This is a genomic window from Histophilus somni (assembly GCF_014202395.1).
In the GTDB taxonomy this organism is placed as follows: domain Bacteria; phylum Pseudomonadota; class Gammaproteobacteria; order Enterobacterales; family Pasteurellaceae; genus Histophilus; species Histophilus somni.
In genome coordinates this window covers 173,015-230,685 of sequence record NZ_JACHGQ010000001.1, presented here as the reverse complement: position 1 = coordinate 230,685, position 57,671 = coordinate 173,015, and the positions used below count along the sequence as shown (strand labels likewise).

At 35.7% G+C, this 57,671-nt stretch carries 55 protein-coding genes and 1 tRNA gene (2 of these 56 running past the window's edge); 35 read left to right on the top strand and 21 right to left on the bottom strand.

From position 1 onward, the window contains the following. On the bottom strand, positions 1 to 185 hold the 5' end (the start) of the coding sequence (locus HNR69_RS01000; RefSeq protein WP_041604159.1) for a low molecular weight protein-tyrosine-phosphatase. The gene continues 292 nt to the left of window position 1, outside the view; only the first 185 of its 477 coding nucleotides appear in the window; its start codon is at positions 183 to 185; its stop codon lies beyond the left edge, outside the window. 132 nt (positions 186 to 317) lie between these two features. Between HNR69_RS01000 and HNR69_RS00995 the strand changes: the two genes are divergently transcribed. The 7 genes from HNR69_RS00995 to truB all read left to right on the top strand — a co-directional run bounded on the left by HNR69_RS00995 (position 318) and on the right by truB (position 7,510). Beyond that, positions 318 to 1,040 (top strand): phosphotransferase, encoded by a 723-nt coding sequence (locus tag HNR69_RS00995; protein ID WP_011608971.1) that lies wholly within the window; start codon positions 318 to 320, stop codon positions 1,038 to 1,040. A gap of 181 nt (positions 1,041 to 1,221) precedes the next feature. After that, positions 1,222 to 1,298: transfer RNA gene (locus HNR69_RS00990), tRNA-Met, on the top strand. Between the two features lie 165 nt (positions 1,299 to 1,463). Next, on the top strand, positions 1,464 to 1,925 hold the full coding sequence (gene rimP / locus HNR69_RS00985) for a ribosome maturation factor RimP (protein ID WP_011608972.1): 462 nt from the start codon (positions 1,464 to 1,466) through the stop codon (positions 1,923 to 1,925). Between the two features lie 14 nt (positions 1,926 to 1,939). Continuing rightward, positions 1,940 to 3,421 (top strand): transcription termination factor NusA, encoded by a 1,482-nt coding sequence (gene nusA / locus HNR69_RS00980; protein ID WP_011608973.1) that lies wholly within the window; start codon positions 1,940 to 1,942, stop codon positions 3,419 to 3,421. 20 nt (positions 3,422 to 3,441) lie between these two features. Next, entirely contained in the window at positions 3,442 to 5,937 is a 2,496-nt protein-coding gene (gene infB / locus HNR69_RS00975) for a translation initiation factor IF-2 (RefSeq protein WP_012340449.1), read from the top strand. Between the two features lie 253 nt (positions 5,938 to 6,190). Next, positions 6,191 to 6,571 (top strand): 30S ribosome-binding factor RbfA, encoded by a 381-nt coding sequence (gene rbfA, locus HNR69_RS00970; protein WP_075293828.1) that lies wholly within the window; start codon positions 6,191 to 6,193, stop codon positions 6,569 to 6,571. Between the two features lie 12 nt (positions 6,572 to 6,583). After that, on the top strand, positions 6,584 to 7,510 hold the full coding sequence (truB, locus tag HNR69_RS00965) for a tRNA pseudouridine(55) synthase TruB (RefSeq protein WP_011608976.1): 927 nt from the start codon (positions 6,584 to 6,586) through the stop codon (positions 7,508 to 7,510). Between the two features lie 47 nt (positions 7,511 to 7,557). Here truB and metE read toward each other — a convergent pair whose 3' ends face one another. The 4 genes from metE to erpA form a co-directional block, all read right to left on the bottom strand. Further along, positions 7,558 to 9,831, bottom strand: coding sequence for a 5-methyltetrahydropteroyltriglutamate--homocysteine S-methyltransferase (gene metE, locus HNR69_RS00960; protein WP_075293829.1), 2,274 nt, complete (start codon positions 9,829 to 9,831; stop codon positions 7,558 to 7,560). 204 nt (positions 9,832 to 10,035) lie between these two features. Further along, complete coding sequence (gene mrcB / locus HNR69_RS00955; protein ID WP_075293830.1) at positions 10,036 to 12,360, bottom strand: penicillin-binding protein 1B; 2,325 nt, start codon at positions 12,358 to 12,360, stop codon at positions 10,036 to 10,038. Positions 12,361 to 12,371: 11 nt separating this feature from the next. After that, entirely contained in the window at positions 12,372 to 12,734 is a 363-nt protein-coding gene (locus HNR69_RS00950; protein ID WP_075293831.1) for a YacL family protein, read from the bottom strand. A gap of 3 nt (positions 12,735 to 12,737) precedes the next feature. Beyond that, positions 12,738 to 13,079, bottom strand: coding sequence for an iron-sulfur cluster insertion protein ErpA (gene erpA, locus HNR69_RS00945; protein WP_011608980.1), 342 nt, complete (start codon positions 13,077 to 13,079; stop codon positions 12,738 to 12,740). Positions 13,080 to 13,212: 133 nt separating this feature from the next. On the opposite strand from erpA, the gene map reads away from it, so the two are divergent. The 10 genes from map (at position 13,213) to HNR69_RS00895 (ending at position 22,395) form a co-directional block, all read left to right on the top strand. Beyond that, entirely contained in the window at positions 13,213 to 14,016 is an 804-nt protein-coding gene (gene map / locus HNR69_RS00940) for a type I methionyl aminopeptidase (RefSeq protein WP_075293957.1), read from the top strand. A 57-nt stretch (positions 14,017 to 14,073) separates the two neighbouring features. Continuing rightward, the gene (glnD, locus tag HNR69_RS00935) at positions 14,074 to 16,659 is read left to right on the top strand and encodes a bifunctional uridylyltransferase/uridylyl-removing protein GlnD (protein ID WP_075293832.1); all 2,586 of its coding nucleotides are present in this window, start codon (positions 14,074 to 14,076) and stop codon (positions 16,657 to 16,659) included. A gap of 78 nt (positions 16,660 to 16,737) precedes the next feature. After that, positions 16,738 to 17,211, top strand: coding sequence for a 6,7-dimethyl-8-ribityllumazine synthase (gene ribH / locus HNR69_RS00930; RefSeq protein ID WP_011608983.1), 474 nt, complete (start codon positions 16,738 to 16,740; stop codon positions 17,209 to 17,211). A gap of 8 nt (positions 17,212 to 17,219) precedes the next feature. After that, complete coding sequence (gene nusB, locus HNR69_RS00925; RefSeq protein WP_075293833.1) at positions 17,220 to 17,654, top strand: transcription antitermination factor NusB; 435 nt, start codon at positions 17,220 to 17,222, stop codon at positions 17,652 to 17,654. Between the two features lie 14 nt (positions 17,655 to 17,668). Further along, positions 17,669 to 18,676 (top strand): thiamine-phosphate kinase, encoded by a 1,008-nt coding sequence (gene thiL, locus HNR69_RS00920; RefSeq protein ID WP_075293834.1) that lies wholly within the window; start codon positions 17,669 to 17,671, stop codon positions 18,674 to 18,676. A gap of 9 nt (positions 18,677 to 18,685) precedes the next feature. Continuing rightward, positions 18,686 to 19,171, top strand: a complete 486-nt coding sequence (locus HNR69_RS00915; protein WP_011608986.1) for a phosphatidylglycerophosphatase A family protein — start codon at positions 18,686 to 18,688, stop codon at positions 19,169 to 19,171. 12 nt (positions 19,172 to 19,183) lie between these two features. Then, positions 19,184 to 19,813: a LysE family transporter gene (locus HNR69_RS00910; protein ID WP_075293835.1), complete on the top strand. Its 630-nt coding sequence runs from the start codon at positions 19,184 to 19,186 to the stop codon at positions 19,811 to 19,813. A 20-nt stretch (positions 19,814 to 19,833) separates the two neighbouring features. Next, positions 19,834 to 20,646, top strand: coding sequence for a 4-hydroxy-tetrahydrodipicolinate reductase (gene dapB / locus HNR69_RS00905; RefSeq protein ID WP_075293836.1), 813 nt, complete (start codon positions 19,834 to 19,836; stop codon positions 20,644 to 20,646). 155 nt (positions 20,647 to 20,801) lie between these two features. After that, positions 20,802 to 21,605: an exodeoxyribonuclease III gene (gene xthA, locus HNR69_RS00900; RefSeq protein ID WP_075293837.1), complete on the top strand. Its 804-nt coding sequence runs from the start codon at positions 20,802 to 20,804 to the stop codon at positions 21,603 to 21,605. Positions 21,606 to 21,615: 10 nt separating this feature from the next. Beyond that, a complete protein-coding gene (locus tag HNR69_RS00895) occupies positions 21,616 to 22,395 on the top strand; it encodes a TIGR01619 family protein (protein WP_041604165.1) in 780 nt (259 codons plus the stop codon). 54 nt (positions 22,396 to 22,449) lie between these two features. Here the strand turns inward: HNR69_RS00895 and HNR69_RS00890 are convergent, their stop codons facing one another. From HNR69_RS00890 to trpE, 9 genes are all read right to left on the bottom strand, one after another. Then, on the bottom strand, positions 22,450 to 23,640 hold the full coding sequence (locus HNR69_RS00890; protein ID WP_075293838.1) for an amino acid aminotransferase: 1,191 nt from the start codon (positions 23,638 to 23,640) through the stop codon (positions 22,450 to 22,452). A 144-nt stretch (positions 23,641 to 23,784) separates the two neighbouring features. Beyond that, positions 23,785 to 24,873: a 5-(carboxyamino)imidazole ribonucleotide synthase gene (gene purK, locus HNR69_RS00885; RefSeq protein ID WP_075321124.1), complete on the bottom strand. Its 1,089-nt coding sequence runs from the start codon at positions 24,871 to 24,873 to the stop codon at positions 23,785 to 23,787. Positions 24,874 to 24,915: 42 nt separating this feature from the next. Further along, positions 24,916 to 25,608, bottom strand: a complete 693-nt coding sequence (gene can, locus HNR69_RS00880; RefSeq protein WP_011608993.1) for a carbonate dehydratase — start codon at positions 25,606 to 25,608, stop codon at positions 24,916 to 24,918. 109 nt (positions 25,609 to 25,717) lie between these two features. Continuing rightward, positions 25,718 to 26,527: a tryptophan synthase subunit alpha gene (trpA, locus tag HNR69_RS00875; protein ID WP_075293840.1), complete on the bottom strand. Its 810-nt coding sequence runs from the start codon at positions 26,525 to 26,527 to the stop codon at positions 25,718 to 25,720. Next, complete coding sequence (trpB, locus tag HNR69_RS00870) at positions 26,527 to 27,723, bottom strand: tryptophan synthase subunit beta (protein WP_075293841.1); 1,197 nt, start codon at positions 27,721 to 27,723, stop codon at positions 26,527 to 26,529. Before trpB ends, trpA begins: the two co-directional genes overlap by 1 nt. A 9-nt stretch (positions 27,724 to 27,732) precedes the next feature. Then, a complete protein-coding gene (gene trpCF, locus HNR69_RS00865; RefSeq protein WP_075293842.1) occupies positions 27,733 to 29,151 on the bottom strand; it encodes a bifunctional indole-3-glycerol-phosphate synthase TrpC/phosphoribosylanthranilate isomerase TrpF in 1,419 nt (472 codons plus the stop codon). A 12-nt stretch (positions 29,152 to 29,163) separates the two neighbouring features. Beyond that, the gene (gene trpD, locus HNR69_RS00860; protein ID WP_075293843.1) at positions 29,164 to 30,168 is read right to left on the bottom strand and encodes an anthranilate phosphoribosyltransferase; all 1,005 of its coding nucleotides are present in this window, start codon (positions 30,166 to 30,168) and stop codon (positions 29,164 to 29,166) included. Between the two features lie 44 nt (positions 30,169 to 30,212). Then, complete coding sequence (locus HNR69_RS00855; protein ID WP_012340472.1) at positions 30,213 to 30,818, bottom strand: aminodeoxychorismate/anthranilate synthase component II; 606 nt, start codon at positions 30,816 to 30,818, stop codon at positions 30,213 to 30,215. 10 nt (positions 30,819 to 30,828) lie between these two features. Then, a complete protein-coding gene (trpE, locus tag HNR69_RS00850) occupies positions 30,829 to 32,370 on the bottom strand; it encodes an anthranilate synthase component I (protein ID WP_075293844.1) in 1,542 nt (513 codons plus the stop codon). 214 nt (positions 32,371 to 32,584) lie between these two features. On the opposite strand from trpE, the gene sohB reads away from it, so the two are divergent. After that, the gene (sohB, locus tag HNR69_RS00845) at positions 32,585 to 33,643 is read left to right on the top strand and encodes a protease SohB (RefSeq protein WP_075293845.1); all 1,059 of its coding nucleotides are present in this window, start codon (positions 32,585 to 32,587) and stop codon (positions 33,641 to 33,643) included. Positions 33,644 to 33,826: 183 nt separating this feature from the next. Next, positions 33,827 to 34,648 (top strand): OmpA family protein, encoded by an 822-nt coding sequence (locus HNR69_RS00840; protein ID WP_075293846.1) that lies wholly within the window; start codon positions 33,827 to 33,829, stop codon positions 34,646 to 34,648. A gap of 50 nt (positions 34,649 to 34,698) precedes the next feature. Here HNR69_RS00840 and HNR69_RS00835 read toward each other — a convergent pair whose 3' ends face one another. Continuing rightward, complete coding sequence (locus tag HNR69_RS00835; protein ID WP_012340475.1) at positions 34,699 to 35,580, bottom strand: fructosamine kinase family protein; 882 nt, start codon at positions 35,578 to 35,580, stop codon at positions 34,699 to 34,701. Between the two features lie 380 nt (positions 35,581 to 35,960). On the opposite strand from HNR69_RS00835, the gene thrS reads away from it, so the two are divergent. Continuing rightward, positions 35,961 to 37,889 carry a threonine--tRNA ligase gene (gene thrS / locus HNR69_RS00830; RefSeq protein ID WP_075293847.1) on the top strand — a complete coding sequence of 643 codons (1,929 nt, stop codon included), beginning with the start codon at positions 35,961 to 35,963 and terminating at the stop codon, positions 37,887 to 37,889. A gap of 55 nt (positions 37,890 to 37,944) precedes the next feature. On the opposite strand, the gene HNR69_RS00825 is transcribed toward thrS, so the two are convergent. Next, a complete protein-coding gene (locus HNR69_RS00825) occupies positions 37,945 to 38,793 on the bottom strand; it encodes a co-chaperone YbbN (protein ID WP_075293848.1) in 849 nt (282 codons plus the stop codon). 336 nt (positions 38,794 to 39,129) lie between these two features. Here HNR69_RS00825 and HNR69_RS00820 point away from each other — a divergent pair, with 336 nt between their 5' ends. The 4 genes from HNR69_RS00820 to HNR69_RS00805 all read left to right on the top strand — a co-directional run bounded on the left by HNR69_RS00820 (position 39,130) and on the right by HNR69_RS00805 (position 42,752). Further along, positions 39,130 to 40,440, top strand: coding sequence for an NCS2 family permease (locus HNR69_RS00820; protein ID WP_075293849.1), 1,311 nt, complete (start codon positions 39,130 to 39,132; stop codon positions 40,438 to 40,440). Positions 40,441 to 40,521: 81 nt separating this feature from the next. Next, positions 40,522 to 41,058, top strand: a complete 537-nt coding sequence (locus HNR69_RS00815; protein ID WP_075321115.1) for an elongation factor P hydroxylase — start codon at positions 40,522 to 40,524, stop codon at positions 41,056 to 41,058. Then, a complete protein-coding gene (locus tag HNR69_RS00810) occupies positions 41,059 to 41,988 on the top strand; it encodes an ABC transporter ATP-binding protein (RefSeq protein WP_075293851.1) in 930 nt (309 codons plus the stop codon). It begins immediately after the preceding gene. Continuing rightward, positions 41,988 to 42,752 (top strand): ABC transporter permease, encoded by a 765-nt coding sequence (locus tag HNR69_RS00805; protein ID WP_075293852.1) that lies wholly within the window; start codon positions 41,988 to 41,990, stop codon positions 42,750 to 42,752. Before HNR69_RS00810 ends, HNR69_RS00805 begins: the two co-directional genes overlap by 1 nt. A gap of 109 nt (positions 42,753 to 42,861) precedes the next feature. Here HNR69_RS00805 and ppnN read toward each other — a convergent pair whose 3' ends face one another. The 3 genes from ppnN to HNR69_RS00790 are packed head-to-tail and all read right to left on the bottom strand — an operon-like array spanning position 42,862 to position 45,900. Beyond that, the gene (gene ppnN, locus HNR69_RS00800; protein ID WP_075293853.1) at positions 42,862 to 44,244 is read right to left on the bottom strand and encodes a nucleotide 5'-monophosphate nucleosidase PpnN; all 1,383 of its coding nucleotides are present in this window, start codon (positions 44,242 to 44,244) and stop codon (positions 42,862 to 42,864) included. Positions 44,245 to 44,256: 12 nt separating this feature from the next. Continuing rightward, positions 44,257 to 45,096 carry an NADPH-dependent 7-cyano-7-deazaguanine reductase QueF gene (gene queF, locus HNR69_RS00795; protein WP_075293854.1) on the bottom strand — a complete coding sequence of 280 codons (840 nt, stop codon included), beginning with the start codon at positions 45,094 to 45,096 and terminating at the stop codon, positions 44,257 to 44,259. Between the two features lie 15 nt (positions 45,097 to 45,111). Then, on the bottom strand, positions 45,112 to 45,900 hold the full coding sequence (locus HNR69_RS00790) for a Zn-ribbon-containing protein (protein ID WP_075293855.1): 789 nt from the start codon (positions 45,898 to 45,900) through the stop codon (positions 45,112 to 45,114). An 85-nt stretch (positions 45,901 to 45,985) separates the two neighbouring features. Here HNR69_RS00790 and HNR69_RS00785 point away from each other — a divergent pair, with 85 nt between their 5' ends. The 4 genes from HNR69_RS00785 (at position 45,986) to cspD (ending at position 47,560) form a co-directional block, all read left to right on the top strand. After that, positions 45,986 to 46,300: a YqcC family protein gene (locus tag HNR69_RS00785; RefSeq protein WP_075293856.1), complete on the top strand. Its 315-nt coding sequence runs from the start codon at positions 45,986 to 45,988 to the stop codon at positions 46,298 to 46,300. Continuing rightward, positions 46,285 to 47,007 (top strand): tRNA pseudouridine(65) synthase TruC, encoded by a 723-nt coding sequence (gene truC / locus HNR69_RS00780; RefSeq protein ID WP_075293857.1) that lies wholly within the window; start codon positions 46,285 to 46,287, stop codon positions 47,005 to 47,007. The genes HNR69_RS00785 and truC overlap by 16 nt, the downstream gene beginning before the upstream one ends. 26 nt (positions 47,008 to 47,033) lie before the next feature. Next, complete coding sequence (locus HNR69_RS00775; RefSeq protein ID WP_012340488.1) at positions 47,034 to 47,201, top strand: YoaH family protein; 168 nt, start codon at positions 47,034 to 47,036, stop codon at positions 47,199 to 47,201. 149 nt (positions 47,202 to 47,350) lie between these two features. Beyond that, the gene (cspD, locus tag HNR69_RS00770; protein ID WP_011609009.1) at positions 47,351 to 47,560 is read left to right on the top strand and encodes a cold shock domain-containing protein CspD; all 210 of its coding nucleotides are present in this window, start codon (positions 47,351 to 47,353) and stop codon (positions 47,558 to 47,560) included. Between the two features lie 71 nt (positions 47,561 to 47,631). Here cspD and matP read toward each other — a convergent pair whose 3' ends face one another. Then, entirely contained in the window at positions 47,632 to 48,078 is a 447-nt protein-coding gene (gene matP, locus HNR69_RS00765) for a macrodomain Ter protein MatP (protein WP_075293858.1), read from the bottom strand. Between the two features lie 232 nt (positions 48,079 to 48,310). Between matP and HNR69_RS00760 the strand changes: the two genes are divergently transcribed. From HNR69_RS00760 to HNR69_RS00740, 5 genes are all read left to right on the top strand, one after another. Then, positions 48,311 to 50,041, top strand: a complete 1,731-nt coding sequence (locus tag HNR69_RS00760; protein WP_232451474.1) for an AAA family ATPase — start codon at positions 48,311 to 48,313, stop codon at positions 50,039 to 50,041. A gap of 94 nt (positions 50,042 to 50,135) precedes the next feature. Further along, positions 50,136 to 51,125 (top strand): phenylalanine--tRNA ligase subunit alpha, encoded by a 990-nt coding sequence (pheS, locus tag HNR69_RS00755; protein ID WP_075293860.1) that lies wholly within the window; start codon positions 50,136 to 50,138, stop codon positions 51,123 to 51,125. Positions 51,126 to 51,139: 14 nt separating this feature from the next. Then, positions 51,140 to 51,619, top strand: a complete 480-nt coding sequence (locus HNR69_RS00750) for a PM0630 family protein (RefSeq protein ID WP_075293861.1) — start codon at positions 51,140 to 51,142, stop codon at positions 51,617 to 51,619. Between the two features lie 14 nt (positions 51,620 to 51,633). Next, the gene (pheT, locus tag HNR69_RS00745; RefSeq protein ID WP_075293862.1) at positions 51,634 to 54,021 is read left to right on the top strand and encodes a phenylalanine--tRNA ligase subunit beta; all 2,388 of its coding nucleotides are present in this window, start codon (positions 51,634 to 51,636) and stop codon (positions 54,019 to 54,021) included. A gap of 2 nt (positions 54,022 to 54,023) precedes the next feature. Next, entirely contained in the window at positions 54,024 to 54,317 is a 294-nt protein-coding gene (locus HNR69_RS00740; RefSeq protein ID WP_011609015.1) for an integration host factor subunit alpha, read from the top strand. A gap of 143 nt (positions 54,318 to 54,460) precedes the next feature. Here HNR69_RS00740 and ttcA read toward each other — a convergent pair whose 3' ends face one another. Beyond that, positions 54,461 to 55,405 (bottom strand): tRNA 2-thiocytidine(32) synthetase TtcA, encoded by a 945-nt coding sequence (ttcA, locus tag HNR69_RS00735; protein ID WP_011609016.1) that lies wholly within the window; start codon positions 55,403 to 55,405, stop codon positions 54,461 to 54,463. 207 nt (positions 55,406 to 55,612) lie between these two features. Here ttcA and mukF point away from each other — a divergent pair, with 207 nt between their 5' ends. Both mukF and mukE read left to right on the top strand, forming a co-directional pair. After that, positions 55,613 to 56,935, top strand: a complete 1,323-nt coding sequence (mukF, locus tag HNR69_RS00730) for a chromosome partition protein MukF (protein ID WP_075293863.1) — start codon at positions 55,613 to 55,615, stop codon at positions 56,933 to 56,935. 66 nt (positions 56,936 to 57,001) lie between these two features. Next, positions 57,002 to 57,671: the 5' portion of a chromosome partition protein MukE gene (gene mukE / locus HNR69_RS00725; protein WP_011609018.1), read on the top strand. The gene runs 74 nt beyond the window's last position; the window shows 670 of its 744 coding nt (coding positions 1–670); its start codon is at positions 57,002 to 57,004; its stop codon lies off the right edge, out of view.

Here is a 57,671-nt window from a genome sequence, read left to right as displayed (position 1 = left end):
AGAATCTTTGCCGTTTCTTGGTGCATATTTTCTCCATCATGCCAACCGGAAGTTCCTGCACTATCTGTAAAAATTTGATTATCTAAATGAGCTAATCGAATTTTTTCACGCATAATATATTCTGCCATTGGGGAGCGACAGATATTACCTAAACAGACAAATAAAATTTTAATTTGTGGTTTCATGTTAAGCCTTTGCCTTATGATGAATAAAAGTGCGGTTGTAATTGTACATGTTTTGTGCCAATTTAGATAAGTTTTTATTAGCAATAATCTATGGTAATATTCGCTTCCCCTTTATTTTAAAAGTGACTAATCATGTCTTTACCAAAATATGTTGAACAACTGTTAAAAGAGAAAAGTAATGTTCGGGTATTCTCGTTTAAATATGATGGGAAATCTTATTGGCTAAAACAAACCGAAAAACTTTCTTTTATTTGGCGGTTCTTGAAATCCAATCCAGCGGAAATGTTAAAAAGTGAAATTATTCGCTTACAAGAACTTAATAAAAAATCAGCACCTGTACCTAAGTTAGTTTTATTTGGTGATAACTTTTTTGTGACTGAAGATGTGGGAAGTAGTGCAAATACTTGGGTTGAAAATGAGGATTTATCTATTGAATTAAGAAATAAGGTTTTGTTTGATTGTGCTCAAGCATTGGCAAGTTTACATAAACAAAATATTACTCATGGTCGCCCAGCCTTGAGAGACATGATTTGGTGTGAAGAAAAAGTTATTTTTGTTGATTTTGAATGTACCTCGTCAAGTAATAACATAGATTGGCAAAAAATTCGTGATGGATTAGTTTTTATTCATAGCTTAGGACGTTCTTCAACTGTTTCGGATGAGCAAATAGCATTGACTGTTACTCATTATCGTCAGTATTGTGATGCTGATATTTGGCAGAAAACTGCTGATTTCATCTATAAATATCGTTGGGCATATTATGTTCTTCGTATTTTCAAACCTGTTGCAAGAATGGATTTAATTGCTATTTATCGTTTATTTGAAGCTATTTTAAAAAATCAGGAAACATTATGATAAAAAAAGTGATTGTATGGAGTATTTGTGCGGTTTGGTAATGGCAGTTTAAGTGTTAGGGGCATAGTAATAGTATTCGATTTTTTATTAAATTGTTTATAACATCAACAAATAACAATAAATTAGTAATTTTATCTTGCTATTTTTTTTATGACAGATATAATGTGTCGCATATTTCGGACGCGGGGTGGAGCAGCTTGGTAGCTCGTCGGGCTCATAACCCGAAGGTCGTTGGTTCAAATCCAGCCCCCGCAACCACTTTACATAGAAGTTTTCGTAAAGGACCCCACTGTGACTTGGGGTTTTTTTATGCGAGTAAACTTGAGATTTAGTAAACGGGCTGATAGCCCTTTTTTTACATCTGTTTGTTATGAAATGTAGAAAAAAACTCAATCTTACGTGTTATTTTGAGAGGAGAGGATAGTGGCAACATTAGAGGATAAATTACAAGAATTATTACAACCTTCAGTAGAGGATTTAGGTTGTGAGCTTTGGGGTATTGAATGCCAACGTTCCGGACGTTTTTTTACAGTACGTTTATATATTGATAAAAAAGATGGCGGTGTAACGGTTGATGATTGTGCTGATGTCAGTCGTCAAGTAAGTGCGGTGCTGGATGTGGAAGATCCTATTGCGGATAAATATAATTTGGAAGTGTCTTCGCCAGGCTTAAATCGACCATTGTTTACATTAAAACAATTTGAGAATTATATCGGACAGGATATTTCTGTTCATTTACGTGTTCCTATGCTTGACCGTCGTAAATGGCAAGGTAAGTTAGAGAAAATTGAAAATGATATGCTGACTTTGATTGTTGATAATCAGCCACAAGTATTAGTTTTTGGCAATATTCAAAAAGCCAATGTTGTTCCCAAATTCAATTAATTAGAGAGACAAAAATGAGTAAAGAAATTTTATTAGCCGCTGAAGCGGTTTCCAATGAAAAATTGTTACCCCGTGAGAAAATTTTTGAAGCATTGGAAAGTGCAATTGCACTTTCGACGAAGAAAAAATATGAACAAGAAATTGATGTTCGTGTAGTCATCAATACTAAAACCGGTGAGTTTTCTACTTTTCGTCGTTGGTTAGTGGTTGAAACAGTACTCAATCCAACGAAAGAGATTACATTAGAAGCAGCTCAATTTGAAGATCCGGAAATAAAATTAGGTGACTATATTGAAGATGAAATTGATTCGATTGCTTTTGATCGCATTGCGATGCAAACAGCACGTCAAGTAATTAGTACCAAAATTCGTGAAGCAGAGCGTAATAAAATTGTGGAACAGTTCCGTTCACAGGAAGGTGAAATTGTTTCCGGTACAGTGAAAAAAGTAAATCGTGATTCTATTATTTTAGATTTAAGTCAACAGGCTGAAGCTGTTATTTTGCGTGAAGATATGTTACCGCGTGAAAATTTCCGTCCGGGTGATAGAGTTCGTGGTGTACTATACAAAGTAAGTCCGGAAAACAAGGGTATTCAATTGTTTGTGACTCGTGCTAAACCTGAAATGTTAGTGGAGTTGTTCCGTATTGAAGTTCCTGAAATCGGCGAAGAGTTGATTGAAATTAAAGGTGCCTCACGTGATCCGGGATTACGTGCAAAAATTGCTGTCAAAAGCAATGATAAGCGAATTGATCCGGTTGGAGCTTGTGTCGGTATGCGTGGCTCTCGAGTTCAAGCAATTACCAATGAATTGGGGGGAGAGCGTGTAGATATTGTGTTATGGGATGATAATCCTGCACAATTTGTCATTAATGCAATGGCACCGGCAGATGTGAGCTCAATTGTTGTTGATGAAGATAATCATTCTATGGATATTGCCGTTGAACCGGAAAATTTAGCACAAGCTATTGGACGCAATGGTCAAAATGTACGTTTAGCAACACAGTTAACTGGTTGGGTCTTAAATGTTATGACAATAGATGATTTAAATGCTAAACACCAAGCGGAAGATAACAAGATTTTAGCTTTATTTATGACCGCACTAGAGATTGATGAGGAGTTCGCTCATATCCTTGTTGATGAAGGATTCACTAATTTGGAAGAGATTGCTTATGTTGCTGTAAACGAATTAACGGCAATTGATGGCTTAGAAGATGAGGATCTTGTTGAGGAATTACAAGCTCGAGCGAAAAATGCGATTACTGCAAGGATGTTAGCTGAAGAAGAAGCATTGAAACAAGCCCATGTTGAAGAAAAATTATTAAATTTAGAAGGTATGTCTCGTCATATTGCATTTAGATTATCAGAAAAACAAATTACAACTCTTGAAGAATTAGCTGAACAAGGTGTTGATGATTTATCAGATATTGAAGAATTAAGTGCTGAACAAGCTGCAGATTTAATTATGGCTGCACGTAATATTTGTTGGTTCAATTAGGAATAAAGAGTAATAAGATTATGGCAGATGAAATAAAAAAAGAAAATGCACCCAAAAAGTTGAGTATTCAACGTCGAACAAAAACTACAGTGAGTGGAACAAGTACAACGGGAAAAAGTAAAGAGGTTCAGGTTGAGGTGCGTAAAAAGCGTACAGTTACTACCGATCTTGAACGTAAAGCTCAAGAACAAGCCAAATTAAAAGCCAAAGAGGAAGCAGAGAAAAGAGCTGCTGAGGAAAAGCTTGCTGAAAAAGCGAAGCGAGAAGCGGAAAAAGCTAAAGCTGAGCAAATAAAGATAGAGAAAGCTAAGGCTGAACAAGCTAAAGCAAGTAAGAAAAACGTTGATGTAGAAAAAGAAAAACGTCGAGCGGAAGAGGCTGAATTACGTCGTAAAGCCGATGAATTGGCTCGTCAGAAGGCAGAAGAAAAAGCACAAAAAGCGGCTGAAGAAGCTAAACGTTACGCTGATTTTGATGATAGTGACAATGATAACGGTAAGTTGGATGATTATAGCGATTATCACTTAACTTCCAGCTATGCACTTGAGGCAGAAAATGAAGAAGAACGTCGTAATGAAAATCGCGGACGTAGTAAAAATAAAGTAGTTAAAGCTAAGAAAGGTGGACGAGATGATGAAAATGGTAATAAAAATGAACGTCAATCAGATCGCCGTAACCAAAAAGATGTAAAAGGTAAGGGAAAGCACGCTAAAAAGGCCAGTGCGTTACAGCAAGCATTTACTAAACCTGCTCAAGTTGCTAAAGCTGACGTAGTGATTGGTGAAACTATTACTGTGGCTGAGCTTGCAGCAAAAATGGCAGTTAAGGCAACAGAAATTATCAAAACCATGATGAAAATGGGAGAAATGGTGACGATCAATCAAGTGATCGATCAAGATACTGCACAGCTTGTAGCTGAGGAAATGGGACACAAAGTTATTCTACGAAAAGAGAATGAACTTGAAGAAATGGTCATGGAGGATCGTGATGTAAATGCTGAAAAAGTTCATCGTGCACCGGTGGTTACTATTATGGGACACGTTGACCATGGTAAAACTTCATTACTTGATTATATCCGCAAAGCAAAAGTTGCTGCAGGTGAAGCGGGAGGTATTACCCAGCATATTGGTGCTTATCATGTTGAAACTAATGATGGCAAAATGATCACCTTTTTGGATACGCCGGGGCATGCTGCATTTACTTCTATGCGTGCTCGTGGTGCGAAAGCAACGGACATAGTTGTTTTGGTAGTTGCGGCAGATGATGGTGTGATGCCTCAAACTATTGAAGCGATCCAACATGCTAAAGCCGCCAATGCACCATTGGTGGTCGCTGTAAACAAAATTGATAAGCCAGAAGCAAACCCTGATCGAGTAGAGCAAGAATTACTGCAACACGAAGTGATTTCAGAGAAATTTGGTGGAGATGTTCAATTTGTTCCGGTTTCTGCGAAAAAAGGCTTAGGTATTGATGATTTATTGGAAGCAATTTTGCTCCAATCAGAAGTCTTAGAATTAACCGCCGTTAAAGATGGCATGGCAAGCGGTGTTGTCATTGAATCTTATTTGGATAAAGGTCGTGGTCCGGTAGCAACTATTTTAGTTCAATCCGGTACATTAAACCGTGGTGACATTGTACTGTGTGGTTTTGAATATGGTCGTGTGCGTGCAATGCGTGATGAAAATGGTAAAGATATTCAATCGGCAGGTCCATCAATTCCTGTAGAAGTACTAGGTCTTTCAGGTGTTCCGGCAGCAGGCGATGAAGCAACAGTCGTGCGTGATGAGAAAAAAGCTCGTGAGGTTGCTCTTTATCGTCAAGGTAAATTCCGTGAAGTGAAATTAGCTCGTCAGCAAAAAGCGAAACTGGAAAACATGTTTAGCAATATGGCAGAAGGTGATGTTGCAGAGTTGAATGTTATTGTTAAAGCGGATGTACAAGGTTCTGTGGAAGCCATTGTTCAAGCATTACATGAATTATCAACGGCAGAAGTAAAAGTAAAAGTTGTGGGTTCCGGAGTGGGAGGAATCACTGAAACTGATGCAACTCTTGCAGCTGCTTCAAATGCGATTATGGTTGGTTTCAATGTTCGTGCTGATGCAACAGCTCGTCGTGTAATTGAAAATGAAAATATTGATTTACGTTATTATTCAATAATTTATGAATTACTAAATGAAATCAAAGCGGCAATGAGCGGTATGTTACAGCCGGAATTTAAACAAGAAATTATCGGCTTGGCTGAGGTGCGGGATGTATTCCGTCATCCGAAATTCGGTGCAATTGCCGGTTGTATGGTAACTGAAGGGCTGGTTAAACGTAACAACCCAATCCGTGTATTACGTGATAACGTGGTAATTTTTGAAGGAGAACTTGAATCTCTTCGTCGTTTTAAAGATGATGTCAGTGAAGTACGTAGTGGTATGGAATGCGGCATTGGCGTAAAAAATTACAATGATGTTAAAGTCGGCGATCAAATTGAAGTCTTTGAAGTAGTGGAAGTTAAAAGAGCGATTTAATTTGTAACCGGTAATATAATTTTGTTGGTTGAATTATAGCTAAAGAGCGAGATTATCATATATTAAGTTGCTTAATGTTTTTGTGGATAAGAATGCCCTTAACTTTGTTTTTTAAGGTTAAGGGCATTGGAGTTTTATCATGTTTTAGAAGAGCAACTGCGTATAGTGGTAAAAATTAGGAAAACTCACCGCTCTTTTTAAGGTGTAATTTCTCAACTCTAGAGTGAATTTACCAACATTAATGGAGAAAAATATGGCAAGAGAATTTAAACGTAGCGATAGAGTAGCACAAGAAATACAAAAAGAAGTAGCAGTTATTTTACAACGTGAGGTTAAAGATCCTCGTATTGGTATGGTCACGGTGTCGGATGTGGAAATATCAAGTGATTTAGCGTATGCAAAAATATTTGTCACTTTTTTATTTGATCAGGATAAAAATGTTATTGAGCAAGGTATGAAGGGATTGGAAAAAGCCAGTCCCTATATTCGTAGCTTATTGGGCAAAGTGATGCGTTTGCGTATTGTGCCTGAGTTACGCTTTATTTATGACCAATCTTTAGTTGATGGTATGCGTATGTCCAATCTTGTGACGAATGTTGTGCGTGAAGATGAAAAGCGTCATGTAGAAGAATAAGCGAATAAAAATATGAGTAAACCACGTAAAAAAGGGCGTGATATCAACGGTATTTTTTTGTTGGATAAATCTCAAGGGATGAGTTCCAATGACATTATGCAAAAAGTTAAACGTCTTTTCCAAGCGAATAAAGCGGGACATACCGGTGCCTTGGATCCGCTGGCAACAGGAATGTTGCCAATTTGTTTAGGTGAGGCAACAAAATTTTCACAATATTTACTTGATGCGGATAAACGTTATCAAGTTATCGCTAAATTAGGCGAGCGTACAGATACTTCTGATGCCGATGGGCAAGTTGTGCAAAAGCGAGAGGTCAATATTGATTTAGCAAAAATTTTGACCGCACTTGAGCAATTTCGTGGTGAAATTATGCAAGTGCCTACTATGTTTTCAGCATTGAAATATCAAGGCAAAGCTTTGTATGAATATGCTCGTGCAGGCATTACCATTGAGCGTGAAGCTCGTCCAATTAGTATTTTTGAATTGAAGTTTATTGACTATCAAATACCTTATTTAACATTGGAAGTACATTGTTCTAAAGGAACTTATATTAGAACCTTAGTAGATGATTTAGGTGAAGTATTGGGTTGTGGTGCTCATGTTACTAGGTTGCGTCGGATTGCTGTTGCTGATTATCCTTATAACAAGATGATGACGTTAGAACAATTGCAACAATTCTCTGAACAGGAAGATTTGGATTTATTGGATCAACATTTGTTACCTATGGAAAGTGCGGTTATTCGTTTACCTGGATTGCACTTAACAAAAGAACAGGCAAGAGCTGTAGGATTTGGACAACGGATTAAGTTTTTAAATGAACAAGGCATACAAGGACAAGTGCGGTTAATTTCTCCTGAAAATTTATTTTTGGGTGTTGCTGTTATTGATGAAAACAGCATTGTCCATCCTCAGAGAATGGTTGTTATTAAACCCGAATAAATCCAACCGCACTTAAGGGCAGATTTATTCTGCCCTTGTTTTGTCAATTAAGCTAATTCCGCTCGTAATTTTTTAGTGACCGACATCATCACTTCAAGTTGTGCAATGGTCTCTGACCAGCCACGTGTTTTCAATCCACAATCTGGATTGACCCATAAACGCTCTTTTGGTACAACGTTAAGAGCTTTGCGAAGTAAATGTTCAATTTCTTCTGCTGTTGGTACACGAGGACTATGAATATCATACACACCCGGTCCAATATCGTTTGGATATTTGAAATCACCGAAAGCGGTTAGTAATTCCATATCGGAACGAGAGGTTTCAATGGTGATCACGTCCGCATCTAAAGCTGCAATAGCCGGTAAAATATCGTTAAATTCAGAGTAACACATATGAGTATGGATTTGTGTATCGTCTGCTACACCCATTGAGCTTAAACGAAATGCCTCTCCCGCCCATTGTAAATAAGTATCCCAATCGGCTCGTTTGAGTGGCAATCCTTCACGGATAGCGGGTTCATCAATTTGGATGACTTTGATTCCTGCTTTTTCTAAATCCAATACTTCGTCTGAAAGTGCCACACCAATTTGCTTACATACCGTTGAACGTGGAATATCGTTACGTACGAATGACCACTGTAGAATTGTTACAGGACCAGTGAGCATACCTTTCATCACTTTCTTGGTTAGACTTTGTGCATATTTTGACCAACGTACTGTCATTGCTTTAGGTCGAACAACATCACCATAAATTACAGGCGGCTTCACACAACGTGATCCATAGCTTTGTACCCAACCAAATTTGGTGAAAGCAAAACCGTCTAATAATTCACCGAAGTATTCTACCATGTCATTACGTTCCGGTTCACCATGGACCAGCACATCTAAATCCAATTTTTCTTGTTCACGCACAACAAGTTCAATCTCTTTTTTCATGGAATTTTCATACTCTTCTAAAGAGAGATCGCCTTTCTTAAACGCTGCTCGAGCACGACGAATTTCGGTAGTTTGTGGAAACGAACCGATACTGGTTGTTGGTAAGAGAGGTAGATTTAGCCAAGCATTTTGTAATTTGATACGTTCACCAAAAGGTGATTTACGTTGATCGGCATTTTTTGGCAAATTAGCTAAACGTTCAGCTACTTCCGGACGGTGAATTTCTTTTGAATTTGCACGAGCATCTGCTGCTACTTGGCTTGCATCTAATTCTACATTTACCGCAGTACGACCTTTTTCAAGAGCAGTTTTTAAGATGCTTAACTCTTGTACTTTTTGTAAGGTGAAAGCTAACCAGCTATAAAGAGCAGGGTTGTTCTCTTGTAATTGGGTTTCAACATTTAAATCAAATGGTGTATGGAGTAAGGAACAGCTTGGAGCAATCCATAAACGCTCACCCAGTTTTTCTTTTAGTGGCTCTAATACATCAAGTACAGTATTTAAGTTAGCTCGCCAAATATTACGTCCGTCAATTACGCCGGCAGACAATACCTTGTTGTAATCTTCGAATGCTACTAGTTGCTCCGGAGCACGAACTAAATCTAAGTGTAACCCATCTACTGGTAATTCTTTTAATAAAGTAGCGTGTTCTGTTACTGAACCGAAATAAGTAGCTAATAATAATTTCGCATTCACTTTTTCAGATAGCGTTGCGTAAACGTCTTTGTACGCATTAACCCACTCTTTTGGTAAATCTACCGCTAGTGCAGGTTCATCAATTTGGATCCACTCGGCACCTTCTGCCACGAGTGCGTTTAAAATCTCTACATACACAGGAACAAGTTGAGCGAGTAATTCAAAACGGTTAAAGGATTCGCCTTTCTCTTTTCCTAACCATAAAAATGTTAAAGGCCCAACAATTACAGGTTTAACTTGGTGTCCTGCAACTTTCGCTTCACGAATTTGGTTTACATAATGTGTTGGGTTTGCTTTGAATTGTGTGTCTTTATGAAACTCCGGTACTAAATAGTGGTAGTTGGTATCAAACCATTTGGTCATTTCAATGGCAAATTGGTCTTTGTTACCTCGTGCTAATTGAAAGTACTGATCAAGTGTCAAATTTTTACTATCGAAACCGAAACGAGCAGGAATAGCTCCTGTTGCGACTTGAAGATCTAAAATATGATCATAAAAGGTAAAATCACCTACTGCCACAAAATCCGCATTAGCATCAGCTTGGTGTTTCCAATTTTTTTCACGTAATGCCTTAGCTAAATCTAATAGATCTTGCTCAGCCAACTCTTTACGCCAGTAACGCTCTTGAGCGAATTTTAGTTCTCTTTTGGCTCCAACACGTGGAAAACCTAAAACGTGGAATGTTGTCATAACTAAATCTCCTGTATGTAAGTACAATTTTGAATAGACGTCTAAACGTCTGTGTTTTGGTATAATGCAATAAAAGTCTTTAATGATGCAATCTCATAATTTTCACGTTTTGTATGAAAAAAATTAATAAAAGAGCGGTGTAATTTAGGTAAGATTAATAGAAAAAAGTAATGAGCATGAAGAGGTTGTTATTGATGCGTTTTTTTATGGGCTTGGTTTAGCCTCTTCAACAGGTGCAGATAGAACATCCCAAATAGATGGCTTTGGCTCTTCGGGAATGTCATTACAAAAAAACTGATCGTTATTTATCCAAACAGGAAGCTTTTTAGGACTTGAGCAATTCCAGTTTCCATAAGAGTCTATACCAATCCATTCAATTTTAGTTGGTGTTTGTGGATTTAACATTTTTATTTCAGCACGAGATAAATAATCTTGATAGATTTTTAATGCACCACTCGCACCGGTTAATTTTGTTGTTACATTATCATCTCGCCCTAACCATACAGTAACAACATTCTCACCATCAATACCAACATACCAAGTATCTCTTGATTCATTTGTTGTACCTGTTTTTCCGGCAAGTTTAAGTGAAGCATATTGATTTTGTAAGCTACGAGCTGTCCCTCGTTCAACGACTTGTTGCATAGCAAATAAGGTTTGGAAAGCTGCTTCTTGGGGAACGACTTGTTGTGGCATTATTGAACGTTGGTAAATCAGATTCCCCTGCTTGTCTGTAATACTGTCAAGAGTTGACAACGGAATATGTTTTCCTTCATTGGCAATAGTTTGGAATAATTCTGTAACCTCATAAGGGGAAATAGAGTAACTACCTAACAAAGTTGAAGGCACGTTAGGTATTTTTACATTATCCCAACCCATTGCCATTTGCATTTCAATTACTTTGTTTAAGCCTACTTTCATACCAATATTAACTGTTGGAATATTGAGCGAGCGAACAAGTGCATCTATTAGCATGACGGAACCACTGTATTTTCTATCGTAGTTACGAGGCTGCCATGGCTGAGTTCCTTTGATACGAATTGTAATAGGCTGATTTTGAATAAGCGTATTAAGGCGAAATTGCTCAGGATCAGATAACGCAGCTAAGTAAATTGACGGTTTAACTAAAGAACCAATTTGGCGACGAGCGTGTAAAGCACGGTTAAATCCCGCATAGTTTGTCTGTAAACCGCCAACAATGGCTTTTACTTCACCCATTTTATAATCAGCAATAATCATCGCACTTTCTAAATGTGGATTTTTATATTTTCGCTGTAATTCTGAAACTGCTTTTATCACGGATTTTTCTGCATGTTCTTGTTGTTTCGGATCCAAAGTAGAGAAAATTCTTGCACCGGATAAAGAGGAAAGTTTGTTTTCGCCCAGTTTACTTCTTAATTCTTGCTGTAGAGTTTGAATAAATGCCGGATACTTGCGGTTGATTTGTCCTCTTTTTTGTACGCCGAGAGGACGTTTACTGAGTAAGTCATAGAGTTCATTGCTAATCATTTTATGATTGAGCATTAATTTTAATACAACATTACGGCGTTCTAAGGCCTTTTGAGGGTTACGCCAAGGATTGTATAGTGAAGGACCTTTTACCATGCCAACCAACAAGGCAATCTGATCCAAACTGATTTCCCGAACAGGTAGCCCAAAATAAAAATGGCTTGCCAATTCAAATCCATGAATTTGTGTGCTGCCATTTTGTCCCAAATAAATTTCATTAAGATAGGTTTCTAATATGCGATTTTTATCGTAACGAAAATCTAAAATCAAAGCCATTAATGCTTCATTCATTTTACGGCTTAATGTGCGTTCGTTGCTTAAAAATAAATTTTTAACCAGTTGTTGTGTCAGTGTACTTCCGCCTTGTACATTATGTCCTGCTTTGATGTTGGTAATTAAAGCACGAATAATGCCAAGTAAACTTATTCCATCATGTTCATAAAAATGGCGATCTTCGGTTAAAAGTAAAGTATCGATCAATAATCTTGGATAATGTTGTAGCGGAATAGCTAGACGTTCTTCTTTATCCGATTGCAACATTGCAATAAGTTTTGGAGCAAGGCGAAACTCATTGATAGTTTTTACATTAATCAGGTCTTCAATAATAGAAAGTTTGCTATCTTTATCAAAACGTAGGCGAAAAAGTCGTTGTGCTTCAGGTTGATTTGGGAAAGGGAAGGCTCTGCGTAAAATAACCAAAGTATTATTTTCAATTTTAAAATCACCGGGCGTGGCAAGCATGGTCGTTTGGCGATATTCATTTTCTAACAGTGCTTGTTTGATTTGTTCCAGATTCAGTTGATCAGATAAACGTATGTTTTCAATACGGCTATAAACCTCGGCGGGTAACTGCCAAATTTGACCATCCATTTTATTGCGGATTTTTCCGTCTAAATAAATACCGTAAAATGCAATTCCACATAATAGAGTAAAACCAAGTTTTGCACTAAAAATAAAAAATCGTTGTTTTTTATTTTTCTTTTTTGGTTGAGTTGTATTTCGTTTTTGTTTCGCAGCCATTTTTATTTAGTTTAAGCAATAAAAGAGAGATAGGATTTTAGAAAATATTCAAAATCTTCTAAGCCACAAAAAGCAATACTTTCTTCATCATAATAATGGAAATCAGCTTCCAGTTCATCGTGTTCTTCAATTGCTAAATTATTGGCTTTAATCATAACTTCATCTGAATGAATAAAAACAGAAAATTCGTTTCCAATGAGACTAAACTCCTTTTCATTGCGTGATTGTTTTGCTTGTTGCAGATAATTAAGTGCGGTAGGAACCAAGTCAGAATTTAACCGCACTTCTATATTGAACCAATTAGCTATTGCCTCATGTTCCATAGAAAAATTAACTGTTACTTGATCAGCGTTGTGAGTAAATTGATAGTCCATTATTTAGATGCTAAAAGATGAGCCACAACCGCAAGTTGTTGATGCATTTGGATTGTTCACAATAAATCTTGAGCCTTCTAAACCTTCAGTATAGTCCACAGTACCACCAACTAGGTATTGTAAACTCATTGGATCTACAACCAATTTAACGCCTGAATTTTCAACGATTAAATCGCCGTCATTGGTTTTTTCATCGAAAGTAAAGCCATATTGGAAACCACTACACCCCCCACCGGTAATATAAACACGTAATTTTAATTCTGTATTTTCTTCTTCTGAAATTAAGGTTTTGACTTTATTCGCCGCCGCATCAGTAAATGTTAAAGGAACTGCAAGATCTGCCATAATATTTTCCGGTCATGTTGCTCAGTAATAAAAATTGATGGGTTATTATCTAATAACCAACTAAACCATTCAAGATTTATAAAAAATTTAATGTTATAATATGCGACAAATTTTTATGTTTAGAGAAGATATTATGGCGATTCCATTAAGAACAGAACAAGAAATTATAAAGTTACGTACAGCCTGTAAATTGGCGGCCGATGTATTGGTTATGATTGAACCTTATGTTAAGGCAGGCATTACAACCGGTGAGTTAGATCGTATTTGTCATGAATATATTGTGAACGAACAAAAGGCGATTCCCGCCTGTTTAGGCTATTACGGCTTTCCGAAAGCAACTTGTATTTCATTGAATGAAGTTGTTTGTCATGGTATTCCGACTGAAGGCAAAAAGTTAAAAAATGGTGATATTGTAAACATTGATGTTACGGTGATTAAAGACGGCTACTACGGCGATAACTCAAAAATGTATATTGTCGGTGAAACCAATATCCGCAGTAAAAAATTAGTTGAGGCGGCACAAGAGGCATTATATGTTGGTTTACGAGTGGTGAAGCCGGGGGTTCGTTTAAATGAAATTGGTAGAGCAGTGCAAAAATATACCGAGAGTCAAGGTTTCAGTGTGGTGCGTGAGTATTGTGGACATGGCATCGGTACCGAATTTCATTGTGATCCTCAAGTGTTACATTATTATGCTGATGATGGTGGTGTTATTTTACGGGAGGGTATGGTTTTTACTATTGAACCTATGATTAATGCGGGCAAAAAAGAAGTGCGTTTGATGGGGGACGGTTGGACAGTAAAAACCAAAGATCGTAGCCATTCTGCCCAATATGAGCATCAACTTGTTGTAACGAAAGATGGTTGTGAAGTGATGACGATTCGTGAGGAAGAAGAAAAAGTCGGACGAATTAGTAGAATAATGGTTAATATATAGTATCAATTCAACGTGCAATCTTTTCAAGGTTGCATTTCTTTTATTTCAGGACATGCTATGTTTTCTTATCTTCCAATTCCAAACCCAACGATAGCAACAATAAAAGCACAAAAAGAACAGCTTAAACAGTTTGAGTTGACATATTTTCAGCGATTTTCTGTTGATCAGCTTATTCATAATCGTTCAGTATTTTGTGATCAATTATTAATTCATTTATGGCAATTTTTTCAATTTGAGCAAAATCATTTAGCCCTTATTGCTGTAGGCGGTTATGGACGGGAAGAACTTTTTCCTTTATCGGATCTTGATGTTTTGTTGTTAGTTGAAGATGAACCTACTATCGAGCTGGAGGAAAAAATTGCACATTTTTTTCGGTTTCTATGGGATTGTGGATTTGAGGTTGGGCATTCAGTACGCACTTTAGCCCAATGTGAACAAAGTGGACGAGAAGACATCACCATTGCGACCAACTTATTAGAAAGCCGATATTTATGTGGGCAACAAGATTTATTCGAAAAATTAACCGCACTTTTGCAACAAAAAAATTTTTGGCGAAATGAGGATTTTTTTAATGCTAAAGTTGCAGAAAAAGTTACACGCTATCAGCGTTACCATAATACCGGTTATAACCTTGAACCTGATTTAAAGTATAGTCCAGGAGGATTGCGTGATTTACATCTTATTTATTGGTTGGCTTTAAAGCATATAGGTGCTAAAAATTTAGAAGATATTTTGCACGCTGGTTTTATTTATCCACAAGAATATTCTTTATTAAAGCAAAGTCAGCAATTTTTATTTCAAGTGCGGTTTGCTTTACATTTAATTTTAAAACGTTATGACAATCGCCTGTTATTTGATCGTCAGCTTAAAGTTTGTGAATTATTAGGTTTTGTTGGTGAGGGCAATCAAAAGGTTGAGAAAATGATGAAAGTCTTTTTTCAAGCTTCACAATCTATTTCTGTATTAAGTGATATTTTGGTTAAACATTACCAAGAGCATTTTTTAGCCGGTTCACAAATTATTGAGCAACAAGTTTTAGATTCCGATTTTTATCTTATCAATAATGCAATTTGTGTAAAAAATCCTGATATATTTATTCAAATGCCGGATAAAATATTGATGCTATTTTACTATTTGACACAACACTCTCATGTTGAAATTCATTCTGCAACATTACGCAAGTTGTATATTGTTACTCAACAATTTACTGGGAATTTATCTGATTTTCCTCTTGCAAGAGAACGTTTTTTACGTTTATTTTCACAACCTAATTCTATTTCTCGTGCTTTGTTACCGATGCATAAATACGGTGTATTGAACATTTATTTACCACAATGGAAAGGGATTAACGGATTGATGCAGTTTGATTTATTTCATTCTTATACTGTTGATGAACATACTTTGCGAGTGATGTTAAAATTAGAAGAGTTTTTAGCGGAAGAGGCGAAAAAAAATTATCCGATCTGCCACACCATTTTCTCATCATTAACTGACCGCACTTTATTATATCTTGCCGCTTTATTTCATGATATTGCAAAAGGCAGAGGAGGGGATCATGCTGAATTAGGTGCAGTTGATATGCGTATTTTTGCACAACAACATGGCTTTGATAGTCGAGAAAGTGAAACTATGGCATGGCTTGTACAGCGACATTTGCTTATGTCTGTTACTGCACAGCGTCGAGATATTCATGATCCTGAGGTTATTCTCAATTTTGCTGAAGAAGTACAAAATAAAGTGCGGTTAGATTATTTAACTTGTTTGACTGTGGCTGATATTTGTGCAACGAATGAAACTTTATGGAATAGTTGGAAAAGATCCTTATTTACGACTTTATACCAATACAGCCTAGATCAGTTTCAACAAGGAATAGATATTTTATTAAATCATCAAGAAAAAGCTGAAGAAAACCGCAAACAAGCGTGTATTTTATTACAACAAAAGTATGGATTTTTATCTGAAGCTCAAATTGAGCAGCACTGGCAAGATTTTCCTTGTGAGTATTTTTGGCGTAATAGCCCGAAGCAAATTGCTTGGCATTCTGAGTTGTTACTTGATAATAATCAAGATTTATTGATTAAAGTCAGTAATCGTTTTTCTTATGCAGGGACAGAAATTTTTATTTATTGCCAAGATCAAGCGAATTTATTTTATAAAGTTGCCAGCATTATTGGAGCAAAGAAATTGAGTATTCATGGAGCACAAATTATCACAGGAAAAAATGGCTATGTATTCGATAGTTTGATTGTTACCGAGTTGGATGGGGGCTTGCTGAACAATGATCGTCGCCGTCAATTGGAAGGTGCATTAATTAAAGGATTAAAAACAAACAAGATTGTTAACCCAGTTCGTATAAATAACCATAAATTACAACATTTCCATGTTAAAACAGAAGTCAGATTTTTAAATGTTCATAAGCAAGAACAAACTGAAATGGAGCTTTGTGCTTTAGATAGAGCAGGTTTATTAGCAGAAATTAGTCAAATATTTGTACAATTGGAGTTGAACTTATTAAATGCAAAAATTTCTACAATTGGTGAAAAAGTAGAGGATTTTTTCATTTTAACCAATAAGAAAAATGTAGCTTTAACGGAACAAGAAAGGTTACGTTTACAAGATCGTATTGAAAGTAATTTTAGCTAAAGATAAATGTCTACATTGCATAGATTTTTTATGCTAAAATCCGCAACCGATTTATTTTATTGCTGAATAGGAAAAAGAATGAAGGTTTTAGAAGGTATAGTTACAGCACCTAATGCCAAAATTGCTGTTGTTATTGCACGGTTTAATAGTTTTATTAATGAAAGTTTATTAGAGGGAGCATTGGACGCTCTAAAACGTATTGGTCAAGTTAAAGATGAAAATATTACTTTAGTTCGTGTACCAGGAGCTTATGAATTGCCTTTAATTGCTCGTCGTTTAGCCGATAGTAAAAAATATGATGCCATTGTAGCGTTGGGTACTGTTATTCGTGGCGGTACAGCACATTTTGAATATGTAGCAGGTGAAGCAAGCAGTGGTTTAGGGCAGGTTGCAATGCAAGCGGAAATTCCGGTTGCATTTGGAGTATTGACTACAGAAAATATTGAACAAGCCATTGAACGAGCGGGAACTAAAGCAGGTAATAAAGGTGCGGAAGCTGCATTAGTTGCATTAGAGATGGTGAATTTATTAGCTCAAATTGACAAGGCATAGTAGATAAAATGACAGAAAAAGTAAAAAAACTATCCCCACGTCGTCGAGCAAGGGAATGTGCGGTACAGACTTTGTATTCTTGGGCTATTTCAAAAAATGCACCTGAAGAAATAGAATTAAATTTCATTGTGGATCAAGATAATGAAATGAAGGGCGTAGATATGCCATATTTCAGAAAATTGTTTCGTCAAACAGTTGACCATGTTGAAATTGTTGATAGCATAATGGCACCTTATTTAGATCGTAATAATTTTGAGTTAGATCCTATTGAATGTGCAATTTTGCGTTTAGCTGTTTATGAATTGAAATTTGAGTTAGATGTGCCTTATAAAGTGGTAATCAATGAAGCTATTGAAGTCGCTAAAGTATTCGGTGCAGAAGAAAGCCATAAATATATTAATGGTGTTTTAGATAAAATTGCACCTGCACTTTCTCGTAAATAGATAGGTTTATCATAATGAGCAATGGCGAATTTGATATTATTCAACGCTATTTCATCGGATCAAAACGTCCACAACGTAAAGATGTGATTGTTTCTATCGGTGATGATTGTGCTATTACTGAACATTATCAAAATCAGCGAATTGCTATTACGACTGATACGATGGTAGAAAATGTCCATTTTCTGTCTTCTATTAATCCTTCGGATCTAGCATATAAAGCTGTTGCAACAAATTTAAGCGATCTTGCTGCTATGGGGGCGACTCCCGCATGGTTTTCTCTTGCAATCACTTTACCTTATGTTGATGAAAAATGGCTCAATGAATTTAGTCAAAGTTTATTTGATGTATTGGATCATTATAATGTGTCGCTTATTGGTGGAGATACAACAAAAGGTCCCGTATATACAATAACTATTACTGCACAAGGCATTGTACCTAAAGGGAAAGCACTTTGTCGCCACAGTGCACAAGATGGTGACTGGATCTATGTTTCCGGCACATTAGGAGACAGTGCGGCAGGATTGGAATTACTATTAAAAAATACAGGGGAAACTTATAGTAAAAGTCATCAAAGTGCGGTTGATTCTGCACAAGAATATTTAATTCAACGCCATTTACGTCCAACCCCCAGAGTTTTGCTTGGTTTGGAACTAGCTAGTGCTGAGTTGGCAAATGCTGCGATTGATATTTCTGATGGATTTATTGCAGATTTAGGACATATTTTACAGCGTAGTCAATGCGGTGCAGTGATCGATTTAGATAAATTACCTTTATCTGAGCAATTAATCAAAACTGTTGGTATAGAGCGAGCGGAGCAATTTGCTTTAACTGGCGGAGAAGATTATGAGTTGTGCTTTACAGTTCCTGATCGCAATCTTGAAAAGTTAGAGCGAGCTTTAACCCATATTGGTGTGAATTATAGCTGTGTTGGACAAATTCGTAATAAAAAACGTATCAGTTTTCAACGCAGCGGTAAAACCGTTGAGATTGGTTCATTACTCGGCTTTGATCATTTTAAATAAGATTTCATTATGACAAATAATCCTTTATCTCGTATTTCTTTAACCAATCCTATTCATTTTTTTGCACTTGGCTTAGGTTCAGGGCTTATTCATCCTGCTCCCGGAACTTGGGGTACCCTTGCCGGATTAATTGTTGGTTGTTTGCTATTACAGATAATGTCGGTGTTTTCTTTTGCAATTTTCACTGCACTTTGTTTTTTATTAGGATGCTATTTGTGTCAACAAACAGCGGATGATATGGGAGTACATGATCATGGCTCAATTGTGTGGGATGAGTTCGTCGGTATTTTTACCGTGTTACTCGCTATTCCTGAATTATCATTGATATGGTGTAGTATTGCTTTCGTTGTATTCCGTATTTTTGATATTTTAAAGCCTTATCCTATTCGTTATTTTGATCACAGGTTAGAAAGTGGCTTCGGTATTATGTTAGATGATGTTTTAGCTGCTATTTATACGGTCATAAGCATTTCTATCTTAAATTATCTTGTATAGAGGCGATTGATTATGCTGAATTTATTATTGGTTAATTTATTCGGGTTACTTACCCCGGGACCTGATTTTTTTTACATAAGTCGTTTAGCAGCTAGTCATTCTAAGAGAAATGCCATTTGTGCTGCGTTTGGTATTAGCTTGGGTTGTTTAGTTTGGTCAACTTCAGCAATTCTTGGACTGGCTGTTTTATTGACATCTTACCCAAGTTTGCAAGGCATTATTATGATGTTAGGTGGCGGATATTTGGCTTACCTTGGTGTATTAATGGTGAAAAGTCATAACAATATTGTCTTTGATAATCGTGAACAAGCAGAAAATTTAAGAAACAGTATGGGTAAAGAAATCTTAAAAGGATTACTGATTAATTTATCTAATGCAAAGGCTATTATCTTCTTTAGTAGCGTGATGTCTTTTGTATTGGTTGATTTAACTGAAACATGGCAGATTATTACCGCACTTATTTTATTAACTCTTGAAGTATTTTTGTATTTTTCTTTTATTGCACTTATTTTTTCTCGTAAAACCGTAAAAAAATTTTATAGCCAATATAGCCATTATATTGATAACTTTGCAGGGATCTTTTTTCTTTGTTTTGGCGGTTATTTAATTTATAGTGGTCTTTTCTTAGGATTTGGCAATTGATAAATATAGAGAGGGATAAAATGACGTTAAAAATTGGTATTGTTGGTTCGGGTGGTCGTATGGGGCGTCAACTGATACAGGCAGTATATCATACTGAAGGTGTAGAACTTGGTGCGGCATTTGAGCGTGTTGGTTCATCTTTAGTTGGAACTGATGCGGGAGAACTGGCTGGAATAGGTAGGATTGGTATTAAAGTAACCGATAATTTAACTCAAGAAAAAGGTAACTTTGACATATTAATTGATTTTACTCGACCGGAAGGTACCATTCAGCATTTAGCATTTTGTGTAGAACATCATAAAAATATAGTTATCGGTACAACAGGGTTTGATGATCAATCCAAACAAGCTATTCAACAAGCGGCACAGAATATTGCGATTGTTTTTGCCTCTAATTATAGTGTGGGCGTTAATTTAGTTTTTAAACTGTTAGAGAAAGCGGCTAAGGTCATGGGCGATTATTGCGATATTGAGATTATTGAAGCTCATCATCGTCATAAAGTAGATGCACCTTCCGGTACTGCACTATCTATGGGGGAACATATTGCCAAAACGTTAGGCAGAGATTTAAAAACGCATGGCGTGTTTTCTCGGGAAGGTATTACAGGTGAACGTAAGCCGGATGAAATTGGGTTCTCAACAATTCGTGCGGCGGATGTTGTTGGTGAGCATACAGTATGGTTTGCGGATATCGGTGAACGAGTAGAAATATCTCATAAAGCCTCCAGTCGAATGACTTTTGCTAATGGTGCTGTAAGGGCTGCAAAATGGCTTTCTACTAAGCAAGAGGGGCTTTTTGATATGACAGATGTACTGGATTTAAATAATCTGTAAGTGCGGTTAGATTTGGTTCTTGAAAATTGCACATCTTTGATCTTTCAGTATTCGTCATTTAAGATGTTGATGGAATAAAATCAATGCCAAAATTTTAGCCAATCCGAAAAATGGGTATAATGCCCACTGATATTATATATTTTAGGAATAGTAGTATGAAATTTATTTCATTTAATATTAATGGGTTAAGAGCAAGACCTCATCAACTTGACAGGATTGTAGAGAAATATCAGCCTGATGTTATTGGGTTACAGGAAATTAAAGTGTCTGATGAAGACTTTCCCTATCATCTTGTTGAACATTTAGGTTACCATATTTATCATCATGGGCAAAAAGGGCATTATGGTGTTGCTTTGTTATTGAAACAAGAACCTAAGGTAATTCGTAGAGGCTTTTCTACTGACGATGAAAATGCACAAAAGCGTATAATTATGGCGGATTTAGAAACAGATTTTGGGTTGCTAACAGTAATTAATGGTTATTTTCCGCAAGGTGAAAACCGCCTGCATGAAACAAAGTTCCCAGCCAAAGAAAAATTTTATGCGGATCTGCAACATTATGTAGAGCAAGAGCATGACAGAAATAATCCAATTTTAATTATGGGAGATATGAATATCAGCCCGACAGATTTAGATATTGGTATTGGTGAAGAAAATCGAAAACGTTGGTTGCGTACAGGAAAATGCTCATTTTTACCGGAAGAAAGAGAATGGATAAATCGTCTATATAATTATGGGCTGATTGATACATTTCGTCATAAAAATCCGACAATCAATGATCAATTTTCATGGTTTGATTACCGCTCAAAAGGCTTTGATGATAATAGAGGGTTACGAATTGATCATATTTTAGTGAATCAATTATTATTAGAACGTTGCGTTGATGCCGGTATAGCTTTTGATATTAGAGCGATGGAAAAACCATCTGATCATGCTCCGATTTGGGCGGAATTTAAGTGAGGAACATAGAATGGGAATTGAACAAGAATGGCAAAATTATCGATCTAAAATTAATGATAAATTAGCCGTATTTTCAGTTAATTTAAAACTTCTTGAACAATTTCCAGTCGTAAATCATATATGTGAAATTGTTGTCCATTTTGAAGTCCCTTATATTTCAGATGCACAAGGCTTACCGCAAATAGAAAGTTACGCCGGTTTGCAACAAGATTTGCTCAAAATATCCAGTTTAATTTCTGCCCAACCTAATGTTTATTACGCAGGCAATATTCTTTGTAATGGCAATGCTACATTGTATTTCTATTGTAATGATGCTTTAGATATTACAGATGTATTATCTGATAATTTTCCAAACGCTGTAAATATTGAGAAACAATTCGATTCAACGTGGGATCTATATTTTGATTTTTTGATGGCATCTCAGGCAGATTTGAAAGTAAATGCAGCAGAAGAATTATTGGCAACTTTAATTGAAAAGGGAGAAGATATCTCGAAAAGTTATCAAATTGAGCATACTTTTTACTTTTACAAAGAAAATGATCTTTACTTATTTTTGGAGAATATTGCTACTTCTGACATATCATTTTTATCGCTAAAACATTCTTCTAAGCAAATAAGTGTGAATGGATATAATGTATATATTGCTAAAATAGAGCAAGAATTGTATTTAAATGATACCAGTATTTATCAATATATAAGAAATTTTGAAGAACTTGCTTTGCAACATTCAGGTGAATATATTGGTTGGGAGAGCGAAGATATTGGTATAAATAAAAATCAACTAAATTAATTTTTAAATTTAAAAAACCTTACAACAGAATAAGATGTAAGGTTTTTAATCGGATTAAAGCACCTTGACAATACTTTCACATAAATAACGAATATTATTTTCAGTTACACCGGCTAAATTAATACGTCCTGAACGCACAGCATAAATGGCAAATTCTTCTTTTAAGCGATCCACCTGTTCTGCATTTAGACCACTAAAAGAGAACATACCATTTTGTTCAATAATGAAGCTAAAGTCTTGCTTGGCACCATATTCTTTTAATAATTCAACGAATTGATAACGCATATGTTTAATGCGATTACGCATTTCGGTTAATTCGGATTCCCATTGTTGACGCAATAGGTTATCACCTAAAATGATAGAAACAGCTGTAGCACCATGAGAAGCTGGGTTAGAGTAGAGAGTACGAATAATTGATTTCACTTGTGTTAATGCTATTGCTGAAATTTCTTCTGTTTCTGCTACTAAAGTAAACGCACCAACACGTTCATTGTATAAACCAAAGTTTTTGGAATAAGAACTTGCGACTAATAATTCTTTATGATTTTCTGCAAAAGTTCGCAAACCAACAGCATCTTCTTCTAACCCGTTAGCAAGACCTTGATAAGCAAAATCAAAGAGCGGTAACCAACCATTTTTTTCTGACATTTCTGCTAGTATTTTCCATTGCTCAGGGGTTGGATCAATACCCGTTGGGTTATGACAACAACCATGTAATAACACCACATCGCCTTCACTGGCATTGCTTAAGTCAGCAATTAAATTATCCCAATCTAAAGCTTTTTTCTCTGCATCGTAGTAACGATATTCACGGATTGTCATACCTACAGCGTTGAAAATAGCATTATGGTTTGGCCAAGTTGGTGAACTAATCCAAACGTTTTGAGATGTGGTTTGACGTTTGATAAATTCGGCAGCAATGCGTAACGCACCGGTTCCTCCTAAACTTTGTACTGTTTTAGCACGTCCTTGTTTAATAATTTTAGAATTTGTACCAAATAATAATTCTTTAGTGTATGAATTAAATTCTGCAATACCATCAATAGTTAAATAGTTTTTAGTGGTTTCTAATTCAAATAGACGATTTTCAGCTTCTTTAACAGCTTTCATAATGGGGGTGTTACCATTAGCATCTTTATAGACCCCAATACCCAAGTTAATTTTATTGGCACGTGTTTCAGATTTAAAAGCCTCACCTAAACCTAAAATTGGATCAGCGGGTGCAGCATTAATATTCTCGAACATAGTAGTATCCTCAATAAATAGTTGTGTTTGAATAGATTTCTTTATACTGGTAAAAACTTATCTTTGCAACCCTTTAGCTAAGTTAAATTTAATTATTTAATTTTAACTTTATAAAATATATTAAAAATTATTTGCTAGATTAAATTATTTCAATTTTTCCAATGCCCAATCTAAACCAAATTGATAATCTTGCGGTAGTATGTAGCGTAATTTTTGTAAATTATCTATTAAAATAGATGGAGTTGGATGAGATAAATTAAGATGCCCAACTTTACGACCTTCTCGTACTTCTTTTCCATACCAATGTAATTGTGAAAATGGCAAATTTAACCATTGTGGATTATGTTCAGTGCCAATTAAATTCACCATAACCGACGGCATAGCTACTTGTAAATCAGGCGTAGGTAAATCTAATAACGCACGAAGATGTAATTCAAATTGGCTAATCGAACAACCTAATTGCGTCCAATGTCCGCTATTATGTACTCTTGGTGCCAATTCATTGACTAATAATTGATCTTGCACAACAAAACATTCCATTGCCATTACGCCAACATAATCTAATTTATCCATAATTTTAGCCAACATTATTTCGGCTTGTTTTTGTTGTTGTGACTGTTGTGGAAAATTTAAATTCATGACACTGTAACGTAAAATACCATTCTGTTGCAGATTATGCGTAACAGGATAAAAACGAGTTTTGCCATTTTTAAACCTTGCACCAACCAAAGAAATTTCATAATCAAAAGGAATAAATTTTTCGGCAATAACTTCGCCAAAAAGCTCATTGCCGATTACATCTTGATTGTTTTTATCTACAATCCATTGTCCTCGTCCGTCGTAACCTCCCATGCGACGTTTTACAACAACTTTTTCACCAATTTCTGTAAAAATAGTGAAAAAATCCTCCGCACTTTGTACCAACCTCCAAGGGGAAGTAGGAATATTTAGTGCGTTAAGCAAGGTTTTTTGTGTAAAACGATCTGCTGTAGTGGCAAAAATTTTTTGATTAATAAATTTATCGTGATTAGCCAACATTTCTGTAAGGGGTGTTTTTTCCCAACGCTCAATTTCTGCTGTAATAATACTGTCAGCAGGCAAATCAAAAACAGGTGCATCAAAAGCAAGAGGTTGGACATTAATATCTAAAGGTGCACCCGCATAACGCAACATTCTGCCCAATTGCCCATTACCTAAAACATACACTGTAGGATATAAAGTGCGGTTTACCATTAAATGATCCTTATACTTAATTAAGATATTGTAAATTTTTATTTACTCTGATTTTACTTGATGAGGTTTTAGTAGTAACTCATCTTCGTTCAATTTAAATAATTTTGCTATTGTATCACGATAGGATATTTCTAAAGTTTCTCGGCTGGTTGCCGTTACACCTTGATCAATTAAGAAACCGTCGTTAACATCATAAATCCAGCCATGCAAAGAAAGTTTTTTTCCACTTTTCCAAGCTGATTTAACAATAGATGAGCTGCCTAAGTTATACACTTGTTCCGCAACATTAATTCTTGTCAACATATCAGCGCGTTTTTCAGGAGATAACTTACCCAATAAATGACCATGTTTAAACCAAATATCACGAATATGTAACAACCAGTTATTAATCAATCCCAGATCTTGATCCACCATAGCTGCTTTAATCCCACCGCAGTTGGTATGCCCACAAATAATAATATGCTCAATATTTAGCACATCAACAGCATATTGCACCACAGATAAACAATTTAAATCAGTATGAATAACTTGATTTGCTACATTCCTATGCACAAATAATTCACCGGGTTTTAAATTTGTCAAATTTTCAGCAGGAACACGACTATCGGAACAACCAATCCATAAATAGCTAGGTGTTTGATTTTCTGCTAACGCTTTAAAATACTCAGCATTTTCTTCTTTCATCCTATTTGCCCAACTAAAATTATTGGCAAATAACTGTTCAATTTTTTTCATTTTTTTACCGCTCCTAAAGATGCACAGTATAGCCTAGAATAGAAAAACGGTAAAATAAAAAGCCCTGTAAGATAACAGGGCGGCGAAATTTAGGTAGGATTGAATATCATCACAACAATGTCGCTTGTTTCATTTTTTGCACGAATTCTGCCAATTCGGAGAGGCATTTTTCTTGATCTGTGAGATTTCGTTCAATAATTTGCACTATAGCTGAACCTGAAATTGCACCGGCAACGCCTGATTTTAACGCATCTTTAACTTGTTGTGGTTGAGCTATACCAAAACCTTGTAAAATCGGAGCTGAGCCATATTTTTTTAAGCCTTTGATGAGATTAGCTAGATTTTTCGCACTTTGTTGATTTTCAGCACTTGTTACGCCAGATCGAGAAACTAAATAAATGTAGCCTTTGCTTTTTTCCGCCACTGCTTTAAGGGTTGTTTCATCTGCATTGGGTGGACAGATAAAAACCGGTTGAATGTCATATTTTTGAGCGGATTGAATATACGGTTCAGAAGCAAGCAGAGGAATATCAGCCACCAATACCGCATCAACTCCGACTTCAGCACAGCGTTGATAAAATCCATCTAAAGTTTGAGCATAAATTAAGTTGGCACAAAGGAGTAGACTGATCGGAATATCGGGATATTTGGACCGCACTTTGGCAATTAGTTGAAAACTTTCTTTTGTACTGCAGCCTGCGTTTAAAGCACGATGATTAGCAGCTTGAATAACCGAACCGTCAAGTAAAGGATCGGAGAAAGGAAACCCAAGTTCTAAAGCATCTGCACCGTTATCCACTAAGGTACAAATAATTTCAAAAGAGCGGTCGAAATTTGGATCGCATAAAGTAACAAAAGGAACAAAAGCACCTTGTTTTTGCTTTTGTAGTTGTAAAAATTTTTGTTCAAAATATCCCATCAGATAATTCCTTTCTCGGTTAAAATTTTATCTACAGTAAAAATATCTTTATCGCCTCGACCTGATAAATTTACTACAAGTAATTGTTCTTTTTCCGGATTTTGTACAATGATTTTTAAAGCATAAGCCAAAGCATGTGAGCTTTCTAAAGCAGGAATAATACCTTCATGTTTGGCTAGGGCTTGAAATGCCTCAATTGCTTCATCGTCAGTAATACTTTCATATTGAGCTCGCCCAATAGTATGTAAATAGGCGTGTTCAGGACCAACGGATGGAAAGTCTAAGCCGGCGGAAATAGAATAAGATTCCTCAATTTGTCCGTCTTGAGTTTGCATAATCGGGGATTTCATACCAAAGTAAATGCCAATGGAGCCATGACGAAGTGGTGCTCCATGCTTTCCTGTATGAATACCGTTGCCGGCAGGTTCAATTCCAATAAGTTGTACTGATTTTTCTGCAATAAACTCAGCAAACATACCAATTGCGTTTGAACCTCCACCTACTGCGGCAATAACAGCATCAGGTAAGCGATTTTCCTTAGCTAAAATTTGACGTTTAGTCTCTTCACCAATCATTTTTTGAAATTCTCGCACAATAGTCGGGAATGGGTGCGGTCCTGCTGCTGTACCTAATAAATAATGGGTTGTCTCATAATTAGCTGACCAATCACGCATAGCCTCACAACAAGCATCTTTTAATGAGCAAGAACCTTTTTCAACAGGAATAACTTCGGCACCCATTAAACGCATACGAAATACATTCGGCGATTGACGTTCAACATCTTTTGCTCCCATGTAAACTCGGCAAGGCATATCCAACATGGCACAAGCTAAAGCTGTGGCTACACCGTGTTGCCCCGCACCGGTTTCCGCAATAATACGTGTTTTTCCCATACGTTTTGCTAGCAAAATTTGCCCTAATACTTGATTGGTTTTATGTGCCCCGCCGTGAAGTAAATCTTCACGTTTTAAATACAATTTTGTTTTTGTACCTTTAGTGAGGTTGCGACATAAAGTTAACGCTGTTGGACGACCCGCATAATTTTTAAGCAAATCTTGAAATTCTTGCTGAAACACAGGATCGTGCTGTGCTTCAACAAAAGCCTTTTCTAATTGTTTTAGTACCGGTACCAGAATTTCCGGTACATACATTCCACCAAATTCGCCAAAATAGGGATTTAAAATTGTACCCGTCATATTTTTTCCTTATTGATTTTGGATTTTGTCAAAAACTGTTTGTAATTTTATTTGATCTTTTATGCCGTTGGCACATTCAACACCTGAATTTAAATCAATCCCTAGACAATGTTGTTGCAATGCTTGTTCAATATTTTGAATATTTATTCCACCGGCAAGCATGACTTTGTATTTAATGGAGGGAGGAATATAATTCCAGTTAAAAGTTTGTCCTGTACCACCTTGTCGATTATCTGCCTTACTATCAAAAACATAACGATCTACATAAGGAATTTCTTCAAAATCTACCGCACTTTTCCCTTGTTCATATTGCTCGGTAACGTCAATCGTAACAGCTTTCCAAATTTGACATTGTGTAGGTAGAACTTGGCGAAGTGCGGTAATAAATTCAGCATTTTCATCACCATGTAACTGCACGGCGAACAATTGTAATTGTGTAGCGATGTTATGGATAAACGCAATAGACTGATTTTGGAAAACGCCAACAAAAAGCAAAGGTGCTTGCTTAACCAATTTCTGTGCTTGACATAGGGAGAGTTTACGAGGAGAACTTTCAGCAAAAATCAATCCGCCGTATAAAGCACCTTGAGCATAGCTTGCTTTGACATCTTGTCCACGTGTTAAACCACAAACTTTGTGTTCACCCAAAAGTACCGAACGTACGGCATTGTTAAGATCTTTACCACTAGTTAAACTGCTACCGATTAAAAAGCCATGTACATAAGGTTTTAATTGTTGTACTTGTTGATGAGAAGAAATACCTGACTCGCTGATCACAATGCGATCTGCCGGAATTTGTCTTGCCAAAGGAGGCGTGCGGTTAAGATCTACGGAGAGATCGTGTAAATTTCGATTATTAATTCCAATTACTTTTGCACCCAGTTTTATGGCTCGATCTAATTCCTTTTGGTTGGATGTCTCAGTTAAAACGCCCATTCCAAGGTTATGTGCAAGATCAGATAAAGTGCGGTAAGTTTCATCATCAAGTATCGACAACATCAATAAAATTCCATCAGCTTGATAATAACGTGCTAAATACACTTGATATTTACTCAGTATAAAATCCTTACAAAGAACAGGTTGAGTAGCCTTCTTACGTACTAAGGGCAAGTAGTTAAAATCTCCTTGGAAATATTTTTCATCTGTTAAAACAGAAATGACCGAAGCATAATTTTTATAGACATTTGCAATTTCTACTATATTAAAATCAGAACGAATTAAACCTTTCGAAGGTGATGCTTTTTTGCACTCTAAAATGAAAGCGGGGCGTTGATGTGAGCCTTGGCTTAACACTTGATAAAAAGAGCGGTCGGAATTTTTAATTTCTTGCTGAAAATGAGCAAGAGGAAATGCAGCTTGTTTTTCTGCGATCCATCGTTTTTTATCTTGTACAATTTTTTGCAAAATAGAGGGGATATTGGGTTGCATGATAATTCCTATTTATTGATACAGTTTTAATTGGTTTAATGTTTCAAATGCTTTACCGTTTGCCATAATATTTAAGGCTTTTTCTGCATTGGCTTTAATATCATCATTGCCAAATAACTTCATTAATAAAGCAGTATTCATAGCAACAGCTTGATTATGCTCATCTTTACCTTTCCCTTGTAAAAGTGCGGTCAATATTTTGGCATTTTCTTCTGCTGTACCGCCACGTAACGTTTCTAATGGTTTAGGAGTAAAACCAAAGTCATGAGGTGTTAAACTATAATATTCAATTTTTCCATGACAAATTTCCGCAACATCGGTTTTTCCATGAATAGCAACTTCATCTAAACCGGAACCATGAATAACGATACTATGCTGATGCCCTAGTCTTAATGCACTTTCAGCATAGATTTTAAGTAAGTGCGGTGTATAAACCCCCAGTAGTTGATGTTTTGGGCGAGCGGGATTGCATAAAGGACCTAAAATATTGAAAATCGTGCGTGTTTTTAATATTTGTCGTACAGGTGCGACATGTTTAAATCCTAGATGATATTGTTGTGCCCAGAGAAAACAAAGGTTGAGATTATCTAGGGCTTGTTTGGACTTTTCAGCAGATAAGTCAATTTTTATCCCTAAAGCATTTAATACATCACTTGCACCGCTTTTGCTGGATACACTTCGATTACCATGTTTTGCCACTTTGTATCCTAATGTTGCAGCAACAATTGCCGCAGTAGTTGAAATATTGATGGTATTAGCATTATCACCTCCCGTTCCGACAATATCGGCAAAAGGGTAGTCTATGAATGGAAATGGCTTAGCGTTGGCAATAATGGCTTTTACTGCACCGCTAATTTCATCTGTTTGTTCACCACGAAATTTTAAGGCGATAAGTACGCCTGCAAGTTGTTCATTAGAAAGTTGTCCTTGAATAATATAATGAAATAACTGTTGTATTTGTTCTTGGTTTAAATGTTGTCCGTCGAAAAGTTGACTGATTAATTGTTCTGTTTGCATGTTGTTTTCCTTCTTATTTTTCGTTCTATTTTGACGTCGGTAAATCATAAATAATTATATTGTTCTCTACTTTGAGCCAATAACCATTGAATACTTTGCTCTAATAACTGTGAGCCTTGCTTCGTTAATATACTTTCAGGGTGAAATTGAAAACTGCAAATAGGCAAGGTTTTATGGCGGATAGCCATAATGATGCCCTTATATTCAGCATTAATAATAAACTCTTCCGAAATTTTTCTTCCCATTAAAGAATGATAACGAGCAACTGGCATAGGATTATCTAACCCCTGAAACATCATTTGGTTATCATGATAAATATTTGATACTTTCCCATGTGAAATTTCACCGGAGGGAACAACGTCTCCACCGAATGCTTCAATCAAAGCCTGATGCCCCAAACAAATGCCAATCATAGCTACTTTACCTTTTAGTGTTTGAATTAAAGGCAATAAAATTCCCGCCTGTGCAGGAGTACCTGGACCTGGTGAGAGGGCTAAAACAGTCTCTTTTTCTGCTAAAATAATTTGAGTTAATAACTTTAAATCGAAGTTATTGCAAAAAACTTGTACTTGATGCCCTAAACTGCGGAATTGATCTACTAGATTGTAAGTAAAGGAATCAAAGTTATCTAAAAATATAATTCTTGCCATATTGTCTCCTTTAGTCTTGAGTATTGGTTTGCAATATTGCATTAATCACAGCTTTAGCTTTGTGACGGGTTTCATCAGCCTCCATTTGTGGATCGGAATCTAAGACTTCACCACAACCTGCTTGAATATAAGCAATACCTTGTTGTACAAAAGCGGAACGTATCACAATACAGGTATCAAAATTACCATCAGAAGATAAATATCCTATTGCACCGCCATAACTATGACGCTTTTGTTTTTCAACTTGGTAAATTAATTGCATTGCTTTAATTTTCGGGGCACCAGTTAAAGTTCCCATATTCATACAAGCCTGATAAGCATGAAAGGCATCAAGCTCGGGGCGTAATTTTCCGACTACACGAGAAACAAGGTGCATAATATGAGAATAGCGATCTACTTGCATTAGCTCCTTAACCTGTCTTGTACCGCTTTCACAGACTCGAGCAATATCGTTACGAGCAAGATCAACGAGCATAAGATGTTCTGCGAGCTCTTTCTTGTCTAAACGCAATTCCAACTCCAAACGAGTATCTAATTCAGGATCGATATTACCCTGTTGATCAAAGCCACGAGAACGAGATCCAGCAATCGGATAAATTTCTACTTGGCGATTTTCAGCATTATATTTCAATGCACTTTCAGGAGAGGAACCAAATAAGATGAAATCGGTATCTTGCATAAAAAACATATAAGGACTTGGGTTATTTTTCTTTAATTGACGGTAGCTGGCCAACGTATTTGGGCATTCCAGCATAAAGCGACGAGAAGGAACAATTTGGAAAATATTTCCTGCATAAATATGCTGTTTTAATTGTTCAATAATGGCTTTAAAAGATTCGTCTTCTAAATTTACTTGTACTAAAACACTCGCTTTTGAGACAGCTAAGTGCGGTTCAATTTTCGTTAATTTTTGACAAATTTCCATCGCACTTTTTTGCACATTACCTAATTCTTGCGAATGAAAACAGAATGATTGTAGAGTAGTTTGTTGTAATTGATGATCAATCACCAATAAATTTTCTGCCAAATAAAATACATAGTCAGGACAGGTTAATCCATCATCTTCTAGGCTAATATTTTCCATTGGTATAAAATTAATTACTAAATCATAGGCAAATAATCCCCCTAGAAAAATGGGTATTTTTGATTGAGCATAAATATCTGTTAAACAACGTAAGCCATCAAAAACGGTTGTTGCCTGTAATTTGCTATCTTCATCGAGATTGGGATTAATCGGAGGGATAATAACTTCTAAATCGCTTTCAGACTTCACAAGTATTTTTGCTGTTGGCTGTAATTTTTCTCTAATAAGAGGTAAAACTGTTTTTCCATTGCTGGTTAAAGCGTTAAATATAATAGTATTACCGAAACAAGATATTTTGATTGCGGAATTTACAAACAATAGGCTTTTTAAACTATTTTTACTGGAGATTTCCGCACTTTCTAACAACAAAGTATTAGTTTTTTGTTGACAAAGTGTTGCAAAAACTGCGGTAGGATCTTTGTGATAAGGTAACTTCTGAGTTAATACTTCAATAAAGGGGGCAAACATAAAAGAATCCTTCTTTAGAATAAATTTAAAGATGAACTATTAAACTAGTGCAAATTTGTTTTGTCAATAGTGAAGTAGCATTATTTTAAAAGTAAGTATTTGAAATAAAAAAAGTGCAATTTTCTTGCGAGAAAGCATAAGCAATAAAATTGCACTTTTAAATAAATTCGTTATGATAATCGGTTCATAATTTCACTTATATAAGGAAGAAAAAATGTGGTCTGAGTTATTGATTGGTTATGGCTTGTTTATTTTAGAAATACTCACAATTTTATTAATTGTTGCAGGGATAGTGATGATGATTATGACACTGAAAGAACGTAAATCACATCAAGTCGGAGAGTTGGTTATTACAGATTTATCACGAGAATATGAAAATAACAGTAAAAAATTGCGTGATTTTTACCTGAGTGACGATGCGTTAAAACAACGTGAAAAAGAGCAGAAAAAAGCCGATAAACTTAAAGCAAAAGAAGAAAAAGCCCAACGTAAAAAAGGGGAAACGTTAGCAGAAAAAAGAAAACCACACCTTTTTGTATTGCATTTTAAAGGTGATATTTCTGCTTCAGAAACCACCGCACTTCGAGAAGAAATTAGTGCGATTATTGCGGTTGCAAAAGAAGATGACGAGGTTTTATTACGCTTAGAAAGTCCCGGTGGAGTTGTGCATGGCTATGGATTGGCTGCTTCTCAATTAGCTCGTTTAAAACAACGCAATATTAAGCTAACTGTAGCAGTGGACAAAGTTGCTGCAAGCGGGGGGTATATGATGGCTTGTGTTGCAGATAAAATTATTTCCGCTCCTTTTGCCATCATTGGATCTATTGGTGTTGTTGCTCAAATTCCCAATATTCATCGCTTATTAAAAAAACATGATATAGACGTTGATGTAATGATTGCTGGTGAATATAAACGCACAATGACCATTTTGGGTGAAAATACAGAAAAAGGAAAAGCAAAATTTCAACAAGATCTAGAAGACACTCATTTATTGTTTAAACAATTCGTTACACAAAACAGACCGCACTTGGATATTGATAAAATTGCAACAGGTGAACATTGGTTCGGCAAACAAGCATTAGCGTTACATTTAGTTGATGAAATTGCGACAAGTGATGATTTATTGTTACAAGCAATCAAAGATAAAACAGTGCTTTCGGTAAAATATATGATGAAAAAATCACTCATTCAAAAATTAGGCAAACAAGCAGAAGAAAGTGCTAATAATGTGTTGTTACGATTGCTGAAACGTGATGAGAGTACTTTGATATAAGCTTACTCAACATTGCCCAAAAAGAGATTAAAATTTGGTTTACATTTTTGTTGTTTGATATTAATATCTCAAGCAGTGCTGACGTGATTTAATGCGACAATATTTTTGTAAAGATATAAAATTAAATCGTAAGCTATTCAAAAAATTTGAAGAAATTTATATACATAAAATTAAGGTAAAATAATGAAACTATCACGTTTTGTATTATCTGCTGTTGTAGCAGCAACATTGTCGGCTTGTGGTAATTTAAGTAATGTCACCGAACAGGGTACATCAGATAACTTGAAGTGGCCTAAAATTGATCAGTCAAGATTTAATCATGATGGTAGCCAATTTGGATCGTGGCCAAACTGGGATAACCTACGTATGGTTGAACGCGGAATGAATAAAGATCAACTGTATAACCTATTGGGACGTCCGCATTTTTCGGAAGGTTTATATGGTGTTCGTGAGTGGGACTATGCTTTTAATTATCGTGAGAATGGTGAGCATAAAATTTGCCAATACAAAATTTTATTCGATAAAAATATGAATGCCCAAAATTTCTATTGGTTTCCAAATGGTTGTAACGGTTATGCATCTTTTAGTTTAAATACGGATCTCTTATTTGATTTTGATCAAGATACGTTGACCTCAAAAGGTGAAGAAGCTGTTGATAATGTTGCAATGCAATTAGAAGCATTTTCAGCCAAAGAAATTAAAATTGTTGGTTTTACTGATCGATTGGGTACAGATTCTTATAACTTGGATCTTTCTCAACGCCGAGCTGATCGTGTTAAAGAGCGTTTAATTGAAAAAGGGTTAAATATTGATATTATCGCTATTGGATATGGTAAAACGCAACAGATTAAGGCTTGCAATGATGTACCAGCCAAAGAACTAAAAGATTGCTTACGTCCAAACCGTCGTGTTGAAATTTCAGCATACGGAAACATCTCAAAAAAATATGGTAATGGTGAGCTGAAGGGGGGTACAACTGGTCCATCATTATATTACGAAAAATAATCTCTCTTGATATAGGTAAGGGCATCAAACGATGCCCTTTATTTATAGAATTATTTATCACTTTTGTGCAAAATTTGATTAATCAATTTCTGAGTGAGAGAAACATAACTTTGCTTTTTATTATAATAGCGATAGCTGAAATTGAGCAGATAATAGAGCTGATAAATAAGTTTTCTTTCTAAGTAACCTTCTTCCAGTGGATATATTTCATTATAGCGTTGATAAAAATTAGTTGGGAAAGGCTCAAAAAGTGATGAAAAAGCAATATCGCATTCTCTATCTCCCCAATAGCAAGCAGGATTGCAGACAAAAATTTTATCATCTACTTGAATACAGTTTTCAATCCATAAATTGCCATGCAGTATAGAGGGTTTGGGGTTATGTTTGCTCAAAGTATCTGCAACAATTTGCACAATGAGATCTATATTTCCAAATATCAAACCTTTTTCTTTACATACTTGCAATTGCCAGCCAATACGATTTTCGCTGAAAAATTTAGCCCAACTTGTCTGCCAATCATTTGGTTGATAAATAGGACCTAGCCAAGTATCAAAATCTAATCCATATTTATCTGGTCCTTGTATTTGATGTAGCTGTGCTATTTTTTCAGCGAATATTGTAAAAGAAGACTGTTTATTCTTTGACTTATTTAACGCTTCTAACAGTAAAAAACTATGCCCTTGTGAATTGCCAATTCCATAAACTAAAGGGACATTAATTGAATTAGTTTTAGCTAAAAGAGCTAACTGGTCTGCTTCTGCACGAAACATAGAGCGGTAGGATCTTTCGTTTATTTTAACAAAAACAGTTTGAACCTCATCATTAATCAGCCAAATTTCATTCATTTCACCTGAATATAATTTTTCTTTATGTTTAATAAAATAGTAGGCACCAAATTGTTCTGCCAGTACCTGAGAAATAGATTTCCACATAGCTCCTCCGATATGATTCAAGTTAGCCTGACTAGATGATAATCTGAATACCGGTAATATTCTGTGATAAATATCAAGTTTTAATAAATATCTTATTAAGTAGTGAATTTATGTAATTCTTATCTATTTATATCTTTACTCATATGTTATGTGGATTGAATATTTCAGCGAAATGATAAGGATATACCAATTAGTCTAGTTGTTACTAATACAGTAAAATAGATACGTTTTCTAAGAGTTTTCTGTTAAAATGCACCGCACTTTTATTGTACAAGGTAGGTATAAATAAAAGTGCGGTGCTTTCAGCACTTTTTTATTTTATGTTTAACTTAATTTACAAGTAACCTTTCGTATGGGCTACCACTGTATAAGGATTCACAATGCCAATTATTACTTTACCTGACGGTTCACAACGTCAATTCGATAATCCCGTTTCTGTATTGGAAGTTGCTCAATCAATCGGTTCCGGACTCGCTAAGGCTACTATTGCCGGTCGTGTGAACGGCGAGCGTCGAGATGCCTCAGATATGATTAGTGAGGATGCCAATCTTGAAATTATTACTGCCAAAGATGAAGACGGTTTAGAGATTATCCGACACTCAACGGCACATTTATTAGGGCATGCTATCAAGCAACTTTTCCCAAATGTGAAGATGGCTATCGGCCCAACTATTGACAATGGTTTTTATTACGACATTGATTTGGACCGCTCTTTAACCCAAGAAGATATTGATACCCTAGAAAAACGTATGCTGGAGCTGGCAAAAACGAATTATGACGTGATAAAAAAACGTGTCAGTTGGCAAGAAGCAAGAGATACTTTTGAAAGTCGTGCTGAGCCTTACAAAATAGCTATCTTAGATGAAAATATTGCAAAAGACGACCAACCTGCACTTTATCATCACGAAGAATATATTGATATGTGTCGTGGTCCGCACGTACCCAATATGCGTTTCTGTCACCATTTTAAATTAATGAAAGTAGCTGGTGCATATTGGCGTGGAAATAGTGATAATAAAATGCTCCAACGCATTTATGGTACGGCTTGGGCAGATAAAAAACAATTAGCCGATTATTTACATCGATTAGAAGAAGCTGCAAAACGTGATCATCGTAAAATCGGTAAGGCGTTGGATTTATACCATATGCAAGAGGAAGCACCCGGTATGGTATTTTGGCATAATGACGGTTGGACAATCTTCCGTGAGCTGGAAACATTTGTGCGTACAAAGTTAAAAGAATACGATTATCAAGAAGTAAAAGGTCCATTTATGATGGATCGTGTGCTTTGGGAACGTACAGGACACTGGCAAAATTATGCTGATTTAATGTTTACTACACAATCTGAAAATAGAGAATATGCCATTAAGCCAATGAATTGTCCTGGACATGTTCAAATTTTCAATCAAGGCTTGAAATCTTATCGTGATTTACCTATTCGTATGGCTGAATTTGGTTCTTGCCATCGTAATGAACCATCAGGATCTTTACATGGATTAATGCGTGTGCGTGGTTTTACACAGGATGATGCACATATTTTCTGCACGGAAGATCAAATTGAATCGGAAGTAACGAGCTGTATTAAAATGGTTTATGACATTTATAGTACGTTTGGCTTTACCGATATTTTTGTCAAACTTTCTACTCGTCCTGAAAAACGCATTGGTGAAGATGCTATGTGGGATCGTGCAGAGCAAGGTTTGGCAAATGCACTTAAACACAATGGTCTTGAATATGAAATTCAAGAGGGGGAAGGGGCATTTTATGGACCGAAAATTGAATTTGCATTAAGAGATTGTTTAGATCGTGAATGGCAATGCGGTACAATCCAATTAGATTTTGCGTTACCCGGACGTCTAGATGCCACCTATGTTGCAGAAGATAATGCCCGTCGTACACCTGTCATGATACATCGTGCTATCTTAGGTTCAATTGAACGTTTTATCGGTATTATCACTGAAGAATATGCAGGTTTTTTCCCTACGTGGTTAGCACCGATTCAAGCTGTTGTGATGAATATTACTGATAGTCAAGCGGATTATGTGCAAAAAGTAGTTAAGCAATTTTCTGAAGCGGGATTACGTGTAAAAGCGGATATACGCAATGAAAAAGTCGGTTTCAAAATTCGTGAACATACCTTACGTCGAGTACCTTATATGCTAGTTTGCGGCGATAAAGAAATTGTGGAAAACAAGATTGCAGTTCGTACCCGTAAAGGGACGGATTTAGGCACGTTTAGTGTTGAAGAATTTGTTGAGATTTTAAAACAACAAGTGAGAAAACGTGAGTTAACCTTGTTAGGTGAATAATGATAAAAAATATAATCGGCACTTAAAGGTGCCGATTTTTTATGGAATTGTTCACTTAATACAGTAATGAATACAACAAACGACGAAATTTATTTGTAATCGGATCGTTATTACCAATGGCAGCTAAAATCGCTAAAAATTGTTGCTTAGCCTCTCCATTTAACGCATTAAGATCTTGTTTTAATATATCAAACAGCAAATTTAATGAAGCCTCATTACGATTGGCTTGATGCAATTGTAATGCTAGTTTTAATGCAATTTCTGCTGTTGGATTTTTAGCAAAATCAGCTTGCAATTGCTGAATTTCAGGGGTATCAGTCGCTTTTATTAAAAGCTCAATTTGAGCAACTAAACCATGCCAGCGACTATCACGATCTTGTAGCGGAATTTTATCTAAAATCTCTTGGGCGGGTTCAATGCGTTTTATCGTAATATAGGTTTCAGCGTAGAGTAGAGCAATATCGCTATTTTTCTTATCAGATAATTCCCATGCTTCTTTGAGCAACGGTAGAGCGTCATTATATTGTTCTTGTTCCAACAAATTTAATGCCTGATTAAATTTCATTTCTTCTTCCTTCGGTAAAATTAGAGATAAACGTTGTTGTAACATAATTTCATCTAAAGAACCTTGGAAAGCATCTAATACTTGTGCTTGATTAAATAAATAAGTTGTTGGTAATGATTGAATATGAAATTGTGCGGTAAGCATTTTTTCCGTTTCACAATTCACTTTACCTAATAAAAATTGTCCTTGATATTTTTCTGCATAACGAGTCAAAAGTGCGGTAAATTCTAAAGAGATTTTGTTACTTGGGGTATAAAAAATTAAAACAAGAGGTGTTTGTACAGAACTTTGTAATACACTTGTTAGATTTTGCTCATTAATATCAATAATATATGACATAAAATTTCCTACGTTTATTTAAAGGTAAAGTGGGTAAATTGTAACAAACCAATCATTTTTTGGGAAAATATTTCTTCGATTTAAGACTTTCTTAATATTTTTTAATAATACAAAACAGCTGATAAAGAATTCGGTCAGGATGCTGAAATAGATGTAACAGAAGTGCAGAAATTAATAAAAACCTTGGTATTGTTTGATATGAGACTGATTTAAAACGTCATTATAAATTCTCCAAAATTTAATCGCTAAAATAGAAGATCTTTGCTAGAATCCGTACGAAAAACACCTTTCTAATGTTTTTCATTTTGGTTATTAATTCATTTGGAAACACATATAATGGAAAATCAATCTTTTCTACAAAAATACTTCAAGTTTAACGAAAAAAAGACGACTACAAAAACAGAAATCATTGCGGGAATTACCACATTTTTTACTATGGTTTATATCGTTTTTGTCAATCCGTCGATTTTAGGTGATGCAGGAATGGATAAACAGGTTGTCTTTGTAACGACTTGTTTAATTGCCGGTTTGGGAACAATTGCAATGGGATTATTTAGTAATTTACCTATTGCACTTGCACCAGCGATGGGATTGAATGCCTTTTTTGCTTACGTCGTGGTAGGAAAACTAGGGTATTCTTGGGAAATTGGTATGGGGACAATTTTCTGGGGATCGGTAGGGTTACTTTTACTAACTGTCTTTCAAATTCGCTATTGGCTGATGGCATCTATTCCGCTGAGTTTGCGTGTCGGTATCGGAGCTGGGATAGGATTTTTTATTGCTTTAATCGGCTTTAAAAATATGGGACTGGTTGTATCTAATCCGGTAACGTTGGTTTCGCTTGGTGACTTACATAGCTCGCAAGTTTTAATGGGGGTTTTGGGATTTTTTATTATTGTAGTGTTGGCTGCACGTAATATTTATTCTGGAGTCTTGGTTTCTATTGTTACTATTACGGCTTTAGCATTGATTTTTGATGAAAATGTGGTTTTTAACGGCGTTATTTCTATGCCCCCAAGCCTTGATGCTGTAGTCGGAAAAGTTGATGTTTTAGGTGCATTAGATACCGCACTTTTAGGCATTATTTTTTCTTTTTTGTTAGTAAATTTATTTGATTCATCCGGAACTTTGCTTGGTGTAACAGATAAGGCTGGTTTTAGTGATGCTCAAGGTCGTTTCCCAAAAATGAAGCAAGCGTTGTATGTAGACAGTATTAGTGCTGTAACGGGTTCTTATATCGGTACATCGGCAATCAGCACTTATATTGAAAGTGGTGCCGGAGTGTCTGTCGGAGGTCGTACCGGAATGACCGCTGTTGTAGTCGGAATTTTATTTTTACTTACTATTTTCTTCTCTCCATTGGCTGGTATGGTGCCGGCTTACGCAACAGCAGGGGCATTAGTTTATGTAGGTATTTTGATGGCATCAAGCTTAATTCGAGTTGAATGGGACGATTTAACTGAAGCAACACCAGCTTTTATTACTGCAGCAATGATGCCATTCACCTATTCAATCACTGAAGGTATTGCCTTTGGTTTTATTAGCTATTGTGTCATGAAGACTTGTACCGGTCGCTGGAAAGAGATTAATGCACCGGTTTGGGTTGTATCTTTGCTTTTTGTAGCGAAATTTGTTTGGGTTGGATAAATCATTAATTATTGAATAGATCTTTCTAAAGCGGACATTAGTCCGCTTTCTTGTTGATTTAACTAGAATTTTGGGATTTTTATGGAACATAAATTAGAAGATATTATTTACATTTTTAATCGATGCTTTGAGCAAGAGTATAATACAAGGTTAGTTAAAGGTGGTGATGAACCGATTTATATTCCGGCTAATAAAGATTGCTCTTATAATGCTATCTATTTCGCACGTGGTTTTTATAGTAGTGCTTTGCATGAGATTGCACATTGGCTTATTGCAGGAAAAGAGCGGCGAAAATTAGAGGATTTTGGTTATTGGTATGAGCCTGATGGGCGTTCAATGGAAAAACAGCGTGAATTTGAGCAAGCAGAGGTAAAACCTCAGGCATTGGAATGGATTTTAGCAACTGCGGCGGGATTTCGCTATTTTGCGAGTAGCGATAATTTAAACGGTAATCCGGGAGATACACAACCTTTTAAATTAGCTGTTTATGAGCAAGTTAAAACTTATGCACAAAAGGGGTTACCGAAACGAGCAGAAACTTTGCGTAAAGCCTTAGCGGAATTTTATAAAACAGAAGACCGCATTGTTCTGAGTAAATTTGACGTAGCGAGGATATAAATGTTAGCTCTGGAAATTAAACATTTGACAAAAGAATATAAAAATGGGGTTAAAGCACTATCCGGAATTGATCTTAGGGTAGAAGAGGGAGATTTTTATGCGTTGTTGGGACATAACGGTGCAGGAAAATCAACAACCATTGGCATTATCAGCTCTTTAATAAATAAAACCAGCGGAACAATAAAAGTGTTTGGTTATGATTTGGATCGGCAATTAGCTCAATTAAAACGGCATATTGGCTTAGTACCACAAGAATTTAACTTTAATCAATTTGAAAAAATTCAAGACATTCTAGTGAATCAAGCCGGCTATTATGGTATTGAGCGAAAAGAAGCACTTAAGAGATCTGAAATATGGCTAAAAAAATTAGATTTATGGGAAAAGAAAGATCAACAAGCTATGCGTTTATCAGGTGGTATGAAACGTCGCTTGATGATTGCTCGAGCATTAATGCACAATCCTAAATTATTAATTTTAGATGAGCCTACCGCCGGTGTTGATATTGAACTGCGACGTGCTATGTGGACTTTTTTAAAAGAACTTAATCAACAAGGAACAACGATTATTTTAACCACACATTACTTAGAGGAAGCTGAAAATTTATGCCGTCATATTGGCATTATTCAGCAAGGTAAACTGATTGTTGATATGTCGATAAAAGCCTTATTGTCACAGTTAGAGACAGAAACTTTTATTTTAGATTTAGCACTTTCTAGTTCAACGCCAAAGGTTGATAATTACAACGTCACAATTATTGATGAGCTAACAATGGAAGTTGAAGTTAAGCGTGGACAAGGACTGAATAATTTATTTATTCAATTAAATGGTCAAGGAATTAATGTATTGAGCATGCGGAATAAAGCCAATCGCTTAGAGGAGCTGTTCATTTCTATGGCGTTAAATAAACCAAAAATCACGGAGAAAATATAATGTTAGCTTGGATTGCGTTTAAAACAATTTTAACTAAAGAAATTCGTCGTTTTACTCGTATTTGGGTACAAACTTTAGTCCCACCGGTCATTACAATGACACTTTATTTTATTATTTTTGGTCATTTGATTGGAGCAAGAATTGGAGAAATGAACGGCTTTAGCTACATGCAGTTTATTGTACCGGGATTAATCATGATGTCTGCGTTGACTAATTCTTTTGCTAATGTGGCGTCTTCATTTTACAGTACCAAATTTGCTAAAAATATAGAAGAATTACTCATTTCACCTACTTCTTCTCATATTATTATTTTAGGATATATGGCTGGTGGTATAGCTAGAGGTTTATGCGTTGGTATTTTAGTAACAATCGTTGCTATGTTTTTTGTGGAAATGACTGTCTATTCATGGCTAATTATTGTGTTGACACTTTTAATGACAACAGCAACCTTTGCTTTAGGTGGTTTAATTAATGCTGTTTTTGCCCGCTCTTTTGATGATATTAGTATTATTCCAACTTTCGTTTTAACGCCTTTAACTTATCTTGGCGGTGTTTTCTATTCTATTTCTTTGTTACCCGCTTTTTGGCAAAACATATCTAAACTGAATCCTATTGTTTATATGATTAATGGGTTTAGATATGGTTTTTTGGGGGTTAGTGACGTTGGAATTCATTATACTTTCACTGTTCTGACATTATTTATTACCGCACTTTATGGCTTGGCATACTATCTAATTAGTCGTGGGGTAGGGTTAAGAAATTAGCCGTCAGATCAATACAAACAAAGGCGAATAATCAATACTCGCCTTACTTTTATGAACCTAAGTTTTTTCCTTTAATAAACAAATAAATTTGCAATTGTTTATATTTGATCTATTTAGGTAGTTTTCCTTGGTTTTCTATTTCATAGCAAGGTTCATAAGCATCACCTCCAGGTAATTTCATTCTGTGCTGGTTGATGAAATCTTGCAATAAATTGTCGACTTTTTCCATTAATACGGGATCACCTTTTAGTTTGAATTTTCCTAATTCTGTAATTTTATCTTGAGTATCTGGTTTGATATTTCCCGCTACAATTCCTGAGAAAACTCGGCGTAAATTAGCAGCTAAATCAACTTTAGATTGGTCAAAATGTAAAGCTAAATTTGCCATGTTTTCATGAGTTGGGATAAACGGTTTTTGAAATTCAGCAGTAATTTCTAATGACCAGTTGAAATAATACGACTCATTTTTTTCATAACGTGATTTTTGGATGTCGCGCATAGCATTATTTATATGGCGAGCAACTGAAACCGGATCATCAATGATAATTTTATATAAAGATTGTGCTTCAGATCCCAATGTATCACCAATAAATTGATCAATAGAAGCAAAGTAAGCCGCACTTTCTTTTGGACCGGTTAAGATAAGCGGAAGATGTTGGGCATAGTTATTTGGATTGAGTTTAATGCCTAAAATATAAAGGAATTCTTCAAAAGTTCCAGGACCGCCGGGGAAAATAATAATCCCATGTCCCATACGCACAAATGCTTCTAGACGTTTTTCAATATCAGGCATAATAATAAGTTCGTTCACAATTGGATTTGGAGGCTCGGAAGCAATAATAGATGGTTCTGTAATACCAATAAAACGACTTTGTTTATAGCGTTGATTTGCATGACCAATGGTTGCACCTTTCATGGGTGCTTCCATTACACCCGCTCCACAGCCCGTGATAATATTCAACTCACGATGTCCAAGTTCTAAACCTACAGAACGGCAATATTGATACTCTATTTGGTTAATTGAATGCCCTCCCCAGCAAACGACTAAATTTGGTTGCTCACCGTTAATTAGGGCCTTAGCATTGCGTAAAATGGCGAAGACTTGGTTAGTGATATGTTTACTATCTTGAATATCACAAGGGTTAATGCGTTGATTTAATACATTAACAAATAAAATATCACGTAACACAGCGAATAAATGATATTGAATATTTTTAATCATTTTATTATCAACAAAAGCATTTTCTGGTGGATTATGCAATTCTAAGGCAATGCCACGTTCTTTTGCTACCAAGTTAATATCAAAATCAGGATATTTACTTAATAGCTCACGACTGTCATCTGTAATTGCACCCGAGTTTAATACGGCTAACGAACAATTACGATAAAGTTGATAAAGTTTACTTTTAGCTTTTTTAGCTAGTTGTTCAACTTCCATGTGTGAAAGTTGATCCATGCTTCCTTTGGGATTAACATAATGTATATTTTTCATAAAAGTTCCTTTTTATTGGCGTGCAAGACGCTGGTTAAGTGGAATAGGCTCAAAATTGGAACGAAATGGATTAATATCCAATCCGCCTCTTCGTGTATATCGAGCATAAACACTCAGTTTTTCAGGTTGTGCAAATTTCATCAGATCACAGAAAATACGCTCTACACATTGTTCATGAAATTCATTGTGTTGTCGAAAGGAAATAAGATAACGCAAGAGTTTTTCTCTGTTTATTTGGTTACCAATATAATGAATTTGCACAGTTCCCCAATCCGGTTGATTGGTAATTAGGCAATTTGATTTCAGCAAATGGCTGACTAATTTTTCTTCGACCCATTGCTTGTTGGTGCAATTTTCTAATAAATTTGGATCAAATTCATAGCATCGTATTTCAATATCTTGTTCATCAATACATTCACCTTGTAGAGTAGCGATGAGTTGTTGAGCATAATTCTGTAACGAATTTAACCGCACTTTTACTTGCCCTTTTGCACATTTTATTAAATCTTGTTGCAGTATTTGTTCAACCTGTTGTAGATTTTCAAACTGACTTTGATTAAAACTATTTAAATAAAGTTTAAAACTTTTTGATTCAATCAGATTTTCACTTTGATAATCAATTTCAACATCAGCAATAGCAACTTGAGGAACACCTTTTAAATTTAGCCAAGAAATTTCATAGGCCGTCCAAATATCCGCACCGAAGCTAAAGGGCTGTTTTGTACTAATACCTAAATCATCTCGGTTAAGTTTGCGTGGTACCGCTTGTAATAAAGTGTGGTCGTAAGTAGAGATATATTCTGTTTTTTTTCCTAATTTTAATGTTTGTAAACTTTGGTCATGGTATTGCATGATTCATCCTTTTTGTTATTGCCAATGCCAAGATAAATTGGAAACTAGGCGACAATGATCACATTTAAAATGAAAGAGATTAAATAACGGTTTATCTAAATGCCATTTTTGCTGACAATTAGGACATAAGCGTTGTTGTTCACTTTGCAGATCATCACCGCCAATGCGATAAAGATAATAAAAAGTGGGAATACCGGTATGTTTTTCAATTTCTTGAGTCAGATAATAGCCGTGTTTAGTTAAATGACTATTGAAATCACTGATTTCATACAGTGCTTGTTGCTCTAAAATTGAACCGTTCATTTGCAATTGATCACAAGCCTGCCAATTTTCTTGCCATTTAATAATATCCATACTCAAGTGCGGTATGTTTTTAAATTGTTTATATAATGGAATGGGCAATAAATTATCACCGCTATGTAGCGGAGAACAAGACTGCAAGTACGTTGTATACAACACTTGCCAAGTCGCTACCTCTTTTGAGTAAGTTATATCTGAATTTAAATCATCCGCAATGATTTGAAAACTATCAAAAAAAATCCCCGCACTTTTTGCTTGTTCAAGGGCTTTATCTACTTGTATGTTATTGAATGTAGGTAACAAACTTTGCTGTTCTGGACAAGTTACTCGCAATGCAAATCCCTCTTCATTATTTTGAACTGCAACAAATAATGGAATTTCACGTCCAATAATTTGTCCGTTATAACGCCATTGCTCAATAATTTGATTAATTAGATAAGAAATATTACTAATTGGCAATTTTTGAGGTTGTCGATAGGTAAAAAATACTTCAACTAGATACATATTTATTGTTTGATGATTATTCGAAAGGGTAGATTAACATAATTAATTTGCATAGAATACCGCTTTTTATTTTGGAATATAACGCATGAAAATTGAAATCAAAACGCACTTACAAGCGTTACAAAAAATTATGCAGGACTTAGAATTATGGCAATCCTTTCCGCCCGATGAACAGGCTTTTTCAAGCACCGCCCCTTTTTCTATGGATACTATGAGTGCTAATGAATGGTTACAGTGGGTTTTTATCCCTCGTATGTATGCATTGCTGGAGGGTCAACAATCTTTACCGTATAAAATGGCAATTACACCTTATATCGAAGAAGCATTAAAAGATCTTGATGGATTAAATGACCTACTACAGCCTATTCATGAAATTGAGAAATTATGTCAGAGCCAATAGAATTGGATATTTTATATCAAGATGAGTTTCTCGTTGTAGTGAATAAACCTGCCGGAATGTTGGTTCACCGCAGTTGGCTAGATCGTCATGAAACTCAATTTGTCATGCAAACTTTACGAGATCAAATTAGTCAACATGTTTTTCCTATTCATCGTTTAGATCGTCCAACATCAGGTGTTTTACTTTTTGCCTTAAATGCTGGAATTGCTAATTTATTATGTTCACAATTTGAATTAAAACAAGTGAAAAAAAGCTATTTGGCGATAGTTCGTGGTTATTTGAGCGATGCTCAACGAATTGATTATCCGCTTAAAGTGCAACTGGACAAAATTGCAGATAAATTTAGTCGAAAAGAAGAACTGCAAGATGCAATAACGGATTATTATGGTTTAAAAACCGTTGAAATGCCTTATGGCGTAGGGCGTTATAGCTCTTCCCGCTATTCACTTGTACGTTTAATGCCTTATACGGGACGTAAGCATCAATTACGTCGCCATTTAAAGCATATTTTTCATCCTATTTTGGGTGATACTCAATATGGTGATTTACACCAAAATCGGGCTTTCAGTCAAAATCTTGGTGTAAGCAGGTTAATGTTACATGCTGAAAAACTTTGTTTTCAACATCCGGTAACTAATGAAACAATAGAAATTGTTGCTGATTTAGATGAGCAATGGAAATTGTTATTCAAAATATTTAATTGGTAAATAGCTCAGAACATTTGAGGAAGTATATGTTAAATAATGTAAAATTAACTCATGAAGAACAGCAAAGTGCGGTAGAAAAAATTCAAGAATTAATGCGACAAGGTATGAGTAGTGGGGAGGCTATAGCCTTAGTTGCGAAGGTGTTACGTGAAAAAAAGTTACACCCTGAATCAAAATATAATGAAATTTTGTGATCTCTGTCGGATTTTTGAATATTATTTATTGCAAATATAGTTAATTTCGTTGAGTATTTAGTTAAATTTTAGGAAGGTGGTAAGGCTCACAGTCTTATTATGAAGTATAGAGGTCTGTAAAGGCTTAAAACCAAAGAGGTTAAAATATTATGGAAGTAGGTATTGTTAAGTGGTTTAATAATGCAAAAGGATTTGGATTCCTGTCTGTTGAAAGTAGTGATGTTGATGTTTTTGCACATTATTCAGTCATTGAAATGGAAGGGTATCGTTCTTTAAAGGCGGGACAGAAAGTACAATGTGAAGTCGTGCATGGAGATAAAGGTTCTCATGCCACAAAAATTATCCCCATGGTTGAATAATAAAATCAAAGCTTTTTGTTTCGGTGTATTGAGCAAGGTTTTAACCTTGCTTTTTTATGTGATAAAACTCGCTATTTTAGCAGATCTTTAAGACCTTCTTTCATAACGGAAACTTGATTTTCATATAAGACCTTGCTTTCTCTTTCATCAATCATATAAGAAATAGTTTCCGATAAAGTCATTTTCATTTTACGTGAATAACGAGATAATCGAAGCCAGACCGCATATTCTAGATCAATTGATTTTTTCTTTGTAGATTGTTTCTCGCCATTGAAAAAACGTTTTCTTCTTGCTCTTATAGCTTGATCCAACTTAATAACTAAATTTGATGACAAATGATTTTCTATCCAATCTTCAATTTTTTCAGGGTAGTTTTGGTGTGTCATTAATTGCCGAACAATGTCTTCTTGTAAACTTTGTTCTGTATAACGTGTAATATTTTCACCCTCGCGTGATTTTTTGATCAAATAGATCCATTTCCAATTTGCTTCTTGATTTGTCAGCTTCTGATATTTCATTTTGTTTACTCATCTGTGACATTGTAACCTATGTAATAATATACGCTTTTTATATTATTTTCTAGTAAATTTTAATCAAGAATACAGAAGTGAATTAAATAGAAATATGCGATAATATGACCTTAATCGTTTAATTTGATAGAGAGTACATGTGACAATTGAGCAAAAAATAAAAAAAAGAGCCGACGAATGCTTGTCAGAACAGTTAATTTCTTGGCAAAATTTATTACCCATGTTACAACTTGATAATGATTTTTTAGACGCTTCATTATCTGAGATTGATTTTTTTACTTTGCAACCAAGAGCTAAAAGTGCGGTTGATCTTTTCCTAAAAAATCCTCAACGATCATTGCTTGTTTTAAAAGCAGATGATCAAGCTGAATATGCAACTTTACTACAAGAATATATAGAACAAAAACTTCCTGTTTCTGAAACAATTAGTGGTGTTCAGTATATTATTGAACAGGGAGACAGTTTTTCTTTTCCACAAATCAGTCTGGCACAGGCAGCATCAGTGGAAGACAACTTTGCAGGAAAACAAAAAGTGGCGAGTGCTTTATTTTTCGATCAAAGTCAGTTATTCGGATCAGTTGTAATTCACCCCAGTTCTCATGATATTCAACTTAATTCAGGATTAGTACATCAAGTAAATAATGGTGTATTGATTTTGAGTGCCGGTGCATTGTTGGAGCAATTTGAGATATGGCATCGTTTAAAACACTTATTACTAACAGGTATTTTCAGTTGGTATTCTCTTAATCCTTCAAAAACCTTACCTTGCACAATTCCTAATTATCCCCTAAATCTAAAAGTTATCATTTTAGGTAATCGTTCAGAGTTGGCAACCCTAGGTGAATTGGAGGAGGAACTGTATCATTTCGCAGATTATGCAGAAATTGAAAGTTATTTTTCGCTTAATGATGCACAATCTCATCAAAAGTGGGCAAGTTATGTTCATACGTTGGCAAAAAAACAAGGAATTGAGCTGAGTATTGAAGGAATAAATGCACTTTATCAACTTTTTGTGAGAGAAAGTGAAGATCGTTACTTAATTAGTATCTCACCATTAAAATTAAAAGGGATCTTATTTGACACACAAATTTTAAGTCAAAGAAAACATTTAAGTGCGGTAGATTTTCAATTATTTTTTCAACAAAAAGAACAACAGTACTGTTTCTTACGTGAGCAGGCGTATAAAGGCATTTTACAGGAGCAAATTTTTATTGCTACAGATGGGGAAATAATAGGACAAATTAACGGATTATCAGTCATTGAATATCCCGGTACGCCGGTTTCTTTTGGCGAGCCTTCAAGAATAAGTTGCATTGTTCAATTTGGTGATGGTGAAGTAATTGATATTGAAAGAAAAAGTGATCTGGCAGGGAATATCCATGGCAAAAGCATTATGATTGCAGAAACTTGTCTTGCCGGCATTTTAGATCTTCCTTCTCAATTGCCTTTTTCAGCCTCAATTGCATTTGAGCAATCTTATGGTGATATTGATGGTGATAGTGCGTCTTTGGCTGTTTTCTGCTCGTTATTAAGTGCGTTGGCTGATTTGCCGTTACCACAAAATATTGCCGTAACAGGTAGTATTGATCAATTTGGTTTAGTGCATGCTGTTGGTGGTGTTAACGATAAAATTGAAGGCTTTTTTGAAGTTTGTCAGCGTCGTAGATTAACGGGAAAGCAAGGTGTAATTATTCCAAGTGCGGTATTAAATCAACTCAGTTTATCCAGTAAAGTAATCGAAGCTGTTCAACAAGAAAAATTCTTTATTTGGGCAGTTGACGATATTTTTCAGACTACTGAAATCCTATTTAAGCGATATTTAGTAAGCGAACAGGATGCTGGATTGGAAAAAAATCTTCCCCTCGTAGATGTGATTCGACAACGATTAGAAGAGAGATCTGAACAACAGCATAAAGGTCGTTTTTGGAACTTTTTCTTTAATCGCCATTAAATGTTAAGAAACACGTGATTTTTTAACAGGTTAGTATTATTATTAGGGGCATTTTCGTTTAAACATTGGATTTTTAATTATTTAGAGGACAGGTATGTATAACCTACAAGAAATTACTGAAAAAGCCCGGAAAGCAATTGAGGCACTACAAGATAAGAGCATTGAAAGCTTAGAGGCAATTCGTGTGGAATATTTTGGTAAAAAGGGACATTTTACACAATTAATGCAAGGGTTACGTGATGTGTCGGCAGAGGAAAGACCGGCAGTTGGTGCAAAAATTAATGAAGCGAAACAGAAAGTTCAAGCGATATTAAATGCAAAAAAAGTGGAATGGGAAGAAATAGCGTTAAATGAAAGATTAGCCCAAGAACGAATTGATGTTAGTTTGCCGGGAAGAAAAATGGAACTGGGAGGGTTACATCCTGTTTCAATTACTATTAACCGTGTTGTACAATTTTTTTCAAAACTAGGATTTACTGTTGAGATAGGTCCTGAGATTGAAACGGATTATTACAATTTTGATGCGTTAAATATTCCTAAACATCATCCCGCCAGAGCTGATCATGATACATTTTGGTTTGATGCAGAACGCTTGTTACGTACTCAAACTTCAGGAGTACAAATTCGTACTATGGAAAAAATGTGTCCTCCAATTCGTATTATGGCACCGGGCAAAGTATATCGTAATGATTATGATCAAACGCATACGCCAATGTTTCACCAAATTGAATTATTGTATGTTGATAAAAAAGCTAATTTTACTGAATTAAAAGGGTTGTTGCATGATTTCTTGCGAGCTTTCTTTGAAGAAGATTTACAAGTGCGGTTTCGTCCATCTTATTTTCCATTTACAGAACCTTCGGCAGAAGTGGATGTAATGGGAAAAAATGGTAAATGGCTTGAGGTGTTGGGTTGTGGTATGGTTCACCCGAATGTGTTGCGTAATGTAGGTATTGATCCAAATGAGTATTCAGGGTTTGCAGTCGGTATGGGAGTAGAACGTTTAACCATGTTACGCTACAACGTCACAGATTTACGTTCATTTTTTGAAAATGACTTACGTTTTTTAAAACAATTTAAATAATAAGGGCAAAAAATATGAAAAAATTAATATCGGTCGTGTTGGTTATGTTTTCCCCTCTTACATTCGCTTTTTCAGAGGGACAAGTTAAATTGCCTGTGCAGGAAAAACAACCGGCAGCAATCATTCGTGTATTTGATAATTCGGTTAAACCCTATAAAATCATTGAAGGAAAGAAACTATCTCGTAGCAAACCACGTCATCTTTGTTTATATATACTTAATGTCGATCTTCAGGAAAGAAATCTTTTAGCTCAATATGTACAAGCTCCAGCACCGATAAAGGTAAATGTGCCGAATGTTAATGCTAAAGTACGAATGGAAGATAATCAGAAGAATTTTTTGATTATGTTTGACATGATGAAAAAAGATATTAGAGATAATACACCTACTCTATGTTGGGCACTTGGTAAAGATGACCCTATCGGCATTTACAAATTGGATGTGCAATTTAATAATGTTGTGTTTGAAAACTTAGAATTTGAATTATTAAAATAGAGAGAGAATTATAAATGAAGTTTAGTGAACAATGGGTGCGTGAATGGGTAAATCCTGCAATAAGTACTGAACAGTTATGTGAACAAATTACAATGTTGGGCTTAGAAGTAGATGATATAGCAAAAGTCGCAGCAGATTTTTCAGGGGTTGTCGTTGGTGAAGTTGTAGAGTGTGCTAAACATCCGGATGCAGACAAATTACGGATAACCAAAGTTAATATTGGTGGCGAGCGTTTATTAGATATAGTATGTGGGGCACCGAATTGTCGCAAAGGATTGAAAGTCGCTTGTGCAATAGACGGGGCTATATTACCTGGTAATTTTAAAATTAAAAAAACTAAATTACGTGGTCAGCCATCGGAAGGAATGTTATGCTCCTTTAACGAGCTTGGTATTAATGAGGACTCCAGCGGTATTATTGAATTACCGCAAAATGCACCGATAGGTGTTAATTTACGTGAATATTTAACTCTGAATGATAACCATATTGAAATTAGTCTAACACCAAATCGTGCTGATTGTTTAAGTATAACCGGAATTGCTCGTGAAATTGGTGTAGTCAATAAACTTGAACTAAACTCACCGCACTTTGAACCGGTCAAAGCAAGTATTAAAGATAAAGTCACTATTGAAGTATTAGCACCTGAGGCTTGCCCACGTTATCTTTTACGTGTGGTGAAAAATATTAATGTTAAAGCCGACACACCGATGTGGTTACAAGAAAAATTGCGTCGTTGCGGTATTCGTTCAATCGATCCCGTGGTGGATATAACTAACTATATTTTGTTAGAACTTGGGCAACCAATGCACGCATTTGACATGGCAAAAGTGACTCAACCTGTACAGGTTCGTATGGCAAAGCAGGGGGAGGAATTGGTTCTATTGGACGGTTCAACAGCAAAATTGAAAGAAAATACGCTGATAATCGCAGATCAAGAGGGGCCGTTAGCCATGGCAGGCATCTTTGGCGGACAGGCAAGTGGTGTTAATGCAGAAACTAAAGATGTTATTTTAGAAGCGGCATTTTTTGCACCATTGGCTATTGCAGGACGTGCAAGACAATACGGGTTACATACGGATTCTTCACATCGTTTTGAACGTGGTGTGGATTTTGAATTGGCCCATAAAGCAATGGAAAGAGCAACCGCACTTTTAATTCAAATTTGTGGCGGTGATGCCGGTGAAATTTGTGAGGCTTTAAGTGAAGCACATTTACCAAAAGTAAAACAAATTCAGCTACGTCGTACGAAATTAGATACGTTACTTGGCCATCATATTGAAACAGAAACCGTTACTGATATATTCCAACGTTTAGGATTTGCAGTGGAATATGCGAATGATGTCTGGACGGTTACTTCTGCAAGCTGGCGTTTTGATATTGAAATTGAAGAAGATTTAATTGAAGAGGTTGCCCGTATTTATGGTTACAATGTGATTCCAAATAATGCACCTTTAGCACATCTACAAATGAAGGAATTACCGGAGAAATTATTAGATCTCAATCGTATCCGTACCGCACTTGTGGACAGCGACTATCAAGAGATTATTTCTTATAGCTTTGTTGATCCTGATGTACAAAAATTGTTACACCCAGAACTGGATGCACTTGTATTGCCAAATCCGATTTCAAAAGAAATGTCGACAATGCGATTATCGTTATTGCCGGGTTTGCTGAGTGCGGTTGCATATAACCAAAATCGACAACAAAATCGAATTCGTTTATTTGAGGCAGGATTACGTTTTGTTCCTGATACTACAGCAGAATGCGGTATTCGCCAAGAATATGTGATTGGGGGCGTGATTGTTGGTGATAAACGTCCTGTTCATTGGGAACAAAAAGGTGAACATGTTGATTTCTTTGATTTAAAAGGTGATTTAGAACATATTTTGTCTTTAACTCACGTTGGACATCGTTTGCGTTTCGTGGCTAAATCTTATCCTGCACTACATCCCGGACAATCGGCAGAAATTTTACTTGATAACAAAGAAATTGGTTTTATCGGTACAGTTCATCCAAAAATTGTACAAAAATTGGATTTGTCCGGAAAACCGATTGTATTCCAAATTGAATGGAATGCGATTTCTGAGTGTAATGTCCCTACAGCACAAGAAATTTCTCGCTTCCCAGCCAATAAACGTGATCTTGCCATTGTTGTAGACGCTGACGTTGTGGCTGGAGAGGTATTGGAAGTTTGTCGTGCTGTTGGAGGTAAACAACTCATTAATGTAAATTTATTTGATGTTTATCAGGGGGTAAATCTACCTGCCGATAAGAAAAGTTTAGCACTTAGCTTAATGATTCAAGATACAGAGAAGACCCTTGAAGAAAAAGATATTAATGCGGTAATATCTGTTGTATTATCTGCGTTGCAACAAAATTTTAATGCTTACTTGAGAGATTGATTATGGCACTGACTAAAATTGAACTTAAAAATAGCTTGATTGAACAGGGTTTAAATAAATTAGAGGCGAAGAAAGTAGTAGAAGGCTTCTTTGAACAAATTCGAGTTTCATTAGAAAATGGTGAAGATGTTAAGTTATCCGGATTTGGTAATTTTGAATTAAGAGATAAGTCATCTCGCCCGGGGCGTAATCCTAAAACAGGAGAAGCTATTCCTGTTTCTGCTCGTCGTGTCGTTGTATTCAGACCAGGACAGAAATTACGTTCAAGAGTGGAAAAAACCAAACCTAAAAATTAGGGATTTTTTGTTTCTTTAAGAAAAGCCGTTTACATTAAGTAAATGGCTTTTATATTTTAACGTAATAGAAAAGGTGTAATGGACAAAATAGTTGCTAAAAAGTGCGGTCAGTATTTTATTTTTTTACACCGCACTTTCTTACCTTAATTTACCTCTTTGAAACTAATCATTTCGCCTTGAATAAAATCTATTTTTTCATCGTTTTCTTGAACGAGGGGAGTAGGTGAGAACGCTTCTTTATCAAAGGCAATATCACCCTCTATTCCTTCCGGAATCTTTCCATGTCGGATACGTTTAAAATCAAATAAGTTAGAATCACATAAATGTGAAGGCACAATATTTTGTATCGCACTAAACATAGTTTCAATGCGTCCGGGATATTGACGATCCCATTTTTGCAACATTTCTTTGACAACTTGACGTTGTAGATTTGGTTGAGAACCACATAAATTACAAGGAATAATTGGAAATTGTTTGGCAACTGCATATTTTTCAATATCTTTTTCTTTACAGTAAGCCAAAGGACGAATAACAATCTGTTTGCCATCATCACTGATCAGTTTTGGCGGCATAGATTTTAATTTGCCCCCATAAAACATATTCAAAAACAAAGTTTCCAGCATATCATCACGATGATGTCCTAAAGCAATTTTAGTTGCCCCCAATTCTGTTGCGGTGCGGTATAAAATTCCTCGACGTAAACGAGAACAGAGAGAACAAGTGGTTTTTCCCTCAGGAATTTTTTCTTTTACAATACCATATGTATTTTCTGCCACAATTTTGTAATCTACACTAATGCTTTTTAAATATTCAGGCAAAATATGTTCAGGAAAGCCAGGTTGTTTTTGATCCAAATTCACTGCCACAATATCAAAATGAATAGGTGCATTGAGGCGTAAATTTAATAAAATATCTAACAAAGTATAACTGTCTTTACCACCGGATAGGCAAACCATCACTTTGTCTCCATTTTCAATCATATTAAAGTCAGCAATAGCGTTGCCTACATTGCGACGTAATCGCTTTTGTAATTTATTCAAGTTATAACTTTGTTTTTTATCTTTTTCGGTAATGATATTTAAATTCATACAGTTTCTGATCTTGTTAAGAATGCGATATAGTAAAGGGGAATTGCCACTTTGCCAACAGAAAACTGTGTTTTTAATGATCTATTATTTAAATTAAGTACGAGATAAAAGTGCGGTAGTTTTTAGTCATATATCTATTAGAAAAAGCAAAATTACGCTATAATCTTGCACAATTTTGCGTAAGTTATTGCATTGTGAGAATTGTTAATGCTCGAAACATCACAAACTATTCCTGAATTAGTCAACTGGACGAGAGAACGAGAGTTTTCTTTGAGTCTATCAACAGAACGCTTGGCGTTTTTGCTGGCTATTGCTATTTACAATAATGAAAGACTTGACGGTGAAATGTTGGAAACTGATCTCATTGATATTTTTCGCCATATTTCAAATACGTTTGAACAATCCGCTGAAACTGTTAGTACAAGAGCGAATAACTCCATCAATGAATTAGTGAAACAACGTTTTTTAAATCGCTTTAGTAGTGAGTTTACTGAAGGGTTATCTATTTATCGCTTAACTCCTTTAGGTGTAGGGGTATCCGATTACTATATTCGCCAGCGAGAATTTTCCGCTTTACGTTTATCTGTTCAGCTTTCTATTGTAGCAGATGAAATTCAACGAGCTTCAGAATCTGCGGAAGAAGGCGGTGATGAACATTATTGGCGTAAAAATGTATTTGCACCATTGAAATATTCTGTAGCGGAAATCTTTGATAGCATTGATTTATCTCAACGTATGATGGATGAAAATCAACAGCATATCAAAGAGGAAATTGCTGAACTGCTTACTAAAGATTGGCAAACGGCTATTGCCAGTTGTGAACGTTTATTAGATGAAACCTCGGGGAATTTACGTGAATTGCAAGATACGCTCAATGCTGCCGGCGATAAATTACAGTCTCAATTGTTACGTATTCAAGACTGTGTAATAGGGCATGACAATTTGTATTTTGTTGAGCAACTTATTGTAGATTTACAAGCGAAACTCGACCGCATTATAAGCTGGGGGCAACAAGCTATTGATTTATGGATTGGTTACGATCGCCATGTACATAAATTTATCCGTACAGCCATTGATTTGGATAAAAATCGTGTCTTTTCACAGCGTTTACGTCAGTCTATTCATCATTATTTTGATCATCCTTGGTTCCTTTGGATCGCACAGGCTGAACGCTTAATTGATCTGAGGGAAGAAGAATTAACATTACGTGAAGAAGAAGCCCTTGGGGAACTGCCTGAAGAATTGCAATATGAATCCCTTGCTGATTTACATGAGCAAATTGTGGAAACAATGCAATCTTTATTAATTGAATATCGTCTACAAAATACCCCTATTGATTTGAGTGAGGTTTTGACCGCTCAACTAAAACAATACCCACTTGCTAAACATTTTGATATAGCTCGTATTATTATTGATCAGGCCGTTCGTTTAGGTTTAGCTCAAGATGATTTAAACGGTATTTATCCTAATTGGAGATCGATTAACGAAAATGGTGCAGAAGTACAGGCTCATGTAATTGATAAATATTAACCCAATTTAACCGCACTTTTTGTAACTGATTAATTTAACAACTTTCTGAAAAGAAAAGAGAAAAATATGACAGATAATATTCAAGATTTACTTTCCATTAAATTAGCTAGAGCTATTGCAAATCCTTTATTCCCTGAAGTGGATAGCCAATTGCGTTCAGGTAAGCACATTGGACAAGAGTATTTAGATAATTATTCATTTTTGGCAGATTTTCAACATGAATTAGATAGTTTCTACCGGCGTTATAATGTGGAATTGATTCGTGCTCCGGAAGGATTTTTCTACTTACGTCCAAAAGCAACCACGTTAATTGCTCGCTCAGTGTTGAGTGAATTGGAAATGTTAGTTGGAAAAGTGCTTTGTTACTTGTATCTCAGTCCGGAACGTTTGGCACAACAAGGGATTTTTACTGTTCAAGAAGTTCATGATGAATTGATCAACTTGGCTGATGAAACTAAGTTATTGAAAGCAATTAATTTGCGTGCAGGTGGTTCTGATTTGGATAAACAAAAATTAGCGGAAAAAGTTCGTTCAGCTATCAGTCGTTTACGCCGTTTAGGTATGATTCATGCGGTAGGCGATCAACATAGTGGTAAATTTACGATTTCTGAATCTGTGTTTCGTTTCGGTGCAGAAGTTCGTTCAGGGGACGATCCGCTTGAGGCTCAATTACGTTTAATTCGAGAAGGGGAAGCAGCAACGGCTCAATCATTACAAGAAGAAAAAAATGGCTTGA

Bases quoted from the DNA above. Each gene is read 5' to 3' on its own strand.
- HNR69_RS00995 (WP_011608971.1), top strand. From the start codon at position 318: ATGTCTTTACCAAAATATGTTGAACAACTGTTAAAAGAGAAAAGTAAT.
- nusA (WP_011608973.1), top strand. From the start codon at position 1,940: ATGAGTAAAGAAATTTTATTAGCCGCTGAAGCGGTTTCCAATGAAAAA.
- infB (WP_012340449.1), top strand. From the start codon at position 3,442: ATGGCAGATGAAATAAAAAAAGAAAATGCACCCAAAAAGTTGAGTATT.
- rbfA (WP_075293828.1), top strand. From the start codon at position 6,191: ATGGCAAGAGAATTTAAACGTAGCGATAGAGTAGCACAAGAAATACAA.
- truB (WP_011608976.1), top strand. From the start codon at position 6,584: ATGAGTAAACCACGTAAAAAAGGGCGTGATATCAACGGTATTTTTTTG.
- metE (WP_075293829.1), bottom strand. From the start codon at position 9,831: ATGACAACATTCCACGTTTTAGGTTTTCCACGTGTTGGAGCCAAAAGA.
- mrcB (WP_075293830.1), bottom strand. From the start codon at position 12,360: ATGGCTGCGAAACAAAAACGAAATACAACTCAACCAAAAAAGAAAAAT.
- HNR69_RS00950 (WP_075293831.1), bottom strand. From the start codon at position 12,734: ATGGACTATCAATTTACTCACAACGCTGATCAAGTAACAGTTAATTTT.
- erpA (WP_011608980.1), bottom strand. From the start codon at position 13,079: ATGGCAGATCTTGCAGTTCCTTTAACATTTACTGATGCGGCGGCGAAT.
- map (WP_075293957.1), top strand. From the start codon at position 13,213: ATGGCGATTCCATTAAGAACAGAACAAGAAATTATAAAGTTACGTACA.
- glnD (WP_075293832.1), top strand. From the start codon at position 14,074: ATGTTTTCTTATCTTCCAATTCCAAACCCAACGATAGCAACAATAAAA.
- ribH (WP_011608983.1), top strand. From the start codon at position 16,738: ATGAAGGTTTTAGAAGGTATAGTTACAGCACCTAATGCCAAAATTGCT.
- nusB (WP_075293833.1), top strand. From the start codon at position 17,220: ATGACAGAAAAAGTAAAAAAACTATCCCCACGTCGTCGAGCAAGGGAA.
- thiL (WP_075293834.1), top strand. From the start codon at position 17,669: ATGAGCAATGGCGAATTTGATATTATTCAACGCTATTTCATCGGATCA.
- HNR69_RS00915 (WP_011608986.1), top strand. From the start codon at position 18,686: ATGACAAATAATCCTTTATCTCGTATTTCTTTAACCAATCCTATTCAT.
- HNR69_RS00910 (WP_075293835.1), top strand. From the start codon at position 19,184: ATGCTGAATTTATTATTGGTTAATTTATTCGGGTTACTTACCCCGGGA.
- dapB (WP_075293836.1), top strand. From the start codon at position 19,834: ATGACGTTAAAAATTGGTATTGTTGGTTCGGGTGGTCGTATGGGGCGT.
- xthA (WP_075293837.1), top strand. From the start codon at position 20,802: ATGAAATTTATTTCATTTAATATTAATGGGTTAAGAGCAAGACCTCAT.
- HNR69_RS00895 (WP_041604165.1), top strand. From the start codon at position 21,616: ATGGGAATTGAACAAGAATGGCAAAATTATCGATCTAAAATTAATGAT.
- HNR69_RS00890 (WP_075293838.1), bottom strand. From the start codon at position 23,640: ATGTTCGAGAATATTAATGCTGCACCCGCTGATCCAATTTTAGGTTTA.
- purK (WP_075321124.1), bottom strand. From the start codon at position 24,873: ATGGTAAACCGCACTTTATATCCTACAGTGTATGTTTTAGGTAATGGG.
- can (WP_011608993.1), bottom strand. From the start codon at position 25,608: ATGAAAAAAATTGAACAGTTATTTGCCAATAATTTTAGTTGGGCAAAT.
- trpA (WP_075293840.1), bottom strand. From the start codon at position 26,527: ATGGGATATTTTGAACAAAAATTTTTACAACTACAAAAGCAAAAACAA.
- trpB (WP_075293841.1), bottom strand. From the start codon at position 27,723: ATGACGGGTACAATTTTAAATCCCTATTTTGGCGAATTTGGTGGAATG.
- trpCF (WP_075293842.1), bottom strand. From the start codon at position 29,151: ATGCAACCCAATATCCCCTCTATTTTGCAAAAAATTGTACAAGATAAA.
- trpD (WP_075293843.1), bottom strand. From the start codon at position 30,168: ATGCAAACAGAACAATTAATCAGTCAACTTTTCGACGGACAACATTTA.
- HNR69_RS00855 (WP_012340472.1), bottom strand. From the start codon at position 30,818: ATGGCAAGAATTATATTTTTAGATAACTTTGATTCCTTTACTTACAAT.
- trpE (WP_075293844.1), bottom strand. From the start codon at position 32,370: ATGTTTGCCCCCTTTATTGAAGTATTAACTCAGAAGTTACCTTATCAC.
- sohB (WP_075293845.1), top strand. From the start codon at position 32,585: ATGTGGTCTGAGTTATTGATTGGTTATGGCTTGTTTATTTTAGAAATA.
- HNR69_RS00840 (WP_075293846.1), top strand. From the start codon at position 33,827: ATGAAACTATCACGTTTTGTATTATCTGCTGTTGTAGCAGCAACATTG.
- HNR69_RS00835 (WP_012340475.1), bottom strand. From the start codon at position 35,580: ATGTGGAAATCTATTTCTCAGGTACTGGCAGAACAATTTGGTGCCTAC.
- thrS (WP_075293847.1), top strand. From the start codon at position 35,961: ATGCCAATTATTACTTTACCTGACGGTTCACAACGTCAATTCGATAAT.
- HNR69_RS00825 (WP_075293848.1), bottom strand. From the start codon at position 38,793: ATGTCATATATTATTGATATTAATGAGCAAAATCTAACAAGTGTATTA.
- HNR69_RS00820 (WP_075293849.1), top strand. From the start codon at position 39,130: ATGGAAAATCAATCTTTTCTACAAAAATACTTCAAGTTTAACGAAAAA.
- HNR69_RS00815 (WP_075321115.1), top strand. From the start codon at position 40,522: ATGGAACATAAATTAGAAGATATTATTTACATTTTTAATCGATGCTTT.
- HNR69_RS00810 (WP_075293851.1), top strand. From the start codon at position 41,059: ATGTTAGCTCTGGAAATTAAACATTTGACAAAAGAATATAAAAATGGG.
- HNR69_RS00805 (WP_075293852.1), top strand. From the start codon at position 41,988: ATGTTAGCTTGGATTGCGTTTAAAACAATTTTAACTAAAGAAATTCGT.
- ppnN (WP_075293853.1), bottom strand. From the start codon at position 44,244: ATGAAAAATATACATTATGTTAATCCCAAAGGAAGCATGGATCAACTT.
- queF (WP_075293854.1), bottom strand. From the start codon at position 45,096: ATGCAATACCATGACCAAAGTTTACAAACATTAAAATTAGGAAAAAAA.
- HNR69_RS00790 (WP_075293855.1), bottom strand. From the start codon at position 45,900: ATGTATCTAGTTGAAGTATTTTTTACCTATCGACAACCTCAAAAATTG.
- HNR69_RS00785 (WP_075293856.1), top strand. From the start codon at position 45,986: ATGAAAATTGAAATCAAAACGCACTTACAAGCGTTACAAAAAATTATG.
- truC (WP_075293857.1), top strand. From the start codon at position 46,285: ATGTCAGAGCCAATAGAATTGGATATTTTATATCAAGATGAGTTTCTC.
- HNR69_RS00775 (WP_012340488.1), top strand. From the start codon at position 47,034: ATGTTAAATAATGTAAAATTAACTCATGAAGAACAGCAAAGTGCGGTA.
- cspD (WP_011609009.1), top strand. From the start codon at position 47,351: ATGGAAGTAGGTATTGTTAAGTGGTTTAATAATGCAAAAGGATTTGGA.
- matP (WP_075293858.1), bottom strand. From the start codon at position 48,078: ATGAAATATCAGAAGCTGACAAATCAAGAAGCAAATTGGAAATGGATC.
- HNR69_RS00760 (WP_232451474.1), top strand. From the start codon at position 48,311: ATGTTACAACTTGATAATGATTTTTTAGACGCTTCATTATCTGAGATT.
- pheS (WP_075293860.1), top strand. From the start codon at position 50,136: ATGTATAACCTACAAGAAATTACTGAAAAAGCCCGGAAAGCAATTGAG.
- HNR69_RS00750 (WP_075293861.1), top strand. From the start codon at position 51,140: ATGAAAAAATTAATATCGGTCGTGTTGGTTATGTTTTCCCCTCTTACA.
- pheT (WP_075293862.1), top strand. From the start codon at position 51,634: ATGAAGTTTAGTGAACAATGGGTGCGTGAATGGGTAAATCCTGCAATA.
- HNR69_RS00740 (WP_011609015.1), top strand. From the start codon at position 54,024: ATGGCACTGACTAAAATTGAACTTAAAAATAGCTTGATTGAACAGGGT.
- ttcA (WP_011609016.1), bottom strand. From the start codon at position 55,405: ATGAATTTAAATATCATTACCGAAAAAGATAAAAAACAAAGTTATAAC.
- mukF (WP_075293863.1), top strand. From the start codon at position 55,613: ATGCTCGAAACATCACAAACTATTCCTGAATTAGTCAACTGGACGAGA.